This window comes from Pseudomonas sp. ANT_H4, from assembly GCF_008369295.1.
In the GTDB taxonomy this organism is placed as follows: Bacteria; Pseudomonadota; Gammaproteobacteria; order Pseudomonadales; family Pseudomonadaceae; genus Aquipseudomonas.
This window is the reverse complement of sequence record NZ_VOBG01000017.1, coordinates 55878-111086: the sequence shown is the minus strand read 5'-3', so window position 1 is coordinate 111086 and position 55209 is coordinate 55878. Positions and strand designations below refer to the sequence as shown.

General features: G+C 60.8%; 56 protein-coding genes and 2 pseudogenes (2 of these 58 running past the window's edge). 26 read left to right on the top strand and 32 right to left on the bottom strand.

What is annotated here, in order from left to right; all coding sequences use genetic code 11:
* The 4 genes from FQ182_RS20605 to FQ182_RS20590 all read right to left on the bottom strand — a co-directional run.
* Nucleotides 1–1083: the 5' portion of a TonB-dependent siderophore receptor gene (locus tag FQ182_RS20605; RefSeq protein WP_149412407.1), read on the bottom strand. 1371 nt of this gene lie to the left of the window's left edge; only the first 1083 of its 2454 coding nucleotides appear in the window; the start codon lies at nt 1081–1083; its stop codon lies off the left edge, out of view.
* A 113-nt stretch (nt 1084–1196) separates the two neighbouring features.
* Nucleotides 1197–2033 (bottom strand): TauD/TfdA family dioxygenase, encoded by an 837-nt coding sequence (locus FQ182_RS20600; RefSeq protein WP_149412406.1) that lies wholly within the window; start codon nt 2031–2033, stop codon nt 1197–1199.
* Between the two features lie 102 nt (nt 2034–2135).
* On the bottom strand, nt 2136–3719 hold the full coding sequence (locus FQ182_RS20595; protein WP_149412405.1) for a rhodanese homology domain-containing protein: 1584 nt from the start codon (nt 3717–3719) through the stop codon (nt 2136–2138).
* Nucleotides 3716–4324 carry a cysteine dioxygenase gene (locus FQ182_RS20590; protein ID WP_149412404.1) on the bottom strand — a complete coding sequence of 203 codons (609 nt, stop codon included), beginning with the start codon at nt 4322–4324 and terminating at the stop codon, nt 3716–3718. The genes FQ182_RS20595 and FQ182_RS20590 overlap by 4 nt, the downstream gene beginning before the upstream one ends.
* 232 nt (nt 4325–4556) lie before the next feature.
* On the opposite strand from FQ182_RS20590, the gene FQ182_RS20585 reads away from it, so the two are divergent.
* Nucleotides 4557–5462, top strand: coding sequence for a LysR family transcriptional regulator (locus FQ182_RS20585; RefSeq protein ID WP_149412403.1), 906 nt, complete (start codon nt 4557–4559; stop codon nt 5460–5462).
* Between the two features lie 162 nt (nt 5463–5624).
* Complete coding sequence (locus FQ182_RS20580; protein ID WP_149412402.1) at nt 5625–6419, top strand: class II aldolase/adducin family protein; 795 nt, start codon at nt 5625–5627, stop codon at nt 6417–6419.
* A 198-nt stretch (nt 6420–6617) separates the two neighbouring features.
* On the opposite strand, the gene FQ182_RS20575 is transcribed toward FQ182_RS20580, so the two are convergent.
* Nucleotides 6618–7706: an LLM class flavin-dependent oxidoreductase gene (locus tag FQ182_RS20575; RefSeq protein WP_149412401.1), complete on the bottom strand. Its 1089-nt coding sequence runs from the start codon at nt 7704–7706 to the stop codon at nt 6618–6620.
* Nucleotides 7707–7734: 28 nt separating this feature from the next.
* The gene (locus FQ182_RS20570; RefSeq protein ID WP_371923901.1) at nt 7735–10164 is read right to left on the bottom strand and encodes a TonB-dependent receptor plug domain-containing protein; all 2430 of its coding nucleotides are present in this window, start codon (nt 10162–10164) and stop codon (nt 7735–7737) included.
* Nucleotides 10165–10609: 445 nt separating this feature from the next.
* On the opposite strand from FQ182_RS20570, the gene FQ182_RS20565 reads away from it, so the two are divergent.
* From FQ182_RS20565 to FQ182_RS20555, 3 genes are read left to right on the top strand one after another with little or no spacing between them, the layout of a single operon-like run.
* Entirely contained in the window at nt 10610–11494 is an 885-nt protein-coding gene (locus FQ182_RS20565) for an ABC transporter permease (protein ID WP_149412399.1), read from the top strand.
* Nucleotide 11495: 1 nt separating this feature from the next.
* Nucleotides 11496–12269, top strand: a complete 774-nt coding sequence (locus FQ182_RS20560) for an ABC transporter ATP-binding protein (protein ID WP_149412398.1) — start codon at nt 11496–11498, stop codon at nt 12267–12269.
* A complete protein-coding gene (locus FQ182_RS20555; RefSeq protein ID WP_149412397.1) occupies nt 12262–13257 on the top strand; it encodes an ABC transporter substrate-binding protein in 996 nt (331 codons plus the stop codon). Before FQ182_RS20560 ends, FQ182_RS20555 begins: the two co-directional genes overlap by 8 nt.
* Before the next feature lie 62 nt (nt 13258–13319).
* Here the strand turns inward: FQ182_RS20555 and FQ182_RS20550 are convergent, their stop codons facing one another.
* The 3 genes from FQ182_RS20550 to FQ182_RS20540 form a co-directional block, all read right to left on the bottom strand.
* Nucleotides 13320–14567 (bottom strand): saccharopine dehydrogenase family protein, encoded by a 1248-nt coding sequence (locus FQ182_RS20550; protein ID WP_149412396.1) that lies wholly within the window; start codon nt 14565–14567, stop codon nt 13320–13322.
* Nucleotides 14568–14595: 28 nt separating this feature from the next.
* Nucleotides 14596–15693: a carboxynorspermidine decarboxylase gene (locus FQ182_RS20545; protein WP_149412489.1), complete on the bottom strand. Its 1098-nt coding sequence runs from the start codon at nt 15691–15693 to the stop codon at nt 14596–14598.
* 132 nt (nt 15694–15825) lie between these two features.
* Nucleotides 15826–16299 (bottom strand): hypothetical protein, encoded by a 474-nt coding sequence (locus FQ182_RS20540; RefSeq protein WP_149412395.1) that lies wholly within the window; start codon nt 16297–16299, stop codon nt 15826–15828.
* 96 nt (nt 16300–16395) lie between these two features.
* On the opposite strand from FQ182_RS20540, the gene metE reads away from it, so the two are divergent.
* Nucleotides 16396–18684, top strand: coding sequence for a 5-methyltetrahydropteroyltriglutamate--homocysteine S-methyltransferase (metE, locus tag FQ182_RS20535; RefSeq protein WP_149412394.1), 2289 nt, complete (start codon nt 16396–16398; stop codon nt 18682–18684).
* 31 nt (nt 18685–18715) lie between these two features.
* Here the strand turns inward: metE and FQ182_RS20530 are convergent, their stop codons facing one another.
* Complete coding sequence (locus tag FQ182_RS20530) at nt 18716–19879, bottom strand: DUF1624 domain-containing protein (protein ID WP_149412393.1); 1164 nt, start codon at nt 19877–19879, stop codon at nt 18716–18718.
* Between the two features lie 222 nt (nt 19880–20101).
* Here FQ182_RS20530 and FQ182_RS20525 point away from each other — a divergent pair.
* Both FQ182_RS20525 and FQ182_RS29850 read left to right on the top strand, forming a co-directional pair.
* Nucleotides 20102–20863 (top strand): annotated as a pseudogene (locus FQ182_RS20525) (pyrroline-5-carboxylate reductase family protein); the annotation flags it as partial.
* Entirely contained in the window at nt 20864–21448 is a 585-nt protein-coding gene (locus tag FQ182_RS29850; RefSeq protein WP_178114496.1) for a DUF924 family protein, read from the top strand.
* 91 nt (nt 21449–21539) lie between these two features.
* Here FQ182_RS29850 and FQ182_RS20520 read toward each other — a convergent pair whose 3' ends face one another.
* Nucleotides 21540–21812, bottom strand: coding sequence for a hypothetical protein (locus tag FQ182_RS20520; protein ID WP_149412392.1), 273 nt, complete (start codon nt 21810–21812; stop codon nt 21540–21542).
* A 147-nt stretch (nt 21813–21959) separates the two neighbouring features.
* Here FQ182_RS20520 and FQ182_RS20515 point away from each other — a divergent pair, with 147 nt between their 5' ends.
* Nucleotides 21960–22604, top strand: coding sequence for an ATPase (locus FQ182_RS20515; protein WP_149412391.1), 645 nt, complete (start codon nt 21960–21962; stop codon nt 22602–22604).
* Between the two features lie 8 nt (nt 22605–22612).
* Here the strand turns inward: FQ182_RS20515 and FQ182_RS20510 are convergent, their stop codons facing one another.
* The gene (locus FQ182_RS20510; RefSeq protein ID WP_149412390.1) at nt 22613–23362 is read right to left on the bottom strand and encodes a creatininase family protein; all 750 of its coding nucleotides are present in this window, start codon (nt 23360–23362) and stop codon (nt 22613–22615) included.
* Nucleotides 23363–23406: 44 nt separating this feature from the next.
* Nucleotides 23407–24105 carry a murein L,D-transpeptidase catalytic domain family protein gene (locus tag FQ182_RS20505; RefSeq protein ID WP_149412389.1) on the bottom strand — a complete coding sequence of 233 codons (699 nt, stop codon included), beginning with the start codon at nt 24103–24105 and terminating at the stop codon, nt 23407–23409.
* Between the two features lie 37 nt (nt 24106–24142).
* On the opposite strand from FQ182_RS20505, the gene FQ182_RS20500 reads away from it, so the two are divergent.
* Nucleotides 24143–25708 carry a murein L,D-transpeptidase gene (locus FQ182_RS20500; protein ID WP_149412388.1) on the top strand — a complete coding sequence of 522 codons (1566 nt, stop codon included), beginning with the start codon at nt 24143–24145 and terminating at the stop codon, nt 25706–25708.
* Between the two features lie 42 nt (nt 25709–25750).
* Here FQ182_RS20500 and FQ182_RS20495 read toward each other — a convergent pair whose 3' ends face one another.
* On the bottom strand, nt 25751–26266 hold the full coding sequence (locus FQ182_RS20495; protein WP_149412387.1) for an AAA family ATPase: 516 nt from the start codon (nt 26264–26266) through the stop codon (nt 25751–25753).
* Nucleotides 26267–26310: 44 nt separating this feature from the next.
* Nucleotides 26311–26841, bottom strand: a complete 531-nt coding sequence (locus FQ182_RS20490) for a GNAT family N-acetyltransferase (RefSeq protein WP_149412386.1) — start codon at nt 26839–26841, stop codon at nt 26311–26313.
* A gap of 112 nt (nt 26842–26953) precedes the next feature.
* Here FQ182_RS20490 and FQ182_RS20485 point away from each other — a divergent pair, with 112 nt between their 5' ends.
* Together FQ182_RS20485 and FQ182_RS20480 are read left to right on the top strand one after the other, a co-directional pair.
* Nucleotides 26954–27388, top strand: coding sequence for a GNAT family N-acetyltransferase (locus FQ182_RS20485; RefSeq protein WP_149412385.1), 435 nt, complete (start codon nt 26954–26956; stop codon nt 27386–27388).
* A 37-nt stretch (nt 27389–27425) separates the two neighbouring features.
* Nucleotides 27426–27893: a GNAT family N-acetyltransferase gene (locus FQ182_RS20480; protein WP_149412384.1), complete on the top strand. Its 468-nt coding sequence runs from the start codon at nt 27426–27428 to the stop codon at nt 27891–27893.
* 5 nt (nt 27894–27898) lie between these two features.
* On the opposite strand, the pseudogene FQ182_RS30415 reads toward FQ182_RS20480, so the two are convergent.
* A pseudogene (locus tag FQ182_RS30415) lies at nt 27899–27982 on the bottom strand (HIT family protein); the annotation flags it as partial.
* A 137-nt stretch (nt 27983–28119) separates the two neighbouring features.
* On the opposite strand from FQ182_RS30415, the gene FQ182_RS20470 reads away from it, so the two are divergent.
* Nucleotides 28120–28449: a DHCW motif cupin fold protein gene (locus FQ182_RS20470; protein ID WP_149412383.1), complete on the top strand. Its 330-nt coding sequence runs from the start codon at nt 28120–28122 to the stop codon at nt 28447–28449.
* An 11-nt stretch (nt 28450–28460) separates the two neighbouring features.
* Here the strand turns inward: FQ182_RS20470 and FQ182_RS20465 are convergent, their stop codons facing one another.
* A complete protein-coding gene (locus FQ182_RS20465; protein WP_149412382.1) occupies nt 28461–28928 on the bottom strand; it encodes a copper chaperone PCu(A)C in 468 nt (155 codons plus the stop codon).
* On the bottom strand, nt 28928–29533 hold the full coding sequence (locus tag FQ182_RS20460) for an SCO family protein (RefSeq protein WP_149412381.1): 606 nt from the start codon (nt 29531–29533) through the stop codon (nt 28928–28930). The genes FQ182_RS20465 and FQ182_RS20460 overlap by 1 nt, the downstream gene beginning before the upstream one ends.
* 326 nt (nt 29534–29859) lie before the next feature.
* Here FQ182_RS20460 and FQ182_RS20455 point away from each other — a divergent pair, with 326 nt between their 5' ends.
* The 3 genes from FQ182_RS20455 to hemN all read left to right on the top strand — a co-directional run bounded on the left by FQ182_RS20455 (nt 29860) and on the right by hemN (nt 33108).
* On the top strand, nt 29860–30303 hold the full coding sequence (locus tag FQ182_RS20455) for a hypothetical protein (protein WP_133100962.1): 444 nt from the start codon (nt 29860–29862) through the stop codon (nt 30301–30303).
* A gap of 107 nt (nt 30304–30410) precedes the next feature.
* On the top strand, nt 30411–31736 hold the full coding sequence (locus tag FQ182_RS20450) for a coproporphyrinogen III oxidase (RefSeq protein ID WP_149412380.1): 1326 nt from the start codon (nt 30411–30413) through the stop codon (nt 31734–31736).
* Nucleotides 31723–33108 (top strand): oxygen-independent coproporphyrinogen III oxidase, encoded by a 1386-nt coding sequence (gene hemN / locus FQ182_RS20445; RefSeq protein WP_149412379.1) that lies wholly within the window; start codon nt 31723–31725, stop codon nt 33106–33108. The genes FQ182_RS20450 and hemN overlap by 14 nt, the downstream gene beginning before the upstream one ends.
* Before the next feature lie 80 nt (nt 33109–33188).
* On the opposite strand, the gene FQ182_RS20440 is transcribed toward hemN, so the two are convergent.
* The 11 genes from FQ182_RS20440 to FQ182_RS20390 form a co-directional block, all read right to left on the bottom strand.
* Nucleotides 33189–34649, bottom strand: a complete 1461-nt coding sequence (locus FQ182_RS20440) for a cytochrome D1 domain-containing protein (RefSeq protein ID WP_149412378.1) — start codon at nt 34647–34649, stop codon at nt 33189–33191.
* Complete coding sequence (gene cobA, locus FQ182_RS20435) at nt 34646–35482, bottom strand: uroporphyrinogen-III C-methyltransferase (protein ID WP_149412377.1); 837 nt, start codon at nt 35480–35482, stop codon at nt 34646–34648. Before cobA ends, FQ182_RS20440 begins: the two co-directional genes overlap by 4 nt.
* 67 nt (nt 35483–35549) lie before the next feature.
* Entirely contained in the window at nt 35550–36728 is a 1179-nt protein-coding gene (gene nirJ, locus FQ182_RS20430; RefSeq protein WP_149412376.1) for a heme d1 biosynthesis radical SAM protein NirJ, read from the bottom strand.
* A gap of 26 nt (nt 36729–36754) precedes the next feature.
* The gene (locus tag FQ182_RS20425) at nt 36755–37258 is read right to left on the bottom strand and encodes an Lrp/AsnC family transcriptional regulator (RefSeq protein ID WP_149412375.1); all 504 of its coding nucleotides are present in this window, start codon (nt 37256–37258) and stop codon (nt 36755–36757) included.
* Nucleotides 37233–37676 (bottom strand): Lrp/AsnC family transcriptional regulator, encoded by a 444-nt coding sequence (locus FQ182_RS20420; protein WP_149412374.1) that lies wholly within the window; start codon nt 37674–37676, stop codon nt 37233–37235. Before FQ182_RS20420 ends, FQ182_RS20425 begins: the two co-directional genes overlap by 26 nt.
* Nucleotides 37669–38184, bottom strand: a complete 516-nt coding sequence (locus FQ182_RS20415) for an Lrp/AsnC family transcriptional regulator (RefSeq protein ID WP_149412373.1) — start codon at nt 38182–38184, stop codon at nt 37669–37671. The genes FQ182_RS20420 and FQ182_RS20415 overlap by 8 nt, the downstream gene beginning before the upstream one ends.
* Nucleotides 38181–38639: an Lrp/AsnC family transcriptional regulator gene (locus FQ182_RS20410; protein ID WP_149412372.1), complete on the bottom strand. Its 459-nt coding sequence runs from the start codon at nt 38637–38639 to the stop codon at nt 38181–38183. Before FQ182_RS20410 ends, FQ182_RS20415 begins: the two co-directional genes overlap by 4 nt.
* 2 nt (nt 38640–38641) lie before the next feature.
* Complete coding sequence (locus FQ182_RS20405) at nt 38642–39817, bottom strand: cytochrome D1 domain-containing protein (RefSeq protein ID WP_149412371.1); 1176 nt, start codon at nt 39815–39817, stop codon at nt 38642–38644.
* Complete coding sequence (locus FQ182_RS20400) at nt 39814–40140, bottom strand: cytochrome c (protein WP_178114494.1); 327 nt, start codon at nt 40138–40140, stop codon at nt 39814–39816. The genes FQ182_RS20405 and FQ182_RS20400 overlap by 4 nt, the downstream gene beginning before the upstream one ends.
* A 16-nt stretch (nt 40141–40156) precedes the next feature.
* Nucleotides 40157–40471 carry a c-type cytochrome gene (locus tag FQ182_RS20395; protein WP_149412370.1) on the bottom strand — a complete coding sequence of 105 codons (315 nt, stop codon included), beginning with the start codon at nt 40469–40471 and terminating at the stop codon, nt 40157–40159.
* A 24-nt stretch (nt 40472–40495) separates the two neighbouring features.
* On the bottom strand, nt 40496–42178 hold the full coding sequence (locus FQ182_RS20390) for a nitrite reductase (RefSeq protein ID WP_149412369.1): 1683 nt from the start codon (nt 42176–42178) through the stop codon (nt 40496–40498).
* Between the two features lie 199 nt (nt 42179–42377).
* Between FQ182_RS20390 and FQ182_RS20385 the strand changes: the two genes are divergently transcribed.
* From FQ182_RS20385 to FQ182_RS20375, 3 genes are read left to right on the top strand one after another with little or no spacing between them, the layout of a single operon-like run.
* Complete coding sequence (locus FQ182_RS20385) at nt 42378–43169, top strand: CbbQ/NirQ/NorQ/GpvN family protein (protein ID WP_149412368.1); 792 nt, start codon at nt 42378–42380, stop codon at nt 43167–43169.
* Nucleotides 43153–43734 carry a cytochrome c oxidase subunit 3 gene (locus FQ182_RS20380; protein WP_149494040.1) on the top strand — a complete coding sequence of 194 codons (582 nt, stop codon included), beginning with the start codon at nt 43153–43155 and terminating at the stop codon, nt 43732–43734. Before FQ182_RS20385 ends, FQ182_RS20380 begins: the two co-directional genes overlap by 17 nt.
* Before the next feature lie 7 nt (nt 43735–43741).
* Nucleotides 43742–43978 (top strand): cytochrome C oxidase subunit IV family protein, encoded by a 237-nt coding sequence (locus FQ182_RS20375; RefSeq protein ID WP_149412366.1) that lies wholly within the window; start codon nt 43742–43744, stop codon nt 43976–43978.
* Between the two features lie 94 nt (nt 43979–44072).
* Here FQ182_RS20375 and FQ182_RS20370 read toward each other — a convergent pair whose 3' ends face one another.
* The 3 genes from FQ182_RS20370 to FQ182_RS20360 form a co-directional block, all read right to left on the bottom strand.
* Entirely contained in the window at nt 44073–44864 is a 792-nt protein-coding gene (locus tag FQ182_RS20370) for a MipA/OmpV family protein (protein WP_149412365.1), read from the bottom strand.
* An 18-nt stretch (nt 44865–44882) separates the two neighbouring features.
* Entirely contained in the window at nt 44883–46706 is a 1824-nt protein-coding gene (locus FQ182_RS20365) for a serine hydrolase (protein ID WP_149412364.1), read from the bottom strand.
* 94 nt (nt 46707–46800) lie between these two features.
* On the bottom strand, nt 46801–47694 hold the full coding sequence (locus FQ182_RS20360) for a LysR family transcriptional regulator (protein ID WP_149412363.1): 894 nt from the start codon (nt 47692–47694) through the stop codon (nt 46801–46803).
* A 239-nt stretch (nt 47695–47933) separates the two neighbouring features.
* Here FQ182_RS20360 and FQ182_RS20355 point away from each other — a divergent pair, with 239 nt between their 5' ends.
* The 7 genes from FQ182_RS20355 to FQ182_RS20325 form a co-directional block, all read left to right on the top strand.
* Entirely contained in the window at nt 47934–48752 is an 819-nt protein-coding gene (locus FQ182_RS20355) for a MaoC family dehydratase N-terminal domain-containing protein (RefSeq protein ID WP_149412362.1), read from the top strand.
* Between the two features lie 35 nt (nt 48753–48787).
* Nucleotides 48788–49951, top strand: a complete 1164-nt coding sequence (locus FQ182_RS20350; protein ID WP_149412487.1) for an acyl-CoA dehydrogenase family protein — start codon at nt 48788–48790, stop codon at nt 49949–49951.
* 10 nt (nt 49952–49961) lie between these two features.
* Nucleotides 49962–51311, top strand: a complete 1350-nt coding sequence (locus FQ182_RS20345; protein WP_149412361.1) for an MmgE/PrpD family protein — start codon at nt 49962–49964, stop codon at nt 51309–51311.
* Between the two features lie 9 nt (nt 51312–51320).
* A complete protein-coding gene (locus FQ182_RS20340) occupies nt 51321–52517 on the top strand; it encodes a CaiB/BaiF CoA-transferase family protein (RefSeq protein WP_149412360.1) in 1197 nt (398 codons plus the stop codon).
* Nucleotides 52518–52531: 14 nt separating this feature from the next.
* Nucleotides 52532–53347: a CoA ester lyase gene (locus FQ182_RS20335; RefSeq protein WP_149412359.1), complete on the top strand. Its 816-nt coding sequence runs from the start codon at nt 52532–52534 to the stop codon at nt 53345–53347.
* 101 nt (nt 53348–53448) lie between these two features.
* Entirely contained in the window at nt 53449–54432 is a 984-nt protein-coding gene (locus FQ182_RS20330; protein WP_149412358.1) for a TRAP transporter substrate-binding protein, read from the top strand.
* A 166-nt stretch (nt 54433–54598) separates the two neighbouring features.
* A protein-coding gene (locus FQ182_RS20325) for a TRAP transporter small permease (protein ID WP_149412357.1) crosses the window boundary here: on the top strand, nt 54599–55209 show its 5' portion. Its footprint extends 22 nt past the window's final position; the window shows 611 of its 633 coding nt (coding positions 1–611); the start codon lies at nt 54599–54601; its stop codon lies off the right edge, out of view.

Here is a 55209-nt window from a genome sequence, read left to right as displayed (position 1 = left end):
GGCATTGAGGGTCGAGTCGTCTTCGCCCCAGGTCGAACTGACGTCGTAATCCCAACCGCCCACCAGCCCCTTGAAGCCGGCCGCCACCTGGAAATCCTTGGTGCGGTTACGGCGCTGGGCGTGGATACCGTCGGGGTAGGGCGTGTTCGGGTCACCGGCCAGCGAGTAGATGTCATTGGGGCGATAGTTGCCGGTGACCTTGGTAGTCTCCATGTAGCTGGCGGTGGAGAACGAGTAGAACTTCAGGTCATCCTGGATCGGCAGTTCGAGATTATAGCTGGCGTTGGTAACCTTCTCCCTGCCCAGTCCATAACTGGGGTTCCAGCCGTGGCGATTGACGCTCTGGTCACGGCTGTCGGGGCGCCCGGCGCTGCCGTAGAGGTTGCCGGTGGCGCTACCTGTGCGGTCGAAAGGCTCCTGTTCCTTGCTGTCCAGTGAGAGGCTGGCGAAGCCGTCGTTGGGCAGGGCCAGGCCGTAATTGACGGTCTGGTGCACGGTGTCGCCGTCGCCACTGCCGTAGCGGCCGAAGGAGGTTTCGGCGCTGCCACCGCTGTCGTTTTCCTTGAGGATGATATTGATCACCCCGGCGATGGCGTCTGAACCGTATTGCGCCGAAGCACCGTCGCGCAGCACTTCAATATGGTCGATGGCCGACACCGGAATCAGGTCCAGGTTGACCGGTACCGCCGCCGTGCCGATACGCGCCAGGTTGTTGATCAGTGCGGTGTTGTGCCGGCGCTTGCCGTTGACCAGCACCAGCACCTGATCCCCGGACAGGCCGCGCATGGTCACCCCGCGCACCGACCACGAGGTGCCGCCGCCGTTGATTGCCGGCAAGTTGACGGAGGGCAGCAGCCGGGCGAGCAGTTCCTTGAGGCCGACCTTGCCGCTGGCCTGCAATTGCTCGGCGCTGATCACGTCGATGGGCGAGGGGCTGTCGGCGATGGTGCGCATTTGATTGCCGCGATTGCCGGTGACCACCACGGTGCCGAGGGTCTTGTCGGGGGCGTCGTCGGCCTGGACGCTCACGGTCAGCAAGCTCAAGACTGCCGCCGCGCAATAATCGAATCTAAAAGCACTCATGACACAAATTCCTGAAAGATCTTGCGGCGAGGGAGCTTGTTCCCTCGCCACAGAAAAGCCCTCTAGCGACAAGGACTGGGCCAGATAGAAAGAGTTGCAGGGAGGCTTGTCGATCAGGCCGCGTTGGCGGTTCTTACCCGATGGGGAATGTCGTCATAGGCGATCAGTACCCGCTCCATGCGGCGCGGGTAGTCGCCGTAGTTGTAGACCGGGTAGTGCAGGGTCGAGCGGTTGTCCCAGAATGCCACCGAGTTCTTGCGCCATTTGAAGCGCACCTGGTGTTCTGGTTTGTTGAACTCCAGTAGCAGGCGGTCGATCAGTTGCTTGCTGCGCTCGGGCGTCCAGCCAATCACCGACGGGTTTTGCGAGAAGTTGATAAACAGGCCGTCTTCGCCGGTTTCCGGGTGGGTGCGAACCAGCGGGTGGGCGAGGATCGGGTAGTCGTAGCCGACCTTGTCCAGGGCTTTCTTGAAGTCGTGGACCACGTGCAGGGTGTCGATTTCTGCGCGCAGTTCATCGGGCAGGGCGCGATAGACCGCACCGGTGTCGGCCCACAGCGTGTCGCCGCCTACCTCTGGCAAATCTACTGCGCGCAACACGGCGCCGAGAGTCGGGCGCAGTAGCCAACTGGTGTCGGTGTGCCAACGGCCGCTAATCCTCGGGCCGTAGAGCTTGCGTTCGTCCTGGGCTTCGATCAGGTGAGCTTGTGGGCGGGCTGGATCGTTTTGCTGGGTGGTTGGGTGCACATACAACTCGCCAAATTGCTGGGCGAAGGCGATCTGCTGTTCGGTGTTGATGGCCTGGTCGCGAAAGAACAGCACCTTGTGCTTGAGCAGCAACTGGCGCAGCTCATTGCGCAGCACTGGCGTCAGGGGTTGGCGCAGGTCGATGCCAGCAATTTTGGCGCCGAGGGTGGGTTCCAGGCGGGTGACGTGCAGGGTGGCGGACATGAATAGCTTCCTCTCGATCGTGAGTTCAGCCTCCGCCTGGAGAGGGGTCGGATGTTCAGGGTGTTGCCCCGGCGATTTTCACAATGCCGGGGCGCGGATTGTTCAGATCACATAAAAGCCGTGGGTACCGTCGCGGGCCAGTTGGTCCACCAGGCCATATTCCCAGTCGAGGTAGGCTTGCATGGCTTCGCGGGGGTTGTCGGTGCCTTCATAAGGCCGGCGATAGCGGTCGATGCGCGGTGAGGCGAGGTAGCTTTCGCCTTCTTCCAGGGGCAGTTGCGCGGCGAGCCAACTGGCGGTGCCGTTCTGCAGCAGGAACACTTGCTTGCCGGTCAGCGCCTCGACTTCGGCCACCGCCAGGCGCGCCAGCTGGCTGCTGCCGCAGGTCAGCACATAACGCTGGGCCGACGGTACCTTGGCCAGGGCGGCGGGCAATTGCCCACGCAGGGCCCACCATGCGCCGGGGATATGACGTTTGACGTAATTGACGCTGCTGGTGAAATCGAGCACTACGGTGTCGCCATGGTTCAGCCATTCAGCCAGGGTATGGGGGCTGATGGTCTCGGCCTGTTGCGCGTCCGGCACCGGTGCCTGCCATGGGCCTTGGGCGCTGAAGTGTGCAGGTTGCAGGTCATCCAGCACATGCACCTCCCAACCCAGTTGCGCGAGCCAGGAGGCGGACATATTGGCGCGCACACCATCGTCGTCCGCCAGCACCAGGCGGGCACCCCGCACGCTGGCGACGTGATCGGTTTCCTGCACCAGTTGGCCGCCCGGCGTGGAGCGGGCGCCGGGCAGGTGGCCGGCTTCGAATTCTTCCGGGGTGCGTACATCAAACAGGTAGGTGGTGCGCGCCGGTTCCTGCTGCCAGCGTTGCAGGTCGGCAAGGGTGGCGCGGCCGACGCGGGCCTTGTCGGCAACGCCACGGGCGTCCTTGGCAGCGACCTGGCGATGTTCTTCCGAGGTGGGCGCAAAGCACCGAGCCTGGCCGTGTTGCAGGGCCTGACCGGCCAGGGTCCAGCCGATGGTGCCGTTGCGCAGCGCCGACACCGGGTTGGCGATGCCGGCGTTGATCAGTGACTGGGTGCCGATGATGCTGCGGGTGCGTCCGGCGCAGTTGACGATGATGCGGGTGGACGGGTCCGGTGCCAGTTCACGGGCACGCAGTACCAACTCCGCGCCCGGCACGCTGATACCGGTAGGAATGCTCATGGTCTGGTATTCATCGAAGCGCCGCGCATCGAGCACCACCACGTCGGCCTTGCTGTCGAGCAGGGCCTGGACTTCTTCAGCGGCCAGGGATGGTGTGAGGCGCTGGCTTTCCACCAGTTCGCCAAAGGACTTGCTGGGCACGTTGACGTCGATAAACAACTCACCGCCGGCGCTGCGCCAGCCGTCCAGGCCACCCTCCAGCAGGCTGACCTGGGTGTAGCCGAGCGCCTGTAAACGCCCGGCAGCAATACCCGCCAGGCCTTCGCCGTTGTCATAGACAGTGACGTGGGTATTACGCCGGGGAATGCGCGAGTACACCTCAAGTTCCAGCTTGGACAGCGGGATGTTGGCGGCGAATAACGGGTGTGCGTCGGCAAAGGGGGCTTCTTCACGCACGTCGATGAGCGCGACTTCTTCATGGTCCAGCAGTGCCTGGCGAATCTGGGCGAAGGAGCGGGTCGATGCAGTACTCATAGGGCATGGCTCTCTTTGGACAAGTCCCAGATGTTGGGGAGAAAAGCGTTGGAGTAACCGGAGATAAACAGTTTCTCGCTGCCGTCAGGCTGGTACACCGCGCGGCGCACCGCACCGATGTTGGCGCCGTAGACGTGGATGCTGATGGACACCTGGTCACTGAAGGCATTGCTGACTTGATGGATGTCGCCGATCTTCGGCGACACGGCTTCCACGTGGCCCGGCGCAAGCTGTATGCGCTTGCCCTCGGCGATCAGGGCACCGTTGGCATCGCGCTCGAAGCCCTGGGAGTACTCGGAGCCGCGCAACATGCCGATCAATCCCCATACACGATGATCGTGAATCGGCGTACTTTGCCCCGGCCCCCACACGAAGCTGACAATGCTGAAGCGCTGCCGCGAATCGGCATGTAGCAGGTATTGCTGATAACGCTCGGCGCTGGGTTGGGCAAATGCCTCCGGCAGCCAGTCGTCATAGCTGACCAACTGGGCCAGCAGCTTGCCGCCGCGGTGCAGCAGGTCGCCTTCGCGGGGGTTGCCGTCGATCAATTCCGCCAGGGCACCTATGAATGCCCTGAGTCTTTCCGGGTGTCGGTCCTGGGTCATGACAATTCCATTGTGGGTGATTCGTGGCGGTGACTTTATCTAAGCATAATGTTTGTTTGTAATATGCTATTTTTTAATGATTAGGTTATAGCTGAAAGGAATTTAGAACCCATTTGAATAGCGTTAGACGTTATCGATAGGCCTCTGGGCTATCCAGATACCCCTAATGGAACTATGCTTTCGGACTATGTTTTTCACACATCTTAATGACTGATCTCTATGTGCGGACCAAATGAAAATTGACGATATCGATGCCTTTGTCGAAGTGATTCGTTGCCAGTCCATCAGCCATGCCGCCGAGTCGCTGCAGCTGACCCAACCCGCTATCACCCGGCGGGTGCAGAACTTTGAACAGGCCCTGGGCGTGGAGTTGTTCGACCGCAACACCAAGCCGCTCAAGCCGACGCTGATCGGTACGCGGGTGTATGAACAGTGCCGCTTGATCCTGCGGGAAATGGATGCCCTGCGCGAGTTGGTAGCGACCGACGCGCCGCCCACCGGCCTGTTGCGCCTGGGCGTGCCGCAAACCATCGGTGACGTGGTGCTGCTTGATGCCCTCAAGCACTTGCGCACCGAGTACCCCGAATTGCGTGCCCAGGTCGCCACGGGCTGGGGCAGCCAGTTGGTGGGCAAGATCGAGCGCGGTGAATTGGACGCAGCGGCGGCGCTGTTTCCCGCCGGCAAGATCTTCCCGGACAACATCGTCGGTGAGTCCATCGGCAAGATGGAGCTGGTGGTGGTCTGCGCCAAGGCCCAGTTGCCCAAGCGCCCGTGCAAGCTGGCGGATATCTACCAGAGCGGCTGGATTCTCAACCCCGATGGCTGCGGTTTCCGCGCCGGGTTGCAGCGCACCTTATCGGACCAGGGACTGGCTTTGCGGGTCAACCTGGAAACCTTCGGCACCGAGTTGCAACTGGGCCTGGTGGCCGATGGGTTGGGCTTGGGATTGGTGCCACGCCCATTGCTGGATCGTAGCGCCCACCGCGATCAACTGGCGGTGATGCCTCTCAAGGACTTCAAACCGGTGATGGACCTGTGGCTGATCTACCCGCGCTTCCTTGGCAACCTGCAAGGCCCGGTGGACGCCTTTGGCAAACTGGTGGCCGGTTCCCTGCACAAGATCAAGAGCGCTGCATGAGCATTTTGCAGGAGCGAGCTTGCTGGCTCCTGCAGGGCTTGCACCGCCTCATTGATGTATGCAAAAAAATGATAATTAGCTTAGATTAAAATGTGCTTTTTATTATTTTTTTCCTTGCCATAGGCTGCCTGGAGATCCTTAGGCCATCCAGGAAGTTTTGCCATGAGCAGCGTCAGCCCATTAGCCAGCGTCTCGAAAAATGTCCGTCAGCGGGTCAGCCCTGAAGAGTGGGAGGTTCGTGTCAAGTTGGCCGCGGCCTATCGCCTGGCTGCCTTGTACAAGTGGACGGATCACATCTATACCCACTTCTCCGCACGGGTGCCGGGCCCGGAGGAGCATTTTCTGATCAACGCCTTCGGGTTGTTGTTCGATGAAATCAGCGCCTCCAATCTGGTCAAGGTGGACATCGACGGCACCCTTGTCGATGACCCTACTGGCCTTGGCATCAACTACGCCGGCTACGTCATCCACAGCGCCATCCACGGCGCCCGTCCCGACCTGCAAGCGGTGCTGCACACCCACACCCGTGATGGTATTGCGGTATCCGCGCAGAAGGATGGCTTGTTGCCGATCTCCCAGCACTCCATCGGTTTTTCCGGGCGCGTGGCGTATCACGGCTACGAGGGTGTGGCCCTGGATTTGGATGAGCGCGAGCGGCTGGTGGCGGACTTGGGGGATAAAAGCGTGATGATCCTGCGCAACCACGGGCTGTTGACCGCCGGGATCAGCGTTGAGCATGCATTCCAGCAGCTGCAGGGTTTGGAACGTGCCTGCAACATTCAGATCGCGGCGCAGGCAGGGGGCAATGCTGAGTTGATCTTCCCGCCGGCCGAGGTGGTGGCCAAGGTCGAGAAGCAGGCCGAGGTGTTTAAAAGTGGTGACGGGCCTGGGGTGGCCCGGCACTGGAATGCGTTGATCCGGCAGTTGGAACGAACTGATACCGACTACAAGAACTAAGGTAGGCAGTAACGCAGACCAAGCCTGCGATAGCTGCGTGTCAGTCAATACACCTGGCTCGCAGCATAGGGACAACCGCCGTAGCAGTTGTCGAGCCCCCGCGAGGCTACGTCGGCCACACCACAGCTATCAGATCAGCCCCAAGCACCGAGTCGCCCCCAACGCAGCCTCGTTTTACTCGACAGCTGCTACGAGAACTCAGGCGACTTTTTCGGCAGCCTGGCGCTCCCGCTCGGCCACTAATTGACGGGTCAGTGGGATCAGCCGTTTGCCATAGTCGATTGCATCATTGAGCGGATCGAAGCCGCGAATCAGGAAGGTGGTGATGCCCAGGTCGTAGTAATCGAGTAGGGCCTCGGCCACTTGCTCGGCGGTGCCCACCAGCGAAGTGGAGTTGCCTTGGGCGCCCAGCAGGCCAGCGATTCCTGTCCATAGGCGCTTGTCCAGGCGTGACCCCTGGGCGGCGGCAGCGAGCAGGCGGCGCGAGCCTTCGTTGGGCGGTTCGCGGCGTACAAAGCCATTCTGTTCGGCGAGGGCGGTGGCCTGCTCCAGGATACGCTCGGCACGCGCCCAGGCCAGTTCTTCGGTCTCGGCCAGGATCGGTCGCAACGACAAGCTGAAACGAATGGTGCGTCCATGCTTGGCCGCCTCAGCACGCACTTGAGTCACCACTTCCCGCACTTGCTCGTAGGTTTCCCCCCACAGCGCATACACATCGGCATGCTTGCCGGCCACGGCGATGGCGGCGGGTGATGAGCCGCCAAAGTACAACGGAATATGCGGTTGCTGCGGCGACTTCACGGTCGAATGCGCGCCCTCGACCTGGTAGTAGGTGCCGTCAAAGTCGAAGGGCTTTTCGCTGGTCCATTCCTGGCGTACCACGCTCAGGTATTCATCGGAGCGGGCGTAGCGTTCGTCCTTGCCGATATGGCTGCCGTCAGCGCGCAACTCGCGGTCGTCGCCGCCGGTGATGATGTGCACGGCGGTGCGTCCGCCGTTGAATACATCCAGGGTGGTGAACTGCCGCGCGGCCAGGGTCGGTTGGGCAAAGCCCGGTCGATGGGCGATCAAAAATTGCAGCTTCTTCGTCACGCTGGCGGCGTGGGAGGCAATCAGCGTGCTGTCCGGGCTGTTGGAGTGGAACGCCACCAGGGCGCGATCGAAGCCTGCCTCTTCATGGACGCGGGCGACTTGCTCCACGTACTCGGGTTGCAAGGTAGGGCCGCTGCGGGGATGAATCTCCGAGGCGTGGTGGCCGCCGATATAACCGATAAATTCAATGCTCATGGTCAGTTCCTTGTCGTTGGTTGATGGATCAGAAGTCATAGGCCAGCTTGCTGTACCAGAAGCCACCGCCGGGGTAGAACGGCGGGTTGCCGTACAGGTTCAGGCCCACGGCCGAGGGCACGGCGTTCTTGTCCGGGCGCACGTCGAAGATGTTGGTGCCGCCGATGCTCAGGGTGATGTTGTCCAGCAGGGTGTAGGAGATATCTAGGTCGGTGATCCACTTCGCGCCGAACGTGCGGTCGCCGCTTTCCAGTTGTTGCAGGGTCTTGACCTTGCCGTAGCGGGTGGTCTGCAGGTTGATGGCCAGGTCGGCCAGCTTCCAGTTGCCGCCCAGGATCCACTTGGTCCGAGGCTGGGCTTCGGTGAGGTCGCCCTGGCGCGCGCGGCCTACCCACGTCAGGCTGCCGCCGCTGTTGTTGCCCAGCCCCTGGAGTGCGCCTGGCGGCTGCTTGAGGTCGGTGATCACCGTGTCGTTGTAGTTGAAGGCGGCGTTCCAGCGCACTTCGCCCCAGGCGCCCAGATTGGTGAAGTGATCGGCGACGACGTCGACGCCACGGGTGCGGGTGTCGAAGGCGTTGGCGTAGTAGGAGGTCCAGGTCGAAGGGTCGATGCCCAGGTCGGTGAGGACCGGCGTCAGCGCCGGGCCGTAGAGGCTTTCGGTGCGGGCGATACGGTCGGCAATTTCGATCCAGTAGGCATCCACCGTCAGGCTAGTGCGCTTGGCCGGTTGCCAGGTGATGCCGATGCCTGCATTGCGCGATTTTTCCGGGTCCAGGCTGGTAGCGCCCAACGCTTTGGCCAGGGCCGAGTTGACCGGGGCAATGCGGGTTACCGCCGGCACGATGGTGCCGTCAGGGGCGGCGCCGACCCGGTTGTCGGTAATGCTGTAGCCGATCTGCGTTAATGATGGCGCGCGAAAGCCGCTGCCGACGGTACCGCGCACGGCAACCGTTTCGGTCAGTTCATAACGGGAATTGACCTTGGCGCTGACGGTGTCGCCCGAGTCATCGTCAAAGTGCTCGGCCCGTGCCGCTACGTCGATAAACAGGCGCTCCACGGGGGTTATACCGAAGTCGATATAGGCCGCGTAGTTGTTGCGCTTGATATTGGCTTCGTCCTGGGGCGCGATGGTCGCGGCGGCTTGGGCGGCAATCGATGCCAGTTGCCCGGCCAACGGGTTGGGTTGGCCGTTGGGCAGCGTCGCCGGGAAGCGATAACCGCCCACTGTATAGGCCTGGGGATCACCGGCAAATGTGCTGAAGCGCTCCCAGCGATGTTCCAGGCCGGCAGACACTTGCAGCGGAAAGCCGAACACCCCGTCGAAGGCACGGGTAATGTCCAGGTTATTGACCCACTGATCGAAGCGGTAAGTGGCCAGGTCATCAAAGGACGTCGGCGAGGCTGGGCCCAGGGACGGGTTGATCGTCAGGTCGCTGTACTGGTGGTTGGTGTTGCGCCCGTAGGTGGTGCTCAAGTCCCAGTCCCAACCGGCCGCCAGCCCTTTGGCGCCGAACAGGAACTGGTAGTCCTTGTCGTTGAGGTTGTTGAGCGGGTAGTAGCCGTCGGGGAATAGCTCGGGGATGTTGGCGTTGCCGTTGGGGTAGCGAAAATAGTTATTGATGATTGCTTTGCGCTCGCCATAGGTGGCGTAGGAATACAGTTTGGTTTGTTCATCCAGGGGCAGTTCGGCGTTGTAGCCGAGGTTGAAAGCCTTGATCTGCGGGTCGCCGTTTTTCACCCCGACCCGGTCCCAGGTGGCGTTGCGCGGGTCGCCGGGGAAGTACGCCTGGTTGGTGGCTTTCTCGTTCCAGCTGGCATCGCCGCGCTGGCGCGCATCCCCCGACAAATGCAAAAACCCACCGTCGCCCAGGGCAAAGCCGATATCGCCCTCGGTCTTGGTCACTTCGCCTTCGCCGTTGTAGAGCTTGCCGTAGGTCACCCCTAAATGGCCGCCCTCGGCGCTGGACTTGAGGATGATGTTGATCACCCCGGCAATCGCGTCGGAGCCGTATTGCGCCGCAGCGCTGTCCTTGAGCACCTCAATCCGTTCCACGGCGCTGATGGGGATCATGTCGATGTCCACCGAGTTGGCGCCGCTGCTGTCGGTGGAGCCATTGGCGGGCAGGGCGCTGTTGTGCCGGCGCTTGCCGTTGACCAGCACCAGGGTGTAGGCCGGCGCCAGGCTGCGGTTGGACAGGGGGCGGATGGTGGAGTTGTAGCCGGCGACGTTGGTGCCGTAGTTGAACGATGGCAGCAGCTTGGAGATGGCCTCAGTGAGGTCGGCGCGACCGGTTTTCAGCAGTTGCTCGCCGCTGACCACATCGATGGGCGCAGGGCTCTCGGCCACGGTGCGTTGGGTGCCGCGTACGCCGGTGGAGATCACCGTGACTTTTTCCAGTCGGGTGTCCTTGGTGTCCACCGTGTCCTCGGCCTTGAGTGACGAACTTCCCAGCGCCATGCCGCAGGCGGCCAGGCTAATGAGCAGGGGCGATCGATAACGTACAGAGGGTGTTGCAGGCATGGAGACGACTCTCGTTCAGGGCAGGATAGGCGTGATTCAAAGCCTCCACCTGGTATCGGGGTCGGTCTGTGGGTCGAAAGTAGGGGCAGCGGGCCAGGCTGTAAAATGCCGTTTTGTTCTAAGTTAATTATTAATTTAACGAATCTTAATTAATAACTGATATCAGTAATGCGCATTTTAAAGTGACGGCTGCAGTGCAGGCAGCGAAGGGCGGGGCTTGAGGCGTTTTATTATGCAAATAATTTATCTGGATAATTTTATATCTGATTTTTAATCATATTAGGTTATTCCCAAAAAGAATTTCACTGAGGTTTTTTATGCGATTAGCATGAAAAACCGAAGCGGCGCCCCTGGCCGTGTTCTTGATGAGGAAGCAAGCCCGATGACTGAAAAGACCCTCGATGCGCAGAGCGCCGCCAGCTCGTTTTCCGTCAACAAGGCCGCTCGCCTCACTGGCGACCTTGAGGGCGCGTCACGGCTGATCCCTAACTGGCTGCGTAACTGGCGCACCCCTGAGGTGCTGTTGCGCCTGGTCAGCCCGATTGTCCTGCTGTTGCTGTGGGAGTTGGCATCCCAGGCGGGTTTGATCCCGCAACGGGTCATCGCCGCACCGTCGCAGATCGGCGGCACCCTGTGGGCAATGATCGTCTCCGGTGAGTTGGGCAAACATCTGTTTGTGTCCTTGCAGCGAGCGCTGCTGGGTTTGAGTATCGGCGTCAGTATCGGCGTGGTGGCGGCACTGATCACCGGCCTGTCCAAGCGCGGCGAAGTGATCCTCGACTCGCCCATGCAGATGCTGCGTACCATTCCTTCCCTGGCCCTGGTACCGCTGTTCATTCTCTGGTTTGGCATCGGTGAGTTCACCAAGATCGCGCTGATCGTCACCGGTACTACCTTCCCGGTGTACCTCAACCTGTTTGCCGGCATCCGCAACATCGACCCCAAATTGATTGAGGCCGCCAATACCCTGGGCCTCAACCGTCGCGAGTTGATCTGGCATGTAATCCTGCCGGGCTCCTTACCTTCGTTTTTTGTCGGCTTGCGCTACTCCCTGGGAATCTCCTGGCTGGCCCTGGTATTCGTCGAGCAAATCAACACCACCGCCGGCATCGGCTACCTGGCCAGTGATGCGCGGGACTTTATGCGCACCGATGTCATCGTCATTTGCCTGCTGATCTATAGCGTCCTCGGTCTGTTGATCGATGGGCTGATCCGCACCCTGGAACGTTTCGCCCTGGCCTGGCGCCCATCTTTTGTGAGGAACTGATATGTCGAGCATCGAATCTTCAGTGGCACCCGTTCAGTTACGCAATGTGGTGCGCCAGTTCGGCGAGCAGCGGGTCATCGATGGCCTGGACCTAGACATCGCACCGGGAGAATTTGTCGCCTTGCTGGGGGCCAGCGGTTCCGGCAAGACCACCTTGCTGCGTAGCCTGGCCGGGCTGGATAGCATCGACAGCGGCCAGTTGCGGGTGCCCAAGGCTCGGGCTGCGGTGTTCCAGGAGCCGCGATTGATGCCCTGGAAACGCGCCTGGAAAAATGTGGTTCTCGGCCTGCGCATTCCCGATGCCAAGGCACGCGCGGTGCAGGCCTTGACCGAAGTCGGGCTGGCCCATCGCCTGGAAGCCTACCCGGCCACGCTCTCCGGTGGCGAGGCTCAGCGTGTGGCCCTGGCCCGTGGCCTGGTGCGCGAGCCCAAGCTGTTGCTGCTGGACGAGCCCTTTGCTGCGCTGGATGCGTTGACCCGCATCAAGATGCATCGATTGATCATCGAGCTGTGGCGCAAGCACACGCCAGCGGTCCTGTTGGTGACCCATGACGTCGACGAAGCGATTCTGTTGGCTGACCGCGTTATCGTCCTGGCCGATGGCAAGATTGCCGAGCAGTTGATTATTGATCTGCCACGGGCACGGGACACCGGCCAGGACGGTTTCCAGGCGATCCGGGCACGGTTGTTGAGCCTGTTGGGGGTGGAAGTGGACGTCCCTGCGCCGGTGGCGCAAGCCGCTACCAGCAGCGTACGGCGGTTTGCCCATGGTTGAGTTCAGAGCGTTATTACTGGCGGGCGCCGCCTTATTGCTGGGCGGCTGCGATAAAACTGCCGAAGCACCGGTCACTACACAATCTGAATTATCTGGCGTGACCCTGATCCTGGGTGATCAAGCCAAGGGCTTGCGCACCGTAGTGGAGGCTGCCAACGCCTTCGAGGGCATCGGCTACAAGGTCGAATGGGCCAACTTCCAGGGTGCCGCGCCGTTGTTCGAAGCCTTGCGGGCCGGCGCGGTGGACCTGGGGCCGGCCGGAGATACACCGGTGCTGGCCGCCGCCACTGGCGGCACGCCGTTGCGCATCGTCGCGGTACGCCGCAGTCAATCTCGTGGCATCGGGATTTTGGTGCCACCTGACTCGCCGATCCGCACGGTGGCTGATTTGAAAGGGCGCAACGTGGTGGTGTCGTCGGCCCGTGGCAGCATTTCCCAGTACCTGTTGATTCGCGCCCTGGCCAACGCCGCAGTGGATGAAAAAGACGTCAACGTTGGTTTCGTCCTGCCCACTGATGCCTTGCCGGCCTTTAATGCCGGGAAGATCGAAGCCTGGGCTACCTTCGGTGTGTACCAGGCATTTGCCGAACAGAAGGGCGCGCGGGTACTGATCAGTGGTGAAGGCATCAATACCGGGCTGACCTTTATTACCGCGTCTGATGAAGTGCTGGCCGATCCGCTCAAGCGCAAGGCCTTGAGCGATGTACTGCAACGTTTCGCCAAGGCCTTTGAGTGGGCCCAGCAGAACCCCGAGGAGTACGCGCGGGTATTTGCCAAGGTCAATGACATTCCCCTTGAGGTTTCGCAGTTGCTGCGTAGTTGGGGCGATGAGTCGTTATTGCCGGTGGAGGCGCGGGATGTTCAGGCGTTGCAGCAGGTGGATGATTTGTTTGTGCAGAAGAAGATCTTTCCGCATCGGGTGGATGTGCAGCAGTTGACGGATACGCAGGTGTTTGCCGCGCCATTGCGCTCGGCGGCAGCGCCTTAGCGAATATCCACCCCACCTAAAAGCAAAATGCGCCCATTCGGGCGCACTTTGTCATGTGGCAGCTACCAGGCGATAGCATCCCACGCGCGATCACCATTCTCGTCTTTAATCCGAGTCGGCAACCCCATCATATCCAGCGCCTTGAGGAACGGCCCAGCTGGCAGTTCTTCAACGTTGGCCATGTGTTTCACGTCCCACTCGCCACGCGCAACCAGCAGCGCGGCAGCCACAGGTGGTACGCCTGCGGTATAGGAGATGCCTTGGCTGTCGGTCTCGGCAAAGGCTTCTTCATGGCAGGCCACGTTGTAGATGAACAGCTCGCGGGGCTGACCGTTCTTGGTGCCCTTGACCAGGTCACCGATGCAGGTCTTGCCGGTGTAGCCCGGTGCCAGGGAGGACGGGTCAGGCAGTACGGCCTTGACCAGTTTCAGTGGTACCACTTCCAGGCCTTCGGCGGTGGTGACCGGTTTCTCGGAGAGCAGGCCGAGGTTTTTCAGCACGGTGAACACGTTGATGTAGTGTTCGCCGAAGCTCATCCAGAAACGCACGTTGGGCACGTCGAGGTTTTTCGACAGCGAGTGCACTTCATCGTGGCCGGTCAGGTACAGGTTCTGTTCGCCGACCACGGGCAGGTCGTCGGTACGCTTGACTTCGAACATGGTGTTGCTGGTCCACTGGCTGTTCTGCCAGCTCCACACCTGCCCGGTGAATTCGCGGAAGTTGATTTCCGGATCGAAATTGGTGGCGAAATATTTGCCATGGGAGCCGGCATTGACGTCGAGAATGTCGATCGAATCAATGCGGTCGAAATACTGTTGTTGCGCCAGCGCTGCATAAGCGTTGACGACGCCCGGATCGAAGCCCACACCGAGGATCGCGGTGATGTTCTTCGCTTTACATTCTTCGAGGTGATTCCACTCGTAGTTGCCGTACCACGGTGGTGTCTCGCAGACCTTGCCCGGTTCTTCGTGAATGGCAGTGTCCAGGTAGGCCACGCCGGTATCGATGCAGGCACGCAGCACCGACATGTTGAGGAACGCGGAGCCGACGTTGATGACGATCTGCGATTGGGTTTCGCGGATCAGCGCCTTGGTCGCTTCGACGTCCAGGGCGTTCAGCGCGAAGGCCTGGATGTCGGCGGGCACTTTGAGGCTGCCCTTGGCCTTGACGCTGTCGATGATGGCCTGGCATTTGGAGATGTTGCGCGACGCGATAGCAATACGACCGAGTTCATCGTTGTGCTGCGCGCACTTGTGGGCCACCACCTTGGCGACACCTCCTGCACCAATGATAAGAACGTTCTTTTTCAATTTTTTTATCTCTCCTTTATCCGTCAGCTTACGAGAGGCTAGACAGGTAGTCGTCGTAACCAAATTCACGAACCACCTCGACTGTACCGTCGAGTTGTTTCACTACGATGGACGGCATTTTCAGGCCGTTGAACCAGTTTTTCTTGACCATGGTGTAGCCTGCCGTGTCGATGAACGACAGTCGATCGCCGATGGTCAGCGGACGATCAAATTGATATTCGCCGAAGATGTCTCCGGCCAGGCACGACTTGCCGCACACCATGTAGGTGTGGTCGCCTTCGCTCGGCGCCAGCTTGGCGTTGAGGCGATAGATCAGCAGGTCAAGCAGGTGGGCTTCGATAGAGCTGTCCACCACGGCCAGGTGCTTGCCGTTGTACAGGGTGTCGAGCACGGTGACTTCCAGCGAAGCGCTGTTGGTGATCGCCGCTTCGCCCGGTTCCAGGTAGACCTGCACGTCGTACTTCTGCGAGAAGGACTTGAGGCGCTGGCAGAAGGCATCGATGGCATAACCTTCACCGGTGAAGTGGATGCCGCCGCCCAGGCTAACCCAGTTGACTTTGTGCAGCAGCGCGCCGAAGCGTTCTTCGATGGTGTTGAGCATCTGGTCGAACAGGTTGAAGTCGCCGTTCTCGCAGTTGTTGTGGAACATGAAGCCGGAAATCTGCTCGATCACGCCCTCGATCTTCACCGGGTCCCACTCGCCGAGGCGGCTGAACGGGCGCGCCGGATCGGCCAGCAGGTAATCGGAGCTGCTCACTTGCGGGTTGACTCGCAGGCCGCGGGTCTTGCCTTCGGAGCGCTCGGCAAAGCGTTGCAACTGGCTGATGGAGTTGAAGATGATCTTGTCGCAGTTAGCCAGCATCTCTTCGATTTCATCGTCGGCCCAGGCCACGCTATAGGCGTGAGATTCACCTTCGAACTTCTGGCGACCGAGCTTGAGCTCGTACAGCGACGACGACGTGGTGCCGTCCATGTACTCCTCCATCAGGTCGAACACCGACCAGGTGGCGAAGCACTTGAGCGCCAGCAAGGCCTTGGCCCCGGACTGTTCGCGCACGTAGGCGATCTTCTGCATGTTGACCAGAAGCTTCTGTTTATCGATGAGGTAATACGGCGTCTTGATCATTTTCAGAGCCTCCGGCAGGGCCAGCCAAAAAAGGACACGCATTGTGCCCGCACTTGGTCCGGATCGAAAGGTTAGTCAGCGGATTTTGCTGGCTCGTGCCCGAAGATGGCCTGGCAATGTGACGAATAATCGTTAGCTAGCGAAGTAGATGAGACTGGCGCTGAGTTCCATCGGGACGGTTGCGCTGACGTCCAGGCCCACCCGCACTTGCTTGGCCACGATGCTGGCGTCGTGGCCGTTGGCGCGAATACTGCCATTGCCCATGCGCTCAAGGCCGGTGATGTCGCAATGCTGTTCACTTAAGAAAATCTTGAGGTGAGCAAGAAACCTGTGGCGAGGGGGCAAACCCCCTCGCCACAAATGCGGATGTACCTGAAGCACCGAGCTTAAGTGAATAGCATTGCCGCACCAGATCGCCGCCTGATAGTGACTGGTTCCCAGTTTTTGCCGCAGTTGTTCACCTTGCAGAAACTGCGCAGTAGCGCCCAACCCCCACAGTGTCGCCAGCTTGGCATCGATATGGTTGAGCTTGTCGGCATCGTGAACGGCAACCCACCCCGCATGTGCGCAGGTTATGCAATGGTTTGCCGAGCAAGCGCTTATCATGAGTAGAACTTGTGATCATCCTTAATAAAATGAGTTTGTCTCACTATTAGGCGAAGTCGACAATAGCTCCCATCAAACACATTGGAGTTGTATGTCATGGCTTTTGCCCATTCCCTTGGATTTCCGCGCATTGGACGTGATCGTGAACTGAAAAAAGCGCAGGAAGCGTTTTGGAAGGGCGAGCTTGACGAAGCTGGCCTGCGCGCCGTTGGCCGTGAACTGCGCAAGACCCACTGGGACTTGCAGAAGAAGGCCGGTATCGAGTTGCTGCCCGCCGGTGATTTCGCCTGGTACGACCAGGTGCTGACCCACTCGCTGATGTTCGGTGTGATCCCCGAGCGGTTCCGTCCAGCCGATGGCCAGGCCACCCTGCAAACCCTGTTCAGCATGGCCCGTGGCGTCAGCGATAGTTGCTGTGGCGGTGCTCACGCCCAGGAAATGACCAAGTGGTTCGACACCAACTACCACTACCTGGTCCCGGAATTCAGTGCTGACCAGCAATTTCAGCTGGGCTGGGATCAGTTGTTCGAAGAAGTCGAAGAAGCCCGCGAATTGGGCCACACCGTCAAGCCGGTGGTGATCGGTCCGCTGACGTACCTGTGGTTGGGCAAGGCCAAGGGCGGCGACTTTGACAAGCTCGACCTGTTGGATCGCTTGCTGCCGTTGTACGGCCAGATCTTCCAGCGCTTGGCAGCCCAGGGCGTTGAGTGGGTGCAGATCGATGAGCCGATCCTGGTGCTCGACCTGCCACAGGACTGGAAAAACGCCTTTGAGCGTGCCTACAACCAGATCCAGCGCGAGCCGCTGAAGAAACTGGTTGCTACCTACTTTGGTGGCCTGGAAGAGAACCTCGGCCTGGCGGCAAACCTGCCGGTGGACGGCCTGCACATTGACCTGGTGCGCGCTCCCGAGCAGTACCCGACCATCCTGGATCGCCTGCCGGCCTATAAAGTGTTGTCCCTGGGCTTGGTCAACGGCCGTAACGTTTGGCGTTGCGACCTGGAAAACGCCCTGGCAACCCTGCAGCACGCTGCCGAGCGCCTGGGTGATCGCCTGTGGGTCGCGCCGTCCTGCTCATTGCTCCATAGCCCGGTGGACCTGGGCCGCGAAGACAAGCTCGACGCTGAACTGAAAAGCTGGCTGGCCTTCGCCGTACAGAAGTGCGAAGAGGTTGCTGTCCTGGCCCAGGCTGTCAATGAACCTGAAGCCGCATCGGTACTGGCAGCCTTGGCGCAAAGCCGTGCCGTGCAGGCCAGTCGTGCTGCTTCGCCGCGTATCCACAAACCGGCTGTGCAAGCTCGGGTTGCCGCGATTACCGCCAAGGACAGCCAGCGCCATTCGCTGTTTGCCACCCGTATAGAGAAGCAGCGTGCCGGCCTGAACCTGCCGTTGTTCCCGACCACCACCATCGGTTCGTTCCCGCAAACCACGTCGATTCGCCTGGCGCGCCAGTCGTTCAAGCAAGGCAAGCTGAGCGAAGCCCAATACACCGAAGCCATGCACAGCGAGATTCGCCATGCGGTGCAAGTCCAGGAGCACCTGGGCCTGGACGTATTGGTACACGGTGAAGCCGAACGTAACGACATGGTCGAGTACTTTGCCGAGCAACTGGACGGCTACGTATTCACCCGCTTTGGCTGGGTGCAGAGCTACGGTTCGCGCTGCGTGAAACCGGCGGTGATTTTTGGTGACCTGAGTCGCCCCAAAGCCATGACCGTGGAATGGATTCGCTATGCCCAAGGCCTCACCGATAAAGTGATGAAGGGCATGCTCACCGGCCCGGTGACTATGCTGATGTGGTCCTTCCCCCGCGAAGACGTGAGCCGCGAAGTGCAGGCTCGGCAACTGGCCCTGGCCATTCGTGACGAAGTGGTGGACCTGGAAGCCGCGGGAATCAAAATCGTGCAGATCGACGAAGCGGCGTTCCGTGAAGGCTTGCCGTTGCGCCAGGCGCAGTGGCAGCACTACCTGGATTGGGCCACCGAAGTGTTCCGCCTGTGCGCCTCGGGTGTGCGTGACGAAACGCAGATCCACACCCACATGTGCTACAGCGAGTTCAACGATGTGATCGAGTCCATCGCGGCGATGGATGCCGACGTGATTACCATCGAAACCTCGCGCTCGGACATGGAGCTGCTGGATGCGTTCGAAGCCTTCGCTTACCCGAACGACATCGGGCCGGGTGTCTACGACATTCACTCGCCACGTGTGCCGGATGCCTCGGAAATGGCCAATTTGTTGCGCAAGGCCGCCAAGCGCATCCCGGCTGAGCGCCTGTGGGTCAACCCCGATTGCGGGCTGAAGACGCGCGGCTGGCCAGAAACCGAAGCGGCGTTGATCCATATGGTCAGTGCGGCGCGGCAACTGCGTAACGAGCTGGCGTAACCCCTGATCTGTAGGACCGAGCTTGCCTGGCTTAAAAATATTTGAGCCAGGCAACATCCCGCCGCCGTGCCTTCAGCCCGGCAAACCAGCGCACCGGCAGGTACAGCGCCGCCGTCAGCAAAAACGCCGTCAGCCACATCGCGTCAACGCTGTCGAAACCGAAGTAACTGCCCTGGTTCAAGCCAAAAAGCCCCACACAGATCAGATACAGCACTTTCAGTACATACAAGTGCAGCAGGTAGAAGAACATCGGCGCAGCGCCAAACACAGCAAGTACGCCAATCCACGGACGCTGTTGCGCACGCTCGAAACCCAGCAGCAATAACAACCCAACACCCAGGGTCAAGGCGAGAAACAGCAGCGAAGGCGGGTACTTGGTGATGTTGAAAAAGCTCATCAAGGTTTGCACATCACTGTCATAGGTCAGCCATTGAGCCTCGCCATACCCGTTAAGCAGGCGCACCGCAACGAAGCCAATCAGCGCGCCAGCCCCCGCCAGCAGTAGATAACGTTGGCGCACGGCAGTGGATATCGATCTGGCAAACCACGGACCGAGGCAATAACCCAGGGCAATCACGCCAATCCACGGCAACACCGGATACGAGGTGCGCAAGCGCAGGCCGTCGGTGAATTCGATCCAGCCGCGATCATGCAAAATCGCCCATGGAATATGCATCGCCGAGCCTGGGGCGAAATGCACACTGTCCAACAGGTTATGCCCGGCAATGATTGCCGCAGCCACCGCAAACAGCAGTGGCCGTGGCAACCAGACCAGCCCGGCCAGCCCGATCATGCTGACGCCGATGGCCCAGATCACCTGCATGTAAATCACGCTGGGCGGCAACTGGAAGGTCCAGGCGAAGTTCACCAAGGTGAACTCCAGCACCACCAGAAACAGCCCGCGCTTGAACAAAAACGCTGAGACATCGCTACGCCCCTGATGCCTGGCGCCGTACAGGTAGGCCGAAAGCCCCGTCAGCAAGACAAACACCGGTGCACACAGGTGGGCGAGGGTGCGGCTGATAAACAGCGCAGGTTCGGTGGTGTCGATGTTCATCGGGTCGGCCACTTGCCGGTGCAGCAGGAAGGTTTCGCGCACGTGATCGAGCAGCATGAACAGGATCACCAAGCCCCTGAGGGCGTCGATGGACAGCAGGCGTTGGCCCAATCGGGCAGGGGAAACAGCATCAGTCATGAGGGAGGATCGCAAGGCCGGGTAGGGAGTTTGTGGTTATCTTATAACATCATATTCGCGAATGCTGTCCTTCAAACCCTTGTGCCTGACTCAGGGCGAGCCGCGTACGGTGAAGCTGTCAGCGACGGTGGATTTCTAGGCACGCGCGCGGGCTGATGATGTTTCCAGGTGTTAGGGTAGGGCGCATAGCCTTTAACGACCCTGGCACCCCTGGAGGGCATCATGAATGGTTCAATAGGCATCATCGGTGGTACCGGCTGGTTGGGCCGGGCAATCGCCACGGCCCTGGTAGACACCGGCTTTGTGGGGCCTGAGTCGCTGACCTTGTCCAGCCGCACGGGCCAACTCAGTGAGCCCAAAGGCGTGCTCGATGGCGTCCAGGTTACCGACGACAATCAACGCCTGGTGCTGCGCAGTGACGTGGTGATCCTTTCGGTGCGGCCGCAGGATCTGGGCGGCGTGCATATCGACGTGGGCGAACGGTTGTTGATCTCCCTGGTGGCCGGGGTCTCGCTGCGGGACATCGAGGCGCTCACCGGCGCTCGAAGAGTGGTACGGGCAATGCCCAACGCGGCCCTGGAAATTCGCAAGTCGTACACCCCTTGGCTGGCCAATGCTGAGGTCGACGGGGCCGGCAAGACTTACGTCCAACAACTCTTCGAAACCTGTGGCGAGGCTGACGAAATAACCAGCGAGCAGGACCTCAATTACCTCACCGGCCTGGCCGGGACGGGGCCTTCCTATCCGGCATTGCTGGCCCGCGCGTTGTACAACTGCGCCATTGAATATGGCTTGCCTGCATCTGTCGCAGGGCGTGCGGTGCACGGCGTGGTGGTCGATGCCAGTCAGTTGATTGGAGAGCAACGCGGGTTCGACGCGTTGCTTAACACCTTGATCGGCTACCGTGGCGTCAGCGCGGCCGGCATCGAAGGGATGCAGGCGGGCGGGCTGGAGGCTAGCGTGAAGGCGGGTCTGGATCGCGCCATGACCGTGGCTTCATCCAATCTGTCGGCCCCTGCCGAAACGGCGACAGTGAGCGCGTCGCAGGCCGTCATTGCCTTTTGGAAACAGGCGGGGCCCAAGCGCTGGTTCAAAAAGGATGAGGCGTTCGATAACGCGTTTCGCAACAAATTCCAGGTGGCCCACTTTCAAGCCGCCAGGGGCGAACTGGAGCACTGGCTGGCAACGCCGCAAGGGGCTTTGGCGTTACTCCTGCTGCTCGACCAATACCCGCGCAACACGTTCCGGGGCACCGCCCATATGTTCGCCACCGACCCGCTGGCGCGCGCCTACGCTCGCCGAATGGTGGAGGCTGGAATGGACAGGTTGATCGAGCCGTCATTACGGGCGTTTTGCTATTTACCCTTTGAGCATTCGGAGTGTATGGAGGATCAGTTACTGTCCCTGGCCCTGAACAAGGATCTTGATGCCAATACCTACAAATGGGCCAAAGAGCACGCCGACATCATCGATCGATTCGGCCGCTTTCCGCACCGCAATGACGTCATGGGAAGAGCGTTTACCGACGAGGAACGGGCTTTCCTGAAGGCGGGAGGGTTTGCTGGCTAGGGAAGTACGCCTGTCAGTCATGAATTAGATCGCGGGTTCCGTTATCGCCGCACAAACGTTGCTGGCCGACGGCCGTCAGTGCAGGCGTGGGTCAATCTGCCGCGGCCTGCGCTGTAGCGATTTCCAGCAACTGCCCAACCCGGCGATCCAGATCTTCCCAGTCCGCCATGCCGAGCACCCGGGTTGTGTTCAGGCCGCGCAAGTAGCCGCGAAGTTGCTGGGCCGCTGCGCTGGTTTTATCAGGATCAGCCGCCGCGTCCTGCAGCACGGTTTCATACTCGATCAGGTAGTCGGCAACCCGTTCGCGATACTCCGGCAGCACTGCTTCGCGGATGCGGTCAAAGGTTCTCTGGTAGGGCTTCATGGATTGATCCTTATAAGTTTTGTGTGGTGTGCAGCCTGCGCGACAGTATCGGTTTAGATAATAGTCACCATCAAGGATTGCTAGTTCTGTTTTTGCGGGAAAGGCGGAAAATCGCCCCATCGAAGATGCCGCCCAAGGAACTGCGCGATGAGGATTTTTGCCCAACTGGTTTTGATGGCCCTGATGCTGGGTCATGCGTTGGCTGCCAACGTGGCCTTTGCCGATGACGCTCGGTCCTGGCATCTATTGCCCATTGCCGGCAGCGTTGCCTTCCTGCAACACGGGCAGTCAGTAGGTGTGCTCTACAGCGAAAATACCGTCGACAACCTGCACTATCTTGAACGCTATCACGCCATGGCAGTGAACGGCGCCAAAGATGCGCTGGATGGACGAATTCGCCAGGCCTTCGTCAACAGCTCCGACCCGGAGCTGGCCATCGACTGGCTGATGAATTCGCTGCAGAGCACGTTCCTGTCGGTGACGGCCTACGACAACCTCGATGCATTGGTGCAGGCTCACCCGGATGTGGTGGTGATGCTTGACACCTACAATCAACTGCTGACCCCGCGCAACAGCCAGGTCCAGGCACGTTTCATTGCCCGGTTCTACGACGCCAACTTGCAATACATCGCCAAGGCTGAAGGTTCGGTCGAGCAGCAAATGCCTTCGGTTTGGGTGCATGACAAGGCCGCGCCGGAAATCGCCATGCAAATCGATCAGCAACGTGATGTGCAACTGACGGCGTTGAAACAGTTCGACGCCTCGCTCAAAGCCTTGGTGACGGCCAGTTAATCGAAGCCTCAGCTCGGATTCTGCTCCCGACTGAACGTATCCACCGCCTGCGCCAGCCCCTTGGCCGCCAATGCGACCAATTCACCGCCTTTTTCCGGCGTCGCCAAACCCGGGTCTGAGCCCATGCGCCCATCCGGGAAGCGTGCACGGAAGTCCAGGGCTTCGCGGATAGGTCCTGAGCCTGCGATTTGTGGCGAGTAGGCCGCCGACTTGATCGCCTCTGGGTAGGCCCATTGCGTGACCGCGATCTCCGAAGGCGTGGCGTGGCTGCCGTGGCCGGTGGGGAATTGCTTGTGAGCCAGTGCGCTGACGCCTTCCAGGTCCCACCAATTGACCAGCTTCAGGGCGAACCCGGCCGGGCGGCGGGCGAAGCTGGCTTCGGCGTAAAGCTGGGAGAACGCTGCCTCAATCGAGGCGATATTGCCGCCGTGGCCATTGAGAAAAAGGATTTTCTCAAAGCCATGTCCGGCCAATGAGTGCACCCAATCGCCAATGGCGGCGATAAAGGTGGAAGGGCGCAGCGAAATGGTCCCTGCAAACCCGAGGTGATGCTGGGCCATGCCGATATTGAACGTCGGGCCGATCAGTATGTCGGCGTTTTTCTGGGCGTGATGGGCAATGATTTCCGGGCACATCCAGTCGGTCCCCAGCAGGCCGGTAGGGCCGTGCTGCTCGTTGGAGCCGATGGGAATCACGACAGTGCGGCTGCGTTCAAGGAATTGGCCAATCTCGATCCACGTTGACTGGTGCAAAAGCATTTGAGGTTCTCTCTCTTGTCAGGCTTGGCCTGACGGATACTACCTCAACCGGCACTGGCTATCTGGCGTGGCTTGCAATTGAGGTAGGCCGAGGACTTCAACCAGCGCTGGTCGGGGTACCAGGAAAACATGAACTGACCATCCTTGAGTTTATCCACCACCTGGCGCGCCACTTGCGGGCGCACGGCCGGGCAGCCCTGGCTGCGGCCGATGCGGCCTTCGCGCTTGCTCCAGAGCGGGCTTACGTAGTCGGCGGCGTGAATCACAATGGCGCGATCGCGGGCCAGATCATTGAACCCCGGCTCCAGGCCATCCATGCGCAGTGAGTAGCCATGGGCGCCCTGATAGCTTTCCTGTGTGCGGAACAGCCCCAGGCTGGACTGATAGCTGCCTTCGCGGTTGGAGAACGCCGTGGCGAAATTTTCCCCGGACTTTTGCCCGTGGGCCACGAGGTCGCGCAGTACCAGGGTCTTTTTACGCAGGTCGAAGATCCACAGGCGACGGGCGGTCGAGGGCTGCGAATAGTCGATCACCGCCAGGCGTTCGGAACGTTCAATGCCATTGTTGACTGCGCATTGCATCGCGCTCAGGGCGCTTTTAAGCACTTGGGGATTGAGTTCTGGAGCCGTGCGCGCCAGGCTGCTATACAAGGTGTGAGGCTTGGCGCTGTCGGCGAGGGCAGCATTGCACAGCGCGGCCAGGGTGACGGCAGTCAGGGCGAGTCGGCAGCAAAAAATCAGCATCTACAAAACATCTCCGCCATGGAATGGAGCAACGTCATTGTTCAAAAAACACGCATATTACTTGAGCATTTGCCTGCTCGTTGCACCATTGGTCGCGACAGCCGAAAACCTGCTGGTGGAATCGTCCGCCCCGGTGCAGTTGGCGCTCGGGCAATTGTCCAGTGTTTGTCCTGGCTTGGCCGGGCCGATCGATGCCGCCGACCAGACGCGGTTGCAGGCGTTTTACCAACAGCAGGGCAATGCTTCCCTGTGGACTGCCAGCGAGCGCCGGTCGGCATTGCAGGCGCAGTTGCGGCTGTTGGCCGATGATGGCCTGGACCCGGCTCACTATCGTCTGCCCCTGGATACGGCGACCAGCAATGTCTTGTGTACTGATATCGAGATTAGCTGGAAATATCTGCAAGCCTTGCACGATCTGCATTATGGCCGCTTGCAGCAAGCTCATTTCGAGCCCCTTTGGCATGCACAGCCGCCGACGCAGGACCCAAGTATCGAAGTCCTGGCCATGGCCGGGCAGCAGGACATCGCCCAAGCGTTTGATCAGGCCCGGCCCAGCGCTGAGTTGTATCGCACCCTGCGCACGGCCTACGCCGCGCAGCGTCAACAACCGTTGCCGCAGTGGGATGCAATCGCCAGCGGTCCGTTGTTGCGCCCAGGCAAGGATGATCCAAGGGTTCCCGAACTGGCGCGGCGGCTGTTCAGCGAAGGGTATCTGGCAGGTCAGCCGACCGGTTCCGGGAAGCAATACAGCGAAGACCTGGTCAATGCCGTGAAAAGCTTCCAGTTGAGCCATTCCTTGCAGGCCGATGGCGTTATCGGGCCGGGCACTGTCACGGAACTGAACATCAGCCCGGCGGTACGCCGCGAACAACTGCGCATCAACCTCGAACGCTTTCGCTGGCTGGCCCAGGATTTGGAGCCCGAGGGCGTACTGGTTAACGTCGCGGCTGCGCAACTGAGCGTCTATCAGGGCGGTGTGCCGGTGTGGCAGACCCGTCTGCAAGTAGGCCGCGCCGAACGCCAGACACCGTTGCTCAAGTCTCGCATCACCCGGCTCACCTTGAACCCGACCTGGACCGTGCCGCCAACCATCATGCGCGAAGACAAACTGCCCGCCATTCGCCTGGACCCGGCCTATCTGCAGCAGCAGAACATGCAGGTGCTGGACAGCGAGGGCCATCCGCTGGACACCAGCACCATCGATTGGGATCGCCCCGGCAATATCCTCCTGCGCCAGGACGCCGGGCCACGAAACCCCTTGGGCAGGATCGTCTTGCGCTTTGCGAATCCGTATTCGGTGTACCTGCACGATACCCCCAGCCAGCCGCTGTTCACCAAAGGCCCGCGAGCGTTCAGTTCGGGGTGTGTGAGGGTTGAGCAACCGTTGTTGCTGCGCGACCTGCTGGTGAGCCCGGCCGAGCGTGCGCGGACCGAGGAACTGCTGGCCACCGGCGTGACCCACGAATTCCGGCTCACCACGCCGGTGCCGGTGCTGTTGGGCTATTGGACGGTACAAGTGGACAGCCAGGGCGCGCTGCTCTACGCACCGGATATTTATGGGCGCGATCCAGCGTTGATAAAAGCCATGGAGAGCCCGCTTTAGGCGCGGACGAACCGCTTGATGACTGCGGGCTTTTTCAGCAGATCAAACCTTGCCCCGCGGGGTTAAAAGTTCCTCGGTGATCGCTGCCACTGCTTGCGCTGCAGACTTCAGCGCGGTATCGATGGTCAGCGCAGCGTTATCCCACGGCTCATACTCATGAGCCAACACCGACTGCCAGGTGGGCGGAGTCAGGCCGGGAATATCACTCGTGCGTGTCTCCACACGTCGCTGGTGTTCCTGCCTGTCCGAACAGATCACCTCAATATTGACCAACGCAGCTCCCGCGCGAATGGCGACCTCACGCCACGCCTCCCGGCTTTCGCTGACCGGATTGACGCAGTCAACGACGACCCGGTGACCCAGGCCAAGATTGCTCGCCGCCAGCCCGTGGGCAACCCGGTAACCGCTGGTGCCCACATCCCGCGCCAGAACCCCGGCATCACGGATGGCCTGTTCGATGGTGTCGATGCGCAGGTACACGGCGTTTGTCTGGCCGGCAAGGTCTCTGGCAATGGAGGTTTTCCCGGTGCCGGGGAGGCCGCTGAAAACAATGAGCATCGTCGAACCTTCAAATATTGATAAAAGGGTGGCGGTCGCCAATTTCAATAAGCTGCTGTTTCATCGCGGTCTATTCTCGGTTGCTTAATATCCATCACCATCTCATGCCAAACCATGCCGCCATGGTCAGAAGCCGAGGGCTGAACATAGCGATAACCCATTCGCTTATACAACTCGACATGGCGCTCTTTACACATCAGATGAATCGTCTTCTTGTCCATCACCTTCATGCGCTGGACAAAAGCCTCCATCAGTTTGCGTGAATAGCCTTGGCCCTGGTGAGCTGGCTCAACCACCACCGACATGATCACCACGTTCGGCGCATCCGCCGAGTGCCCCACCAACTCCTTGAACGACTCATCCGACATGACCACGTCGTGGGCGCATCCACAGTTGATAAAGCCCACCACAACCCCATCGACCTCCAGGATCAGAAAGCCTTCCGGGTACAGAGCAATCCGCGTGGCAATCTTCTCCTGGGTAGCCGCTTCATCACCTTCGTAGGCCGAGATTTCGATGTGGTAACAGCGAGCGGCGTCTGTTGGGATGGCGTTGCGAAAGCTGAGGGTGGGCATTGCGATTCCTGAATGCTAAAAAGGTTGATTGGGTGCGAAGAACATAGACTACTTGATAAGCTCAATGCAGGCGTATCAAACCCGGTCAGCCAACAACCCCAGGCCCAATCCAATGCCCAATATCCGTGTCATGGCCCTGGCCGATTACGACGCCGTCCTCGACCTCATGCAGAACACCCCCGGCATTTCCATGCGCGACGCCGATTCTCGCGAGTCCACCGCCAGGTACCTGGCGCGCAACCCCGGCATGAGCTTCATCGCCGAAGTCGACGGCACGCTCTGCGCCTGCGTCATGTGTGGTCACGACGGTCGTCGCGGCTATCTTCAGCATCTGCTGGTGCTGCCCGACTACCGTCGCCAAGGCCTCGCCAACGCGCTGGTGGCGCGCTGCCTTTCAAGTCTTGCGCAGCAGGGCATCCACAAATGCCATCTTGACGTATTCAAGACCAACGACAGCGCCGCCCGCTATTGGCAAGGCCAGGGCTGGCAGTTGAGGACGGATATTGACCGCTATTCGTTCACCCAGCGGGGTAACGAGAACGCATGAATGCGCGCGCCAGGATTGATAGTCTACGGAGATTGAAATGTTAGAGATCAGACGAGCCACCCCAAACGATGGCCAGGTGGCGTTCGATATTCGCCTTCAGGCCATACGCAGCCAATGCATCGGTGCCTACACCGAAGAGCAGATGCTGGCCTGGACCAGAGGTTCGGCTGAGGACGGTTACGGCGCGCTGATGGACAAGCACTTTTACCTGGGCTGTATCGAGGGTGAGGAGGTAGCCACGGGCATGCTGGATCTGGATAACGACGAAGTCGGTGCGTTGTTTGTGCTGCCCGGTTTTATCGGACGGGGCATTGGCAAAAAGATCCTCGCTCACCTTGAGTCCCTGGCGCGGGAGCTGGGGCTCAAGAAGGTCATTCTGGACGCGACACTGAATGCGGGGGACTTTTATCGGCGCTGCGGTTATACGGGTAGCGAAAAGGCTATCTATCATTCGCCTTCGGGGTTGCAGTTGGCGTGTATTCCTATGGTGAAGTCACTTCTTTGACGAGGATAACCCGGCAACGCCGACACCAGGTGATGGTTGACGAGCCAGTGCTCGGTTTCGTGGAGGATGAAGGCTGGATCGATTTTCACAAGCGGGCGTCCATGCAGGTTGACGCGTGAGGATACCAAGCACGCCCTGTATCAAACAAATGCAGGCTATCTGTGTCTATCCCGCGAGCCATCGGCTGGATACCGTCCTCCGAGGCACTTTTATCGCGGAGGCAACCATGGATTTGACGGCAATCCCCTTTGGTACCACCGACTGGTCGACCATCGAACCGGTCCTTTATCCCGGAGAAACAGGTAGCGCCTGGTGGCGCACCTGTCAGTTCGGTTCGACCCGTGTGCGGATGGTCGAATACACCCCCGGCTACCTGGCCGATCACTGGTGCTGGCGAGGGCATATCCTGCTGTGCCTGGAAGGCGAGTTGCACACCGAACTGGAGGATGGCCGCCAGTTCATCCTGACGGCTGGGATGAGTTATCAGGTGGGCAATGACATGGAGGGGCATCGCTCATTCACCACCACCGGTGCGAAGTTGTTTGTGGTGGATTGAGGTCAGGCAGCTCAGTGCATCATGCTGTGGTCGGAACTGCTCAAGGCACGGGCCGGAGCCTTGACTTCAATCGACTGTTTTTCGCCCTTGGTATTTTCCACGGTCAGGGTCAGTGGCACCAAGTCGCCTTCCTTGATCTGGCCCTTCAGGTTGATCAGCATCACGTGATAACCGTCCGGATCGAGCTTGACTGGCTTACCTGCAGGCAGGGCCACGGAGTCTACCGGCCCCATGCGCATCACGTCGTCCTTCATGCTCATTTCATGAATTTGTACCAGCTTGGCCACCGGCGACTGCACGCTCAGCAACTTGCTGTCGCTGTCGGCGGTGACGGTCATGAATGCACCGCTCGATTGCTGCCCCGGTACCGTGGCGCGCACCCAGGCGTCGCTGACCTGAGCCTGGGCGTTGGCGTGTGCCGCCAGGCCCAGCAGGGAAAGGCCGAGGGCGATGCGCTTGAGGTGTTGAACGGCAGTCATTAGCAGACCTCCATGACGGTGAGCAGGTCTTCTGCGCACTCTTTGGCGTTAAGGGATGCCGACAAGCCCAAGCGCAGATTGCCCCGGGTGTCAAATACAAAACTGGTGGCGGTGTGGGACAGGGTGTAGCTGTCGCCTGCGGGGATCTTTTCATAAAAGATCCCGAACTCCCTGGCGGCCACGGCGACTTCTTCCGGGGTGCCGTAGAGGGCTTCGAAGCTGGGGTCGAAGGCCTTGACGTAGGCGTCGAGCACTTGCGGCGTGTCGCGCTCCGGGTCAAGGGTGATAAAGATCACCTGCATGATCTCGCCGTCTCGACCCATCATCTTCTTGGCCTGGGCCATTCTCGCCAGGGTGGTCGGGCACACGGCCGGGCATTGGGTGAAGCCGAAGAACACCACCGGCATCAGGCCCCGGAAGGAGCTGAGAGTGACTGTTTCGCCCTGGGTGTTCTTGAGCTTGAAGGTACGGCCCATGATCTTGTCGCTCAGGTCCTTGCCGTACTTGAAATTCAGCTTGGGGCTGGTGTCACAGCCGCTGAGCAGGCCCAGGCCTAGCAAGCTCATGCCGGCGAGGACTTTGCGGCGGGTAAATAACATCGTCATGCAATGTGCATCCTGTGAAGCGCCTGAAGATTGCGCAGGGCTTGCCAATCAGGCCTTGAAGAGCGAGAGCGGGGAAGGCAGGAGGGCTGCCGACGCGGCTCGTACTCGATCATCTGCGACTTAACGCCACAGAGCGGTGCGTTACCTTAACAGGCCGGGGCGGTGGGTGAGTCTGCGGCAGACTGTCGCACGAGGTGAGCACTCCAGCACAATAGGACGAGCACGCGCTGTCAGGACACCGCCATCCTTGACCCGTATCAAGGCGCGCGCCGCGACGTATCTGGCACAGTGGTTGGCATAAGGGCCAGTTCACCTGCGAGGTTTTGATGCTCTATTTTCTGTTCCTGTTGGCCCATCTGTTCGCTGCACTGATCTTTATCGGCACGGTGTTTTTTGAAGTGCTGATCCTCGGCCGCCTGCACAAACAGCTGCCGGTGCGAGTCATGCTGCTGGTGGAACAAGGCATTGGCCGTCGCGCCAGGGCCTTGATGCCGTGGGTGTTGCTGGTGCTGTTCGGCGCCGGGGGCGGCATGGTCTGGTTGCGATATCTGCCGGCGCTGGCTTCGCCTTCGAGTTCTTCATTCGGCGCCTTGCTGACCCTCAAGCTGATCCTCGCCACCAGCGTGCTCATGCATTTCCTGCTGACCATGTTGTTGATGCGGCGCGGGCAGGTGACTGCTGCTTACTTGCGGTTTGTCCACTTGAGCCTGTTTTGCCATATGGTCGCCATTGTGCTGTTGGCCAAGGGCATGTTCTACCTGACCTGGTAGCCGTCGGTCCGTTTCATGCATAGATTCTTGCAGCCTTGATGCATATCAAGGTGCGCTGTCCGGTCGCACCGGACAATGGCCTACCGTAGCCAGACCCGGAGACAGCCATGCTCACCGTCATTCATCCCCGCCGCGAGTGGCGCCTGCGCCGTGACCCAGCTGTGCTGGATCAGGGCAAGGCGGACATCGGCAAGTTTCACAGTGGCATCGGCTCCCTGGACCTGTTGCGTGCCTTGCGCGACAGCCGCCAGCACCAGCGACCCCTGGCGCTGAACCTGCAATGGCCGACGTCCCACTCTTGCGACGACTACCTGCGTTGCCTGGAGCAGGAAATCCACCTGATCGGTTGCCACCTGAGCAGCCGTCAACCGGTAGATCAATTCCATCTGGGTGGCGCCACTCCGGCAATAGCCGAGCTGCAACGCTTGATGGCGCACCTGCGCAGCCGTTTGCATTTTCTTGACCATGATCAGGGTGACTACAGCATCGACCTCGATCCCCAGCGCATCGACTGGGCCACCATGGGCCTGTTGCGCGACCTGGGCTTCAACCACGTCAGCATCGGTGTGCCCGATGCCAGTGACGACGTCAAAAATCCACCGGCTGGCTACCAGGACCCGGCGCCGATCCAGTCGCTGATTGACGCGGCGCGCACTTTCGGTTTTCGCTCGGTAAACGTCGACCTGGGCTACGGCCATGCCTGGCAAACCATCGCCAGTTTCGAGGCGAAGCTTTCGAGTCTGATCGCCCTGGAGCCAGACCGTCTACAGGTGTTCGACTACGCCCAGGCATCATGGCGCTATCAGCAACAGGCACCGCGAGCGCTGTCGAGCGATGCGGATAAAAGCGCCATGCGCCAAAGCGCTTTCCGGCTCCTGGAAGCGGCGAGTTATCACTACATCGGTCTGGGGCAGTTCGTGCGGTCCGACGATGACCTGGCGCTGGCCCAGGAGCGTGGGCGCCTGAGCCGCAATTGCCAGGGCTTCACCCGCCATGGGTACTGCGATCACATCGGTTTTGGCCTGGGCGCGATCAGCCAGATCGATACGTTATATGCCCAGAACAGTGACGATCCGCAGGTCTACCGGCAGCAGTTGGACAACGGCCTATTAGCCACCGTCCGCGGCTGGCGCTGCGAGGCCGGCGATCAGATTCGCCAGCACATCATGGAGCGCCTGACCTGCGACCTGGAGCTGGACATCCAGGCAGTCGAGCGCCGTTACGGGCTGATTTTCCCTCGCTATTTTTCAACGATCTGGCCGCTGCTGGAGCAGTTGCACCGCGATGGCCAGATCGACTTGTCCGAACGCTTCCTCTGTGTGTTGCCTGCTGGCCGCCGCCAGGTGGACGCGCTCTGCGCGCTGTTTGGTCGCACCGGCAGCGTTGTCCCTCCTTGCTCCAATGACGAGACCATCGACCATGACTGCGTTTGAGTTCAATCGGGCCCTGGTGCAGAAATACGACCGCCCGGGGCCGCGCTACACCTCGTATCCGACTGCACCACAGTTTCACTCAGCCTTTGCCCTGGATGACTACCACCAGGCGGTGCAGGCCAGCAACCAGGCCGTGGCGCCCAAGGCGCTGTCGGTGTATATCCATATCCCGTTTTGCCAGAGCCTTTGCTATTACTGCGGCTGCCACAAGATCATCACCCGCAAGACCCATCGTGCGGTGGAGTACCTGACTTACCTTAAGCGGGAAATCCAGATGCAGGCTGCATTGTTCGACCGTTCGCGGCCCCTGACCCAGTTGCATTTGGGGGGAGGCACGCCGACGTACCTGGACGATGAGCAGTTGGCTGAGTTGATGGCCAGCCTGGGGGAGGGCTTCAACCTGGATGACAGCGACCAGCACGAGTTTTCCATCGAGGTCGACCCGCGCACCATCAGTGTTGAACGCATCGAAAAACTGCGCCGGCTTGGCTTCAATCGCCTGAGCTTCGGCGTGCAAGACTTTGACCCGGATGTGCAGGCGGCGGTCAATCGCGTGCAAAGTGAGGAGCAGATCCTGCAACTGGTGGCTGCGGCCCGCGAGGCGCGGTTCAAGTCCATCAGCGTCGATTTGATCTACGGTCTGCCACTGCAAACCGTGGCCAGTTTCGACGTGACCTTGAGCAAACTCATCGCCCTGCGCCCCGACCGCGTGGCCGCGTACAGCTACGCCCATTTGCCGACGCAGATCCGCGCCCAGCGCATGATCCGCCCCGAAGACATGCCACCACCGGAGCGCAAGCTGGAGCTGCTGGAACTGACCATCCGCCGCCTGACGGAGGCCGGCTATGTCTACATCGGCATGGACCACTTCGCCTTGCCCGAGGATGAGTTGGCGTTGGCTCGGGCCAATGGCACCCTGCAGCGCAACTTCCAGGGTTACTCGACCCATGCCGATTGCGACCTGATTGGCCTGGGCGTGTCGGCCATTGGCAAAGTTGGCGACAGCTACAGCCAGAGCGTCAAGGAACTGTCCCAGTACTACGCACGTATCGACGCGGGTTTGTTGCCAGTGCAACGCGGTTATCGGTTGAATGCCGATGATGTGCTGCGCCGCGAGGTGATCAATGGCTTGATGTGCCACGGGCGTATTGAGTTTGCCGGGGTCGAGGCGGGGCATGATATTCGTTTTACCGAGTATTTTGCCCAGGCGCTTTCACTGCTGGATGAGCAGGTAGGGGATGGCTTGTTGCAGATCCACGATGACGCGGTGCAGTTGCTGCCTCAGGGGCAGTTGATGGTGCGCAGTGTGGCGATGGCGTTTGATGCGTATTTGGGGGGGGAGCAGAAAGGCCAGTTTTCTCGCACGGTTTGAAGGCTGTCGCAGATCAAAGGCGTGAGTACCTATCCGTTTCTGCGATAACGGATAGGTACTCAATACCCCCAGGCTGGTCTTCAGTGCGACGTCCCCTGCGCAAACTCAATCTTGTTCCCCACGTTGTACTTGCCTGACGGCTTGTTCATGGGAATGCGCTTGATCTCCTTGAGCGTCTGGCTGTCATAGACAATCAGCGCACCTTCAGTGTCCCAAATGCTCAGCAACAGATACCGGCCATCACGGGTGAACTCAACGTGGGCAGCAGTCTTGCCGGGCATCGGGCGCAGGGTGTGGGCGATTTCCAGGGTCTGTTTGTCGATCAAGTGAATGGCGTCATTGTCCGGCCCGAAGAACACGTCGCTCCACACATAGCGCGAATTGATATGGCTGCGCATGAAGAAGCCAGGCCCCAGGGTGGGGATCTCCTTGATCAGCTTCCAGGTCTTGAGGTCCAGTACCGAAATCTGGCCCTTGCTGATATTGGGCGTGGCAAATACCCATTGGCCATTGCGCTGCCAGTAGGTGCCTGAGCCCAGGTGCGGCATGCCCGCCAGGGGAATGTCAGTGACCACTTTGCCTGAATCCAGATCGATCACCTGACCACCGCCGGCCTTGCGCGACGTCGCGAGCAACTGGCGGTAATCCGGGGAGAAAGAGAAGTCGTCGAGCACGTCCTGGGCCTGGATGCGCCGGGGTTCGAAGCTGGGCTGGGCGTCGGCATAGGACAGCTCCCAGACTTCATTCACGTCTTTGAGGGCGACGACAAAACTGTTGCGCGGCGGCGCGGTGTAGACGGCACTGACCCGTGAATTCGTGGGTAATGTCTTGACCAGCGACAGGTCGCGCGCATCCAGCACCACCAAATTGCCCGGCAGGTAGTTGCCCACCAGTACCCAGCGGCCGTCCTTGCTCACCGCCAGGTTGCGGGTGTTGAGCCCGGCACGGATTTCGGCGATCAGCTTGAGGTTGTGCAGGTCGTACAGGCTGATCCAGCCGTCACGGGAAGCAAAGTAGACAAAGCGGCCATCGGGAGAAAACTTCGGCCCACCGTGCACGGCAAAGTGCGAGGCGAAGCGGTCCAGTACTTCAAAGCGATCACCGTCGAGGATGTCGATATGATGATCGCCCGATTCCACCACCACAAACAGGTTCAGCGGGTCGGCGTGGTGTTGCGGGGTGCTCGGCAGTTGCCGCAGATCGGCCAGCAAGGCGTGGCTGTTGCGGATGTCCTGTTCGTTCCAGGTGGCAGGCGTGGCCGGGGGTTGTTGCAGGAAACTCACCAACCCGTCGATTTGCGCAGGTGCGAGCACCGGGGCGAACGCCGCCATTTGGCTGGCCGGGCGACCCTGTTGGATCACCTGGCGGATTTCGGCCGGTTTGATCCGCCCCAGGCTTTCCGGAAACAGGGCCGGGCCTGTGCCGCCGACGCGATTGATGCCATGGCAGCTTTCGCAGTGTGCTCGATAGTCCGCGGCGGCATCCGGTGCGCCATGGGCGCCACTTGCCCACAACAGAGGTACCAGCAGCAGGCGTTTCATACCGCCACCTTGGACTTGGGCGGTTGTCCAGGTGCAAGGCTGGCCGGGTACTGCAGGGCCGCGCCGGCAAACAGATTCACCACATGACCGATCACCGTCAGCGTCGGCACGCCGGCTTCGCACGCCATGGCCATGGCCGGTAGCTGGCGCAAGTTGCCGCGATTCACCTGTTGATCGGCGCGAGCGCCATTGCTGATCAATGCCGCTGGGGTGTCAGGGGGTAAACCTGCGGCGATCAATCGGTCCGAGATCATCGCCAGGTTCGACAGCCCCATGTAGAAAACGAGGGTCTGGCTGCCGTCTGCCAGGCTGTCCCAGGGCAGATTCAATGCTCCATTGCGTTGCAGGTGCCCGGTGACAAACCGGCATGAATTGACCAGGTTACGGTGGGTCAGCGGGATGCCGGCATAGGCGCTGCAGCCGGCTGCGGCGGTGATGCCCGGCACCACTTGGCAGCAAATGCCCCGCTGCAGCAAGTACTCCAGTTCCTCGGCGCCACGGCCAAAGATAAATGGGTCGCCGCCCTTGAGCCGCACCACGCGCTGGCCCTGGTCAGCCAAATCCGCCAGCAATTCGTTAATCTGTTCCTGGGGCAGGCAGTGGTAGCCGCTGGCCTTGCCGACGTAGTGGCGGGCGCAAGTCGGGGGGATCAGCGTCAGCAGTTCGGCACTGATCAGCCGGTCGAACACCACGGCGTCGGCCTGCATCAACAGGCTCCAGGCCCGCAGGGTCAGCAGGCGTGGGTCGCCAGGCCCGGCGCCCACCAGGGCCACTTCGCCGGAGCTGAAGGAACTGTGCAGGGCGCTCGGTATTACAAGGGGAGATGAGTGCATGAGACTTCCTTGGTTCATCATCAGGTTTGCCGCCCCCGGCTGTTTCGCCAGGTGGTCGGCCGGTGGTTCAGCATGCCGAGCAAGGAATGAGGGTGGGCGGTGTTCGGGTGATTTCTGTGTCGCTGAGGTGGCAACCGGGGTCCTGGCCCCAGAGGTCGCCGTCGGCCCAGGCGCGGGTACGTGTGTTGCCATTGCAGATGTCCAGCCAGCGGCAGTCGGCGCAGCGGCCGCCCACCACCCGTGGGTGTTCGCGCAGGCGCAGCAGCAACGGGTCAGGTTGATCCAGCCACAGGCTGCGAAACGGCGTGGTGCGCACATTGCCCACTGAGTGTTGCCACCAGTAGGTGTCCGGATGCACCTCACCGGTGTTGTCGATATTGGCGATGCCGCTGCCCGAAGCGTTGCCGCCCCAGGCGTGCAACAACTGTTCAAGTTGCGGGTAGTGTTCCGGCAGATGGCGGTGTACCCATTGCAGCAACAGCACCGCATCGGCGTCGTTGTTGCCGCTGACGAAATCGCTGTCCACGCCGTTTTGGATATCGCCCCAGGCCTGCTGGAAAATCAGTTCCATGGCATCGCGGCTCATTTGCCGGTGGGCATCGAGCTGACGGCTGCGTTTACCGCGCCCGCTGTAGTTGAGGTGCGACAGGTAGAACTTCTGCACATCGTATTCACGCATCAGCGCCAGTAATTGCGGGAGCTGGGCATGGTTTTCCTGGGTCAGGGTAGTGCGCAGGCCAACACGGATACCGACCTGGCGGCACAGGTTGATGGCGTGCATTGAGCGCTCGAAACTGCCCTGTAGCTGGCGGAACGCATCGTGGGTCGCCTCCAGGCCGTCAATGCTGATGCCCACATAGTCGAAGTGGGCGTCGGCGATCTGCTGGATATTCTGCTCGTCGATCAGCGTGCCGTTGCTCGACAGGGCGACAAAAAAGCCCTTCTTGCGGGCGTAGGCGCTGAGTTGGAACAGGTCGTCGCGCAGCAGTGGCTCGCCGCCGGAGAGGATCAATACCCTGACCCCAGCTTCATGCAAATCGTCGATCACCTTCAGGGCGGCGGCTGTGTCCAGCTCATCGCGAAACACACTGTCGGCGCTGGTGGCGTAGCAATGCTTGCAGGTCAGGTTGCAGCGCCGCAGCAGATTCCAGATCACCACCGGGGCACGGTTGCTGCCAGGGGGCGATAGGCGGGGCGGCGGGCATTGGCCGACGAGGGTGCGCAGGTAATGACTGATCCTCAGCATAAGATGTTCCTTCTAAAGCACGCAATTCAGCATGGCGCAGGCGTCAGGCGCAGGCCGGTCTTTTTCAGGATGCGGCTGCTCACCAGCATCTCATCGGCGGTACAAGCATCCCCCAGCAAAAAACGCAGATGTTCGCGGTAGCTGTCGATTTCTTCGCGGCTGCGGCCGTGGACCATGGCGAACAGGTTGTAGCGCCAATCGGTGCGCCGTGGCCGACGATAGCAGTGGCTGACAAAGGGCTGGGCGCCGATCAATTCACCGAGGCGTGGCATCTGCTCATCGGTCACGTCCCAGACGGTCATGCCGTTATGGCGATAGCCGATGCGGTAATGGTTGGGCACCGCTGCGATTCGCCGGATCGCCCCTTCGCCTTGCAGGCGCTTGAGCAGGTCGAGGGTGGATTCGACGCTGATGTCCAACTGTTCGGCGAGCCAGGCCCAGGGATCTTCCAGTAACGGCAGGCCGGTCTCGGTCAATTGGATCAAGCGTTGCGCCAGGGTTTCGTCAAACCGGGAAATATAGACCGACATGATAGGTTTGCTCCTTGGGCAGGTTGAGGACCCCCAGCCCGGTGATGGTTTCGATATGCGACAAGGTCTCGGCCAGGTCCTTGGCCGTGCTGCAGGCCAGCACGAACCACATGTTCCAGGGGTGCTCTCGGCGGTAGTTGTGGGCCACTTGTGGCAGTTCATTGAGCTGGGCGGCCACCTGCTCGAAGCGAGGTTCTGGCACCGCCAGCGCGGCGAGGGTGAAGGCGCCGCCGAGACGCTCGATGTCGAACATCGGCCCGAAGCGGGTGAGCACACCGTCTTCCAGCAACAGGTGGACACGGTCGAGCAATTCATCCGGTGTGCTGTGCAGTTCCTCGGCCACGACTTGCCAGGGATGACGCACCAGCGGCAGCCCCAGTTGCAGACGATTGATCAACAGCCGGTCGAGGTCATCCATGGGCCCATACCTGTGACGATGGCGGTGCAAAACGCCCGCCGCATTGCTTGAACGCTTGAGTGGTGAACAGCAGTTGATGGGGCAGGTCGCCCAGCAATTGCTCTTTCAAGACTGCCTGGATGTGCGCTTTAACCGCTTCGCGCTCCCGACCGTGGACCATGCAGAACAGGTTGTAGCGCCACTCGGGCAGGCGTCTGGGACGCTGATAACACAGGGCGATGCCCGCTGCACGGCCCAGGCGTTGGCCGACTTCATCAATCAGCGCATCGGGCACGTCCAGCACCAGCATGGCGTTGGCGACAAAGCCCAAGGCGCGGTGGTTGAGCACCAGGCCGATCCGGCGAAACAGGCCTTGCTCGTGCCATTGCTGTACCTGCTGCAACACCTGATCCTGATTGGCGCCGATCTGTTCGGCGAGGTCCTGATAGGGCCGTGAAACCCTGGGCAAACCCCGTTCCAGGCATTGGCGCAGGTCGAGCAGTTGTTCGTTGTTGAGCGGGGTGATCACGAGTGGACTCCCAGGGAAAATCCCAGGTCGATGCGGTAGGCGCTGAGCATGGGCAGATCGAGGGGAGTAAGACCGGTGTCTTTTTCCAGCTCGTCGAGGACCTGCTCCAGGTGCTGGCGGTTAGGCCCGGTCAATACGAACCACAGGTTGTAGTGATGCTCGCGGGCATAGTTGTGGTTGACCTCTGGATACTGGCTGACCCGCGCTGCCACTTGTTCCAGGCGCTCGGCGGGTACCGCCAGGGCGGCCAGGGTGCTGGCTCCGGCGCGGGTGTGATCGAACACGGGGCCGATGCGTGACAGGGCACCGGTCAGTTCCAGGCGTTGCAGGCAGGCCATGACCGCAGCCTCGCTGCAACCCAGGCTCTGGGCCATCTCCTGGTAGGGTTCGGTGCACAGCGGCATGTCGTGTTGATAGCGGTCGATCAGGCGACTGCTAAGTTCATCAAGTTCCATCTTCAATACCCCATTTTTTGTGCGCGACTGCTGAAGAAAATTCCACTGGGACTCTCTGCCGGTAGGGTCTTGACCAAGGTCAGGCGATAAGGGTCCCAGACTTGCACCTGCTGGCCGTCGCGCACGGATAACCACAGTTGCTCGCCGCGTCCGGTGAATTCCATATGCAATACGCCAGGGCCGGGACGCAGGTCGGCGACTATCTGGTGGGTTTCGCTGTCGAGTACTTGCACCCGGTCATTGTCCGGGTAGGCGAAGTTGACCCACAGTTGGCGGCCGTCGGGGCGGGAGGTGACAAAAATCGGCTGGCCGGCCACCGGGATCGCGGCAGTCTGTTGCCAGGTGCGGGCATCCATCACCAGCACCTGATGCCGACCCACGGCGGGCACGAACGCCTGGTTGTCGGCCACGGCCCAGCCTTCCAAGTGGGGCATTTTGTACACCGGCAGCTTTTCCTGGCCCCGGCCGTAGTCGGCCAACACGCGCTTGACCCCGCGTTCCGGGTGCCACAGGTCGAGCTGGGCCATGCCGTCTTCGCCAAACAGCCCGGCCATGTAATAGCGGCCGTCGGCGGTGATCAGCGCGTCATAGGGTTGCTGGCCGATACCCTCGAAACGGGTGATGGTCGGGATGTGGCCTTGGCTGAAGTCGGCGCTCCAGATTTCGCCCGTATCAAACAGGCTGAACACAAAGCGCTGGCCTGGCGCATCCACCAGGCCCACCACCCGCGAGTGCTTGCCGTCGGCCAGGGGCGTTGCCGGAATGTCCGCCACTTGCTGCAAGGTCACGGCGTCGAACACCTTGACCCCGCCCGGCTGGTAATTGGACACGGCGATCAAGCGGCCATCCTGGCTGATGGCGCCGCCGATGCTGTTGCCGCCCTGGATGATGCGTTTATCGATGCGCTGCCCCAGAAGATCAACCTTGGTCAACCCGCCGTCGCGCCCGAAGATATAGGCGTAGCGCTGGTCCCGTGAGAACACCGCCGAGGCATGGGACAGATCACCCAGGCCGTCGATGTGTGCCAGCGTGGTCAGCCCACTGCTTTCAATAATTTGCAGGCTGCCCGTAGCGCGTTCTACCACCAAGCCCAGGTCACCGGAGCCGCGCAACGGCGGTTGCACACAGGCCGACAACAACAGGCCTGCGGCCATTGAGACAAGCAGTGGACGGATCATGGTGCAGAGGTTCCTTGCAGGAGGCGATCCACCAGCCAGGCAATGTCATCGCTGCTGAGCAGAGGTGCCCAACCGGGCATCGCAAGGGCAGGGCGACCGTAGGTAACGGTGGCAATCAATGAATCGCGGGTTTGCCCGGCCAAGGCCTGGCGAGTCAGGGCTGGGCCCAGGCCACCGGTCAGGTGCAGGCCGTGGCAGGCGCCACAGTCCTGGGCCAGCAGGTGTTCCAGCTGGACTTGGCGTGACGGCGCCGGTGCTCCATGCACCGGCGCAGGAATGAGGAAGAGCAACGCCATTGCCGAACCGATCATCGATGTTTTCATGGCGTGCTCCTTGTGCTTATTTCAGGGTCAATACCCACTTGGCCAAAATCAGGGCTTCGTCATCCGTCACCGGGTTGGCCGGCATAGGAATCGGGCCCCAGTTGCCCTGGGTGCCGTTTTTGATGTGGCTGGCCAGGGTGGTGGCAGCATCCTTGACGCCGGCGTTCTTCGCGGCGACTTCCTTGAGCGCCGGCCCTACCATCTTGGCGTCGATGGTGTGGCAGGCCGCGCAGGGTTTGCTCTTGAACAGCGCTGCGCCGTCCTGGGCGAATGCCGATGGCAGGCTCAGCGCAGCGCCGAGGGCGCACAGTGCAAGCAGGATATTTTTCATTGGGTTACCTCTTGTTGATAAAGCTCAATAAATGTCGAATTGGGTGTTGTAGACATTGAATTTTCCGGTCGGCGTAATCAGGCGCTTGTCCTTGATCACGTTCTTGAGCTTCAAGGTCTTGTCATCGATCACTACCAGCGCCGACTCCTCTTCCTGGCCGCTCCATACCGAGAACCACACTTCATCGCCGGCCTTGTTGTATTCCGGTTGCACCACGCGCAGGGCGCCTTGCTTGATCCCGGACCACTCGGCAATCGGCAGCACGGTATAGCCAGCGTCCAGCTTGTCGATATTGAACACGGCGACCGACTGGCTGAGCTTGGTATCCGGGTTCAGGGTGGTGTCGACGTACAGGTGCCGCGAGTTGGGATGGGTCTTGATAAACAGCGAACCGCCGCCCTGGCCCTTGAGCGAGACCACCTGTTTCCAGGCGTACTGGGCGTGCTTGACCGGGTCGGTGCCGATCACCGAGATGCCGCCGTCACCCAGGTGGCTGGTAGCCCAGACTGGACCGTATTGCGGGTGGATAAAGTTGGCGCCACGGCCGGGGTGCGGGGTCTTGCCGACGTCCACCAGGGCGGTGAGCTTGCGCTCCCTGGAGTCGATCACCGCAACCTTGTTGGAGTTGTTCGCCGCCGTCATAAAGTAGCGGTGAGTGCTGTCCCAGCCGCCGTCATGAAGGAACGGTGCGGCGTCGATGGTGGTGATGGTGAGGTTCTTGATGTCCTGGTAATTGACCAGCATCACCTTGCCGGTTTCCTTGATGTTGACGATAAATTCCGGCCATTCATGGGAGGCGATGATCGCCGCCACACGGGGCTCGGGGTGATATTCCTGCTTGTCGACGGTCATGCCACGGGTGGAGACGATCTGCTTGGGCTCCAGGGTTTCGCCGTCCATGATGGTGAACTGCGGCGGCCAGTAGGAACCGGCAATCGTGTATTTGTCTTCATAACCCTTGAACTTGGAGGTCTCCACCGAGCGCGCTTCGATGCCCACTTTGATCTCGGCCACCTTGGTCGGCTCGGCGGGCCAGAGGTCGATCATATCGATCTTGGCGTCGCGGCCGATCACCAGCAGGTAGCGCCCCGAGGCGGATATCCGCGAGATGTGCACGGCGTAGCCAGTGTTGATCAGCTTGACGATTTTCTTGCTGTCGCCATCGATCAGGGCGATTTTGCCGTCGTCGCGCAGGGTCACGGAGAACAGGTTTTCCAGGTTCAGCGTGTTGAGTTGTTTCTTCGGGCGGTCTTCGGGCTTGACCAGTACTTTCCAGGTCTTGAGGGTTTCGGCCATGCCCCATTCCGGTGGCGTGGGCGCGGTGTGCTGGATGAAGCTGGCCATGCTGGTGATCTGCGCCTTGGTCAGCGCATTGGAGGTGCCCCAGTTCGGCATGCCGGCGGGGGAGCCATAGGTGATCAACGCTTCCAGATATGCCTGGCCACGGGCCTGGGTGATGTCCGGAGTCAGCGGCTTGCCGGTGGCGCCCTTGCGCAACACACCATGGCAACCGGCACAGCGCTCGAAGTAAATCTGTTTTGACGCGTCGAACTCGGCCTGGCTCAAATCCGGCGCGCCGGAGCTTTTGACCATGGGCATGGCAGCCGCGGTTTGCTCGGCGAAAGCGTGCGTCGAAAGGGCCAGGGCCAACGCGCAGCTCAGGCTGGCGAGGCTCAGGGCGAAGGGGTTTCTGTTGCGAGTCAGCATTCCATATCTCCTCAGGCAAGACCTTTGCGATGCCCGGCGACGGCAGGGTAGAGCGCAGGTTCTTAGTGCCAGAGGAGACTATGACGAGGCGGGTGATTGCTCGCTTGACGGCGATCAAGTTTGCTTGGTGTACGACTTGCCAGGTTGTCGCAGGCGCCCGTAGCGTGGTCCTCAAACCCGCGTCGATCCAAGGTGTGCAATGACTCTCCCCGAACCGCTTGAACCCTTCTACCAACCGCTGAACAACGAACAGGTCCTGTTCGAACACGCCTGGCGCCACGGCATGCCGGTGCTGATCAAGGGCCCCACTGGCTGCGGCAAGACCCGCTTTGTCCAATACATGGCGCACCGGCTGAAACTGCCGCTGTACACGGTCGCTTGCCACGACGACCTCAGCGCCGCCGACCTGATCGGCCGCCACTTGATTGGCGCCCAGGGCACCTGGTGGCAGGACGGCCCGCTGACCCGCGCCGTGCGCGAAGGCGGCATTTGCTACCTCGACGAGGTGGTGGAGGCTCGGCAGGACACCGCTGTGGTCCTGCACCCGGTGGCCGATGATCGCCGCGAGCTGTTCCTGGAACGTACCGGCGAAGTGCTCAAGGCACCGGCGTCGTTCATGTTGGTGGTGTCCTATAACCCCGGTTACCAGAACCTGCTCAAGGGCATGAAACCCAGTACGCGGCAGCGGTTTGTGGCGATGCGCTTTGGTTATCCGCCGACGTTGGAAGAGGAACGGATTGTGGCACGTGAGGCTGGTGTGGATACCGCGCTGGCTGCCCAGGTGGTCAGGTTGGGTCAGGCATTACGTCGCCTTGATCAACATGATCTGGAAGAAGTCGCGTCCACGCGCTTGCTGATTTTTACTGCGCGCCTGATCGCCGCCGGGATGAACCCTCGCGAGGCCTGCATGGCCTGCCTGGCGGAATCCTTGAGTGATGATCCGCAGACTGTGGCGGCGCTGATGGATGTAGTTGATGTCCACTTCGCCTGAGGGCACGGTCCAGCGGCGGCTGCCGGGGGATTTGGCTATGTGGTTTTTCATCCTCGCTGAACTGTCGGTATTTGCCATTCTGATCCTGGCGTTTGCCGTGACCCAGGTGTTGCGGCCCGAGGTATTTGCCGAGGGGCGGGGGCAACTGGATACCTCTACCGGGCTGGCAATGACCTTGAGTTTGTTGACGGCGGGGTTGTTGGCGGCGTTGGCGCAGCAGAAGGTTCGTCAGGGGCGCTCGCATCTGGCTGGCGGGTTGTTGGTCCTAGGCCTGCTGGTGGCCGGTGTTTATGTGGGGATCAAGCTCGGTGAGTACGGGCACTTGGTTTCGATTGGACTTGGGTTGGAATACAGCACTTTTTTCACGCTGTATTGGATTTTGACCGGGTTTCATTTTTTGCATGTGTTGTTGGGGATGGTGATTTTGGGCTGGATGGCGCTGGGCTGTTGGCGAGGGGCTTATCCGGCGGGGCGGCAGACGGGGTTCGAGTCTGGCGTGCTGTATTGGCACATGGTGGATTTGATATGGGTGGTGTTGTTTCCGTTGGTGTATGTGATTCGTTGAGGTGCCGATGTCTGTTTCTCAGTTGGTGATGGTTTGCTGGGCCGCGCTAGTGGTCCTCAGTGTGGGGACTGTGATGCTGGGTGCTCCGGGCCTATGGGAGGCGGTGCTGGTGTTGGCGGTGGCCAAGGCCTGGGTGATTGCTGACGGGTTTATGGAGTTGCGGCATGCGCCGGGGTTGTGGCGGGGGTTGCTGTTGGGGTGGCCGGTGGTGTTGGTGGGGGTGATTGCGGTGACGCGATTTTAAGAGGGTGGCGATCCGACAAGCCCGCTCGCCACAGGTGTGGGCTCATCAGAAGATGTGTAGATACCTATCACACATTGCTGATGGAATTACCCCGTCAGAAAGTGTACTCAACCACCCCCATCACCGACGTCTGCAACCTGCGCTCGACAATCGGGCTCTTGCCTGCGTCATTGGACAAATACTGCACATCCAGCAGGGTGGAAAATTGGGTGTGGTCGTTGATGGGCAGGCTCCAGCTCAAGTTCATGCCCCGGCTGACTAACCCGCCCTTGGCGTCATAAGCGCGAAAGCGGCTTTGCGCGGCTTGCCCGGTGGTGACGCCGTACCAGGTCTGCACGTAATTACCGTCACCAAAAAGACTGTTGAGGCTGGCGTCCACGGTGCCGTAGTCGCCGTCATACAGGTTGGTGCCGATGCTCAGTTCCAGGCTGGTGAAGGCTTTGCCGGCGTCTTTTTTATCGTCCTCCTCCAGCGCATGTTCCAGGGTCGCGCCGAGGATCACCGAGCTCAGGGTATAGCTGGCGCTGAGGCCCAGTTGCGCCCGTGACTTGATCTCGCCCATGCTCTTGAGTCTGTCAGAGCCGGCATGACCGCTTTTCTTTTTGTCCTTGCGCCCGGCGCTGGGGCCCACGTAGGCGCTGAAGCTGGCGTTATCCCCTTCATACCCCCAGCCCAGGCCCTTGTCGGTATTGAGGAAAATCCCCCAGGGGCTGACGATTTCACCTCCCAGCAGCGGCGTGGTCACGCGCTCGTTACTGCCGCTGTAGCGGGGCAGGTTGGCGACACCGCCTTTGAGGCTGTATTGCCAGTCTTCGGCCAGTAAGGTCTGGGCGCCGGTGGCCAGGCACAGTGAGGTCAGGGACAGGTAGATCGTTTTTGAACGCATGATGACCTTCGTTTTGGGTTAGAGGTTCAAGGGGTTGTGGGGTGTATCGGTGCGCTTGAAGTGGTAGCCGGAGGCGCTCAGGCCATTGATCTGGCGGCTTACGGTGTCGCCCAGGCCATAGCCGTTGCCGGCGAGCACGGCATGGGCGTTGTCCACCGGTATCAGGATGTAGTCGGTCAAGGGCTGGTCGTGCAGTTGGCCGCGAATCACCAGGAAGCCTTCTTCCAGGCGCACGCTGATGCCACTGAGCGGTGCGTCGGCTTCATGGGTGCTGAGCACCTGATAGGTGCCGATGGTGCTGGCCCAGGCGCCGGTCAGCGGCGTCGGTTCAATGCGTTCGCCCACGGGCACGAGTTGGCCGTGGCTGCGGGCGGTGAGCATCTGCCGGCCTTGAAGGGTCACTACGTCCAGTTGCACACGGCCCAGGTCACCCAGGTCCTTGAGCCAGAAGCCGAGGAGTTTTTTCTGTGCCCGCAGCCAGCCGCTGCCGTCGCGCAGCAGTTCGAAGCGGTCGTCGGCCAGCTCACCGTACAGCTGGTTGTTCTCTTCCTTGATCTGGAAGATGCCCCAGGCCGTGGCGTAAAAACCGGCCAGTCGCTTGCGGTCCATGGCGGCCGGTACGTGGCGATGGTCAAGGCCGCCGACGGGCGCCTGGCAATCAGCCGGGCAAATGGCCTCGCCACTCTGGGCCTGGAGCATCAGGCGCAGGGTTTGGGTGGTGAGGGTGGCGACCATGTCTTCGGCGTTGCTGTCGTTGCTCATGACGATCACCGCCAATTGCTGGTCTGGCAGCATCGTCAACTGGGCGGCGAAGTCGTCGCTTGCGCCGCTGTGCTGGAAGGTTCGCACCCCGGCGCTGACCGGTTCGTCGCCACAGGGCGCGAGAAACCAGGCCAGGCCGATCTGGCAGTCGAAATCCAGGGCGTTGCCGGTGTTTTGCTGGCTGAGCATCTCGTTGATCGATGCACTGCTCAGCAGCCGTTTGTCTTTGTAGGTGCCTTGGGCGAACAGCATCTGCACGTAATGACTGAGGTCCTTGGGGCTGGCCCACAAGCCGCTGGCGGCTAGGTCGCGGACCTGGGCATCGGGGCTGATGGCGCCGTCCTGATAGCCTTGGGCCCGGTATACCTGTCGCGTGGTGGTGCCGACAAAACTCGATTGCTCCATCTCCAGGGGCTTGAGCAGACTGTGTTGCAGCTGGTTTTCGAAGTCTTGACCTGCACTGCGCTCGATGGCCGCGCCCACCAGCGCATAACCCAGGTTGGAATAGGCCACCTGGGTACCCGGTGGCGTACTCAACCAGACCCCCGAGACGCGCATCGGCATCTGGCTCATGGCGAAGCTGCTGCGCAGGTCCCGCAGGTGCTCGCTGGGCAGCCCGGACTGATGGCTGAGCAAACGGCGCAAAGTGATGTCGCGGTCGGCGGCGCTCTGGTCGGCATGAAAGCGCGAACGTACGTGGAACTCCTTGAGGGTGTCCTGGATCGGCGCATCGAGGGCCAGCCGCTGTTGCTCTACCAATTGCAACGCAGCGGTGGCGGTGATCAGCTTGGACAGTGGCCCGGCGCGGAACGCCGTGTTCGGCGACACCGGCACGCCCCGCGCCTTGTCGGCAAAGCCGAAGCCACGGGCCCAGATCAGCTCCTGGCCGTTGACCAGGGCGATGGAGAGTCCCGGCACGTTATGGCGAGCCATCTCCCAGGGAATGCGGGTTTGCAGGTAGCGAATGATTGCGCGGTAGTCGCCCTTGAGAATCGGCGGCGCAGCCGGTGGTTGTCCGTGGCACCCCATACTGCCCAGCAGACAACCCAGCAGCGGAAGACTGCGCAATGTGCGAAACATGGCAAGCACCCAGCAGGTAATTTGGATGCTTGAATGCTAGGGAAGGGGTGTCCAGCAGTCTTTGAGAGCTTTGTCGGGAAACTGTCAAAGACTGTTAAGTGGGCGCCTGTGGCATCAATGTCGCAATCAACGCCCTGATGGTTCCCGGCAACGCTTCCAGTTCGCGCACCAGGATACTGCGTTCACGTATGGCCCAGGTTTCGTCGAGCTTGACCGTCACCAGCTGCATGGTCCGGCTGTGCCGAACGGCAGCAGACTCGGGAATGATGCCGATGCCCACGCCAGCCTCGATCATCCGGCAGATAGCCTCGAAGCTCGACACCTGGATGCGCAGTGACAAGTGCTTGCCGAGGCGCTCGACATGCTCACGCAAGAAACTCAACAGCGTGCTGCCTTCGTGTAGGCCGATGTGTTGGTAGGCGAGGGTTTGTTCCAGCGTCACCGACGACTTGTCCGCCAGTGGATGCCCCACCGGCACCATCAGCACCAGGTGGTCGGTGCTGAAGTGCAACACCTGCAAACCCGCAGCTTCCACGGGGCCGGCGATGATGCCCATGTCGCTGGTGCCGTCGAGCACGCCACGGACGATGTCACGGGATAGGCGCTCCTGCAGGTCGACGGTCACGCCAGGGCGCTGAGACAGGAAGCCGGCGAGGATTTCCGGAAGGAATTCAGTCACCGCTGTGGTGTTGGCAAAGATGCGGATATGCCCGGCCGAATCAATATCGTATTGGGTGAACTCGCTTTTCAGGTAATCCACCTGGCGCATGATCAGCCGTGCATGGTGCAGCAGCCGTTCGCCCGCCGGGGTGATCTCCACGCCACGGCTGTCGCGGTACAGCAGCCGTGTGTCCAACTGGCCTTCCAGGGTCTTGATCCGCGCACTGGCGGCGGCAGGCGAGAGGAAGGCGCGCTTGGCGCCTTGGGTGAGGCTTGGGGACTCGGCGATATGGATAAACAGGCGCAGGTCGGTCAGATCGAAGTGCATGCAAGGCTCCCGAAAATAATCATGACTCCTCGTAGCAGCTGTCGAGCCCCGGCGAGGCAGCGTCAGCGGTGTATCTGACGCATCGCTGACGCAGCCTCGTTTCACTCGACATCTGCTACTGGGGAGAGGATTTGGCGTTCAGCATAGCCGAACGCTGCTTTATTAAAATGCAAATTCCCGGAACGACCACGGGCTTGCATGATCCGGTGCAGATTCCCTGCCCAAGGACATGCCCCCCGATGAGCGCCACAGACTGGATTGGCCGTAGCGAAACAGCCCACGACCACTTGAGCCACAACTTGCTCAAACGTATCGCCGCGACGTTGGGCGAGGAGGTTCCGGCCGATGGTGGTTCCGTTCCCGCGTTATGGCAATGGTGCTTTTTCCAGGACCCGTTGCCGGAATCGGCGTTGGGTGGTGACGGTCATCCAGCCCGTGGTGGTTTCCTGCCTCCCGCCGAAAATCGCAACCGCATGTGGGCCGGTGGGCGTATCGAGTTTTTCCATGCCTTGCGCGCCGGTGAGTCAGCCACTCGCGTGTCCACCATCACCCAGGTGGAAGAAAAAACCGGCCGTACTGGTTCGCTGCTGTTTGTCACCGTATGCCATGACTACACCCAGGACGGCCGCCTGGCGATTCGCGAAGAGCAAGACATCGTCTACCGCGAGCCCACGTCACCCAAGCAGGGCAGCGGCGAGGCGCTGACGCAGGGCGACTGGCGCGAAGCTGTCGACCCGACGGCCATCCTGCTGTTTCGCTACAGCGCCGTGACCTTCAACGGCCATCGCATCCACTACGACTACCCCTATGTCACCGGCACCGAAGGCTATTCGGGGCTGGTGGTACACGGCCCGCTGATCGCCACCTTGAGCCTGCGCGCCTTTTGCCGTGCCCACCCCGACGCGACCTTGCGCCGGCTTTCTTATCGCGGCGTTCGCCCGCTGATTGCGCCGCAACCCTTTGAAGTCGGCGGGCGCATCACTGCAAAAGGTGTCGCTGAGCTGTGGGCCGGTAACGCCGATGGCCTGGCCCAGCGTGCAGAGCTGCATTTCGAATAAACCACCTCCAAGAACAATAGGCGCAGAGCCCCATGATGAACCCGAACGACAGCGAAGAACTGAATGCCATCCGCGAAGGCGTACGCGCCCTTTGCGCCGAATTCGATGCCGCTTACTGGCGTAAGGTCGATGAAGAAAAGGGCTTCCCCGACGCCTTCGTCAAGGCCCTGACCGACGCCGGCTGGCTGGCGGCGATGATCCCGGTGGAATACGGCGGCTCGGGCCTGGGCCTGGCCGAAGCGTCGGTGATCCTCGAAGAAGTGAACCGCTGTGGCGGCAACTCCGGCACCGTCCACGGCCAGATGTACAACATGTTCACCTTACTGCGCCATGGCAGCGAGGCGCAGAAAAGTTTCTACCTGCCCAAGCTGGCCAGCGGTGAATTGCGCCTGCAATCGATGGCCGTCACCGAGCCCACCACCGGCACCGACACTACCAAGATCAAGACCACCGCCATCAAGCGCGGCGACAAGTACGTGATCAACGGTCAGAAAGTGTGGATTTCCAGGGTCCAGCATTCCGACCTGATGATCCTGCTGGCGCGTACTACGCCCCTGGCCGAAGTGAAAAAAAAGTCCGAAGGCATGTCGATTTTCCTCGTTGACCTGCGTGAAGCCATTGGCAACGGCCTGACGGTCCAGCCCATTGCCAACATGGTCAACCACGAAACCAACGAGCTGTTCTTCGACAACCTTGAATTACCCGCTGATAGCCTGATTGGCGAAGAGGGCAAGGGCTTTCGCTACATCCTCGACGGCCTCAACGCCGAGCGCACCCTGATCGCCGCTGAGTGCATCGGCGACGGCCGCTGGTTTATCGAAAAGGCCAGTGCTTATGCCCGCGACCGCGTGGTGTTTGGCCGGCCCATCGGGCAGAACCAGGGTGTGCAGTTCCCGATTGCCCAAGCCCATATCGAAATCGAAGCGGCAGACCTGATGCGCTGGCGTGCCTGTGAGGAGTACGACAGCGGCGCCAACGCCGGGGCAAGCGCCAACATGGCCAAGTACCTGGCGGCCAAAGCCTCGTGGGAAGCAGCCAACGCTTGCCTGCAAACCCACGGCGGCTTTGGTTTTGCCTGCGAATACGACGTCGAGCGCAAGTTTCGCGAGACCCGCCTGTACCAGGTGGCGCCGATCTCCACCAACCTGATCCTGTCCTACGTGGCCGAGCATTTGCTCGAACTGCCACGTAGCTTCTGAGGGCCTGACCATGAGCCATACCCAAGCCCTCTGCCGCTTTCTGGCGGCACTGAATTACGAGCAATTGCCGGATGCGGTCCTGGCTCGCACCGAAGACCTGTTTCTAGACTGGCTCGGTTCGGCGCTGGCAAGCAAAGGCGCGCATCCGATCCCGTTGTTCGAACGTTACGCTTCAAGGATGGGCCCGGCCACGGGAGCTGCGCAGGTCATCGTCAATGGTGGCAGTAGCAGTGCTTATTTCGCCGCCCTGGTGAACGGTGCATCGTCGCACCTGGTGGAGCAGGATGACCTGCACAACAGCTCGGTGCTGCACCCGGCCACCGTGGTGTTTTCGGCGGTATTGGCCGCGGCCCAGGATCTGGGTAAATCAGGCCCTGAACTGCTGTTGGCCTCGGTGGCCGGCTACGAAGCGGGGATTCGCATCGGCGAGTTCATGGGCCGTTCCCATTACCGGATCTTCCACACCACCGCCACTGTCGGCACCCTCGCGGCAGCGGTGGCGGTGGGCAAGTTAATGGACTTTAACGAAGAACAGTTCATCAACCTGCTGGGCAGTGCCGGCACCCAGGCGGCTGGCCTTTGGGAGTTCTTGCGCGATGCCGCCGACTCCAAGCAATTGCACACCGCCAAGGCTGCGGCCGACGGATTGCTCGCCGCCTATTTAACGGCGGACGGGCTGACTGGTGCGCGCAATATTTTGGAGGGTGACCAGGGCCTGGCTGCGGGCATGTCCAGCGATGCTGACCCACGGCAGTTGTCTGATCGCCTGGGCAGTCGCTGGGCATTACTGGAAACCTCGTTCAAGTTCCACGCTTCTTGCCGCCACACTCATCCGGCGGCTGATGCGTTGCTGGAATTGATGCGGCGCGAAGGCCTCACTCATGAACAGATCAGCCGTGTGCAAACCCGTGTCCACCAAGCCGCCATCGACGTGTTGGGACGGGTAAAAGTGCCGCAGACGGTGCATCAGGCCAAGTTTTCCATGGGCACCGTGTTGGGCCTGATCGCCGTGCATGGCAAGGCCGGTTTGACCGAGTTCCACGAATTGGCGCTGCACGATGCAAGCGTGTCGGCCTTTAGCGACAAGGTCAGCATGACCCTGGACGCGGAAGTCGACGCCGCTTATCCCCGGCGCTGGCTGGGCCGGGTCATTGTCACCACGGTTGATGGTCGCGTATTAAGCGGCGCCATCGACGAACCCAAGGGCGACCCGGGCAACACTCTGAGCCGCGAGGAACTGGCCGAAAAATTCCAGCGCCTGGCGCAATTCAGTGGCGCCCGCACGCCGTCGCAGGCCGACGAGCTGGTCCGCAAGGTCTGGGATTTGCGCAATGCGGTGTCCATGGATCACTGGCTCTGAGGAATTGTCATGACTGTTAATCAACGACCGCTGGACGGCATAACCGTTGTCAGCCTTGAACACGCGATTGCCGCGCCGTTTTGCACCCGTCAATTGGCCGACCTTGGCGCGCGGGTGATCAAGGTCGAACGCCCTGGCGCCGGTGACTTCGCCCGTGGCTACGACGAACGGGTACGTGGCCTGGCCTCGCACTTCGTCTGGACCAACCGCTCCAAGGAAAGCCTGACCCTGGACCTCAAGCAGGATGAGGCGGGTGCCATTCTGGAAACCCTGTTGGCCGATGCTGATGTGCTGGTGCAAAACCTCGCACCGGGTGCAGCGGCGCGTATGGGGCTGTCATTCGAAGCGCTGCACGAGCGCTTTCCACGGCTGATCGTTTGCGACATCTCCGGCTACGGCGAGGGCGGCCCTTACGAGAAAAAGAAAGCCTATGACCTGCTGATCCAGAGCGAAGGCGGCTTCCTCTCTGTGACCGGTGGCCCTGGCGACGACCAGATGGCCAAGGCCGGTTGCTCCATCGCAGACATTTCCGCCGGCATGTACGCCTACAGTGGGATTCTTTCGGCACTGCTGTTACGGAGCCAGACTGGGCAGGGCAGCCGCATCGACGTCAGCATGCTGGAAAGCCTGGTGGAGTGGATGGGGTACCCGATGTATTACGCCTTTGACGGTGCGCCCCAGCCACCGCGCGCCGGTGCGGCCCACTCGACGATTTACCCGTATGGGCCGTTCCCCACGGGTGACGGCGGCACGGTGATGCTCGGCCTGCAGAATGAGCGCGAGTGGGCGGCATTTTGCGACAAGGTCCTGCTGACCCCGGCGCTGGTCGCTGACGAACGTTTCTCGGCCAACTTCAAGCGCTCGGCCAACCGCGAAGTGCTGCGCCAGATCATCGTTGACAGCTTCTCGCAGCTGAGTGCCGAAGCGGTGATCCAGCGCCTGGAAGATGCGCAGATCGCCAGTGCCCGAGTCAATGACATGCAGGGCGTGTGGGACCACCCGCAACTCAAGGCCCGTGACAGTTGGCGCCAAGTTGACAGCCCGGCGGGCCCGTTGCCGTCGCTGTTGCCACCGGCCCGCAACAGCGCGTTTACCCCGCGCATGGATAGCGTGCCAGGGCTGGGGCAACACAATCAGGGGATTCTGGGCCAGTTGGGCTACTCCACCGAAGCCATCGAAGCCCTGCGCACACGCGGCGTCATCTAATAAGGAATTGATCCATGCCAAACCCAATTGTGCGCTCCGCGCTGTTCGTTCCGGGCAGCCGCCCTGAGCGGTTTTCCAAGGCCCTGGCCAGCGGCGCCGACGCGGTGATCGTCGATTTTGAAGACGCGGTGGAAGAACCTCTCAAGCGTCAGGCCCGGGACAACCTCGGGGTATTTTTGCAAGGCACGCCAGAGGCGCGTGTCTGGGTACGCGTCAACGCCCCGGGCCACCCTGAACATGCGGCGGATCTGGCGTTCTGCAAAGCCCATCGCGGTGTCGCCGGGGTGCTGTTACCGAAAGTCGAAAGCGCTGCGCAGGTGGCCTTCGTGGCGGCCACCGGCAAAGTGATTTGGCCCATTATCGAAAGTGCGCGGGGTTTGCTGGCGGTGGCTGAAATCGCCCATGCGCCACAGGTTGAGCGACTGTCGTTTGGCGGCCTTGACCTGGCGCTGGACCTGAACCTGAGCAGCAACTCCAGGGCCGCCGAGTTTGCGTTGGACCAAGCCCGCCTGGCGCTGATCGTGCACTCGCGCGCCGCCTGCCTTGTGGCGCCGTTGGACGGCGTACACCCGGCCATCGACGACCCCGATGGCCTGCGCCGTTCGATCCGCCATGCCTACGAAATGGGCTTTGCCGGGGCGCTGTGTATCCATCCCAAGCAAGTGGCCGTGATCCACCAGGCCCTGGCCCCCAGCGCTGAAGATTTGGTCTGGGCTCAAAGAGTGGTGGATGCGGGGAGCCACGGGGCAGGGGCCTATCAGATTGATGGGCAGATGGTGGATGCGCCGGTATTGCTGCGGGCGCAGCGGTTGTTGGCTGCACAGCTTTAGCGTTCGTCCACACCGAACGCAGGTATCAAAAAATCGAAATTCTCTATACGCGTGACATCAGGCACCTTGCCCTATAACACAACAATAAGAAGGTGATTTCCATGCTCAAGCTTTCCCGAGCGCTGTTCTGCGCCGCTTCCTTGTGTGCTGCGGGCCTGGCCCATGCGGCCGACCCCATCGTCATCAAGTTCGCCCACGTCGTTGCCGAAAATACCCCCAAGGGCCAGGGCGCGCTGCTGTTCAAGAAACTCACCGAAGAGCGCCTGCCGGGCAAGGTCAAGGTTGATGTCTACCCGAACTCGTCGCTGTTCGGTGACGGCAAGGAGATGGAAGCACTGCTTTTGGGTGATGTTCAGATGCTTGCACCATCCCTGGCCAAGTTCGAGCAATACACCAAGAAAGTGCAGATCTACGACTTGCCGTTCCTGTTCAGCGACCTCGCCGCTGTCGACCGTTTCCAGGCCGCCCAGGGCAAGGAACTGCTGAGCGCGATGCAGGACAAGAACATCCTGGGTCTTGCTTATTGGCACAACGGCCTCAAGCAGCTGTCGGCGAACAAGGCCCTGCATGAACCCAAGGACGCCCGCGGCCTGAAGTTTCGCGTGCAAGCTTCAAGCGTGCTGGAAGAGCAGTTCAAGGCCATCCGCGCCAACCCGCGCAAGATGAGTTTTGCCGAGGTGTACCAGGGCTTGCAGACCGGCACTGTCAATGGCACCGAGAACACCTGGTCGAACTATGAAAGCCAGAAGGTCAACGAGGTGCAGAAATACTTCACCGAGTCCAACCATGGCCTGATCGACTACATGGTGATCACCAACGCCACGTTCTGGAACGGTCTGCCGCCGGATGTGCGCACTGAGCTGGACAAGATCATGGTCGAAGTCACCGTCGAGGTGAACAAGCAGGCCGAAGCGCTGAACCAGTCGGCCAAGCAGAAGATCATCGATTCCAAAACCAGCGAAATCATCGAACTGACCCCCGAGCAGCGCCAGCTGTGGCGCGAGGCCATGCGCCCGGTGTGGCAGAAGTTTGAAGATGAAATCGGTGCCAACCTGATCAAGGCGGCGGACGAGTCCAACCAATAATGGCCACGTGAAGGTACAACCTTCTTAGCAGCTGTCGAGCTCCGGCGAGGCTGCGTCTGCGGTGTACCTGATACTCCGCCGAACGCTGCCTCGTCGGGGGCTCGACAGCGGCTACGCGATGTTGAGCCTTACCGTCATTTCCCCTCCAGTTTCGCGAGGTTTTGCCATGCAATCGCTAAGGCGCGTCTGGGAGCACCTGGAGGAAGGGTTTATCGCCTTCCTGCTGGCCGCCATGACCCTGGTGACGTTTGTCTACGTCATGCTCAACAACACCTACACCCTGTTCTTCGCCCTGGCAGACAAGTGGGCGATCAGCAGCAACTTCTTCAACGCCTTGGGCGACGGCACCATGACCTGGGCCCAGGACATGACCTGGAGCGTGGCGCTGACCAAAGCCATGTTTGGCTGGCTGATTTTTTTCGGCATCTCCTATGGCGTGCGTACTGCTGGCCACCTGGGCGTCGATGCATTGGTCAAACTGACGCCGCGCCGGGTCCAGCGCCTGCTGGGCATGCTCGCCTGCTTGTGCTGCCTGGCCTACGCGGGGCTGTTCATGGTTGCCAGTTACAAGTGGATGAGTGCGGTGATGAACGCGCATATCGGCGCCGAAGACCTGGATAAGTTCGGAATCGATGTCGGTCATATCGTACTGATCGTGCCCATCGGTTTTGCCCTGGTGCTGATTCGCTACCTGGAAATTTTCTACCGACTGTTCACCCACCGTCAGGTCGGGTTGGGGCTGGCGGATGAAGCCGGTGAAGCCAGCAAGTTGGCTAG

Coding starts and splice junctions, on each gene's coding strand:
- FQ182_RS20600 (WP_149412406.1), bottom strand. CDS start 2,033: ATGTCCGCCACCCTGCACGTCACCCGCCTGGAACCCACCCTCGGCGCC.
- FQ182_RS20595 (WP_149412405.1), bottom strand. CDS start 3,719: ATGAGTACTGCATCGACCCGCTCCTTCGCCCAGATTCGCCAGGCACTG.
- FQ182_RS20590 (WP_149412404.1), bottom strand. CDS start 4,324: ATGACCCAGGACCGACACCCGGAAAGACTCAGGGCATTCATAGGTGCC.
- FQ182_RS20585 (WP_149412403.1), top strand. CDS start 4,557: ATGAAAATTGACGATATCGATGCCTTTGTCGAAGTGATTCGTTGCCAG.
- FQ182_RS20580 (WP_149412402.1), top strand. CDS start 5,625: ATGAGCAGCGTCAGCCCATTAGCCAGCGTCTCGAAAAATGTCCGTCAG.
- FQ182_RS20575 (WP_149412401.1), bottom strand. CDS start 7,706: ATGAGCATTGAATTTATCGGTTATATCGGCGGCCACCACGCCTCGGAG.
- FQ182_RS20570 (WP_371923901.1), bottom strand. CDS start 10,164: ATGGCGCTGGGAAGTTCGTCACTCAAGGCCGAGGACACGGTGGACACC.
- FQ182_RS20565 (WP_149412399.1), top strand. CDS start 10,610: ATGACTGAAAAGACCCTCGATGCGCAGAGCGCCGCCAGCTCGTTTTCC.
- FQ182_RS20560 (WP_149412398.1), top strand. CDS start 11,496: ATGTCGAGCATCGAATCTTCAGTGGCACCCGTTCAGTTACGCAATGTG.
- FQ182_RS20555 (WP_149412397.1), top strand. CDS start 12,262: ATGGTTGAGTTCAGAGCGTTATTACTGGCGGGCGCCGCCTTATTGCTG.
- FQ182_RS20545 (WP_149412489.1), bottom strand. CDS start 15,693: ATGATCAAGACGCCGTATTACCTCATCGATAAACAGAAGCTTCTGGTC.
- FQ182_RS20540 (WP_149412395.1), bottom strand. CDS start 16,299: ATGATAAGCGCTTGCTCGGCAAACCATTGCATAACCTGCGCACATGCG.
- metE (WP_149412394.1), top strand. CDS start 16,396: ATGGCTTTTGCCCATTCCCTTGGATTTCCGCGCATTGGACGTGATCGT.
- FQ182_RS20530 (WP_149412393.1), bottom strand. CDS start 19,879: ATGACTGATGCTGTTTCCCCTGCCCGATTGGGCCAACGCCTGCTGTCC.
- FQ182_RS29850 (WP_178114496.1), top strand. CDS start 20,864: ATGACCGTGGCTTCATCCAATCTGTCGGCCCCTGCCGAAACGGCGACA.
- FQ182_RS20520 (WP_149412392.1), bottom strand. CDS start 21,812: ATGAAGCCCTACCAGAGAACCTTTGACCGCATCCGCGAAGCAGTGCTG.
- FQ182_RS20515 (WP_149412391.1), top strand. CDS start 21,960: ATGAGGATTTTTGCCCAACTGGTTTTGATGGCCCTGATGCTGGGTCAT.
- FQ182_RS20510 (WP_149412390.1), bottom strand. CDS start 23,362: ATGCTTTTGCACCAGTCAACGTGGATCGAGATTGGCCAATTCCTTGAA.
- FQ182_RS20505 (WP_149412389.1), bottom strand. CDS start 24,105: ATGCTGATTTTTTGCTGCCGACTCGCCCTGACTGCCGTCACCCTGGCC.
- FQ182_RS20495 (WP_149412387.1), bottom strand. CDS start 26,266: ATGCTCATTGTTTTCAGCGGCCTCCCCGGCACCGGGAAAACCTCCATT.
- FQ182_RS20490 (WP_149412386.1), bottom strand. CDS start 26,841: ATGCCCACCCTCAGCTTTCGCAACGCCATCCCAACAGACGCCGCTCGC.
- FQ182_RS20485 (WP_149412385.1), top strand. CDS start 26,954: ATGCCCAATATCCGTGTCATGGCCCTGGCCGATTACGACGCCGTCCTC.
- FQ182_RS20480 (WP_149412384.1), top strand. CDS start 27,426: ATGTTAGAGATCAGACGAGCCACCCCAAACGATGGCCAGGTGGCGTTC.
- FQ182_RS20470 (WP_149412383.1), top strand. CDS start 28,120: ATGGATTTGACGGCAATCCCCTTTGGTACCACCGACTGGTCGACCATC.
- FQ182_RS20465 (WP_149412382.1), bottom strand. CDS start 28,928: ATGACTGCCGTTCAACACCTCAAGCGCATCGCCCTCGGCCTTTCCCTG.
- FQ182_RS20460 (WP_149412381.1), bottom strand. CDS start 29,533: ATGACGATGTTATTTACCCGCCGCAAAGTCCTCGCCGGCATGAGCTTG.
- FQ182_RS20455 (WP_133100962.1), top strand. CDS start 29,860: ATGCTCTATTTTCTGTTCCTGTTGGCCCATCTGTTCGCTGCACTGATC.
- FQ182_RS20450 (WP_149412380.1), top strand. CDS start 30,411: ATGCTCACCGTCATTCATCCCCGCCGCGAGTGGCGCCTGCGCCGTGAC.
- hemN (WP_149412379.1), top strand. CDS start 31,723: ATGACTGCGTTTGAGTTCAATCGGGCCCTGGTGCAGAAATACGACCGC.
- FQ182_RS20440 (WP_149412378.1), bottom strand. CDS start 34,649: ATGAAACGCCTGCTGCTGGTACCTCTGTTGTGGGCAAGTGGCGCCCAT.
- cobA (WP_149412377.1), bottom strand. CDS start 35,482: ATGCACTCATCTCCCCTTGTAATACCGAGCGCCCTGCACAGTTCCTTC.
- nirJ (WP_149412376.1), bottom strand. CDS start 36,728: ATGCTGAGGATCAGTCATTACCTGCGCACCCTCGTCGGCCAATGCCCG.
- FQ182_RS20425 (WP_149412375.1), bottom strand. CDS start 37,258: ATGTCGGTCTATATTTCCCGGTTTGACGAAACCCTGGCGCAACGCTTG.
- FQ182_RS20420 (WP_149412374.1), bottom strand. CDS start 37,676: ATGGATGACCTCGACCGGCTGTTGATCAATCGTCTGCAACTGGGGCTG.
- FQ182_RS20410 (WP_149412372.1), bottom strand. CDS start 38,639: ATGGAACTTGATGAACTTAGCAGTCGCCTGATCGACCGCTATCAACAC.
- FQ182_RS20405 (WP_149412371.1), bottom strand. CDS start 39,817: ATGATCCGTCCACTGCTTGTCTCAATGGCCGCAGGCCTGTTGTTGTCG.
- FQ182_RS20400 (WP_178114494.1), bottom strand. CDS start 40,140: ATGAAAACATCGATGATCGGTTCGGCAATGGCGTTGCTCTTCCTCATT.
- FQ182_RS20395 (WP_149412370.1), bottom strand. CDS start 40,471: ATGAAAAATATCCTGCTTGCACTGTGCGCCCTCGGCGCTGCGCTGAGC.
- FQ182_RS20390 (WP_149412369.1), bottom strand. CDS start 42,178: ATGCTGACTCGCAACAGAAACCCCTTCGCCCTGAGCCTCGCCAGCCTG.
- FQ182_RS20385 (WP_149412368.1), top strand. CDS start 42,378: ATGACTCTCCCCGAACCGCTTGAACCCTTCTACCAACCGCTGAACAAC.
- FQ182_RS20380 (WP_149494040.1), top strand. CDS start 43,153: ATGTCCACTTCGCCTGAGGGCACGGTCCAGCGGCGGCTGCCGGGGGAT.
- FQ182_RS20375 (WP_149412366.1), top strand. CDS start 43,742: ATGTCTGTTTCTCAGTTGGTGATGGTTTGCTGGGCCGCGCTAGTGGTC.
- FQ182_RS20370 (WP_149412365.1), bottom strand. CDS start 44,864: ATGCGTTCAAAAACGATCTACCTGTCCCTGACCTCACTGTGCCTGGCC.
- FQ182_RS20365 (WP_149412364.1), bottom strand. CDS start 46,706: ATGTTTCGCACATTGCGCAGTCTTCCGCTGCTGGGTTGTCTGCTGGGC.
- FQ182_RS20360 (WP_149412363.1), bottom strand. CDS start 47,694: ATGCACTTCGATCTGACCGACCTGCGCCTGTTTATCCATATCGCCGAG.
- FQ182_RS20355 (WP_149412362.1), top strand. CDS start 47,934: ATGAGCGCCACAGACTGGATTGGCCGTAGCGAAACAGCCCACGACCAC.
- FQ182_RS20350 (WP_149412487.1), top strand. CDS start 48,788: ATGAACCCGAACGACAGCGAAGAACTGAATGCCATCCGCGAAGGCGTA.
- FQ182_RS20345 (WP_149412361.1), top strand. CDS start 49,962: ATGAGCCATACCCAAGCCCTCTGCCGCTTTCTGGCGGCACTGAATTAC.
- FQ182_RS20340 (WP_149412360.1), top strand. CDS start 51,321: ATGACTGTTAATCAACGACCGCTGGACGGCATAACCGTTGTCAGCCTT.
- FQ182_RS20335 (WP_149412359.1), top strand. CDS start 52,532: ATGCCAAACCCAATTGTGCGCTCCGCGCTGTTCGTTCCGGGCAGCCGC.
- FQ182_RS20330 (WP_149412358.1), top strand. CDS start 53,449: ATGCTCAAGCTTTCCCGAGCGCTGTTCTGCGCCGCTTCCTTGTGTGCT.